At 60.4% G+C, this 57,237-nt stretch carries 54 protein-coding genes (1 of these 54 cut by a window edge); 11 read left to right on the top strand and 43 right to left on the bottom strand.

The features are described 5' to 3' along the window. The 37 genes from flhA to AB4O08_RS20680 form a co-directional block, all read right to left on the bottom strand. A protein-coding gene (flhA, locus tag AB4O08_RS20860) for a flagellar biosynthesis protein FlhA (protein ID WP_197999020.1) crosses the window boundary here: on the bottom strand, positions 1-1,616 show its 5' portion. The gene continues 499 nt to the left of window position 1, outside the view; 1,616 of the gene's 2,115 nt are visible here — the first part of the coding sequence; it begins with the start codon at positions 1,614-1,616; its stop codon lies off the left edge, out of view. Positions 1,617-2,031: 415 nt separating this feature from the next. Then, a complete protein-coding gene (gene cspE / locus AB4O08_RS20855) occupies positions 2,032-2,235 on the bottom strand; it encodes a transcription antiterminator/RNA stability regulator CspE (RefSeq protein WP_010208766.1) in 204 nt (67 codons plus the stop codon). Positions 2,236-2,601: 366 nt separating this feature from the next. Next, positions 2,602-3,738, bottom strand: a complete 1,137-nt coding sequence (gene flhB, locus AB4O08_RS20850; protein WP_460114318.1) for a flagellar biosynthesis protein FlhB — start codon at positions 3,736-3,738, stop codon at positions 2,602-2,604. Between the two features lie 3 nt (positions 3,739-3,741). Then, positions 3,742-4,527 carry a flagellar biosynthetic protein FliR gene (gene fliR / locus AB4O08_RS20845; protein ID WP_021490834.1) on the bottom strand — a complete coding sequence of 262 codons (786 nt, stop codon included), beginning with the start codon at positions 4,525-4,527 and terminating at the stop codon, positions 3,742-3,744. Positions 4,528-4,531: 4 nt separating this feature from the next. Further along, positions 4,532-4,801: a flagellar biosynthesis protein FliQ gene (gene fliQ / locus AB4O08_RS20840; RefSeq protein WP_010208761.1), complete on the bottom strand. Its 270-nt coding sequence runs from the start codon at positions 4,799-4,801 to the stop codon at positions 4,532-4,534. A 4-nt stretch (positions 4,802-4,805) separates the two neighbouring features. Then, positions 4,806-5,549, bottom strand: a complete 744-nt coding sequence (gene fliP / locus AB4O08_RS20835; protein WP_010208759.1) for a flagellar type III secretion system pore protein FliP — start codon at positions 5,547-5,549, stop codon at positions 4,806-4,808. Next, complete coding sequence (gene fliO / locus AB4O08_RS20830; protein WP_010208758.1) at positions 5,549-5,992, bottom strand: flagellar biosynthetic protein FliO; 444 nt, start codon at positions 5,990-5,992, stop codon at positions 5,549-5,551. The genes fliP and fliO overlap by 1 nt, the downstream gene beginning before the upstream one ends. A 1-nt stretch (position 5,993) precedes the next feature. Then, on the bottom strand, positions 5,994-6,461 hold the full coding sequence (gene fliN, locus AB4O08_RS20825; RefSeq protein ID WP_010208756.1) for a flagellar motor switch protein FliN: 468 nt from the start codon (positions 6,459-6,461) through the stop codon (positions 5,994-5,996). Between the two features lie 46 nt (positions 6,462-6,507). Further along, entirely contained in the window at positions 6,508-7,476 is a 969-nt protein-coding gene (gene fliM / locus AB4O08_RS20820) for a flagellar motor switch protein FliM (RefSeq protein WP_010208755.1), read from the bottom strand. Positions 7,477-7,485: 9 nt separating this feature from the next. Beyond that, a complete protein-coding gene (gene fliL / locus AB4O08_RS20815; protein WP_010208753.1) occupies positions 7,486-7,986 on the bottom strand; it encodes a flagellar basal body-associated protein FliL in 501 nt (166 codons plus the stop codon). Between the two features lie 235 nt (positions 7,987-8,221). Then, positions 8,222-9,559, bottom strand: a complete 1,338-nt coding sequence (locus tag AB4O08_RS20810) for a flagellar hook-length control protein FliK (protein ID WP_106119530.1) — start codon at positions 9,557-9,559, stop codon at positions 8,222-8,224. 139 nt (positions 9,560-9,698) lie between these two features. After that, complete coding sequence (locus tag AB4O08_RS20805; RefSeq protein WP_010208750.1) at positions 9,699-10,043, bottom strand: Hpt domain-containing protein; 345 nt, start codon at positions 10,041-10,043, stop codon at positions 9,699-9,701. A 30-nt stretch (positions 10,044-10,073) separates the two neighbouring features. Then, complete coding sequence (locus tag AB4O08_RS20800; protein WP_010208749.1) at positions 10,074-11,792, bottom strand: ATP-binding SpoIIE family protein phosphatase; 1,719 nt, start codon at positions 11,790-11,792, stop codon at positions 10,074-10,076. Further along, a complete protein-coding gene (locus tag AB4O08_RS20795) occupies positions 11,789-12,094 on the bottom strand; it encodes an STAS domain-containing protein (RefSeq protein WP_010208748.1) in 306 nt (101 codons plus the stop codon). Before AB4O08_RS20795 ends, AB4O08_RS20800 begins: the two co-directional genes overlap by 4 nt. 65 nt (positions 12,095-12,159) lie before the next feature. Then, the gene (gene fliJ, locus AB4O08_RS20790) at positions 12,160-12,609 is read right to left on the bottom strand and encodes a flagellar export protein FliJ (RefSeq protein ID WP_010208747.1); all 450 of its coding nucleotides are present in this window, start codon (positions 12,607-12,609) and stop codon (positions 12,160-12,162) included. A gap of 3 nt (positions 12,610-12,612) precedes the next feature. Further along, positions 12,613-13,971, bottom strand: coding sequence for a flagellar protein export ATPase FliI (fliI, locus tag AB4O08_RS20785; protein ID WP_010208746.1), 1,359 nt, complete (start codon positions 13,969-13,971; stop codon positions 12,613-12,615). Then, on the bottom strand, positions 13,961-14,725 hold the full coding sequence (gene fliH, locus AB4O08_RS20780) for a flagellar assembly protein FliH (protein WP_042571867.1): 765 nt from the start codon (positions 14,723-14,725) through the stop codon (positions 13,961-13,963). The genes fliI and fliH overlap by 11 nt, the downstream gene beginning before the upstream one ends. Positions 14,726-14,735: 10 nt before the next feature. After that, positions 14,736-15,755: a flagellar motor switch protein FliG gene (gene fliG / locus AB4O08_RS20775; RefSeq protein WP_010208743.1), complete on the bottom strand. Its 1,020-nt coding sequence runs from the start codon at positions 15,753-15,755 to the stop codon at positions 14,736-14,738. Beyond that, positions 15,748-17,526: a flagellar basal-body MS-ring/collar protein FliF gene (fliF, locus tag AB4O08_RS20770; RefSeq protein ID WP_010208742.1), complete on the bottom strand. Its 1,779-nt coding sequence runs from the start codon at positions 17,524-17,526 to the stop codon at positions 15,748-15,750. The genes fliG and fliF overlap by 8 nt, the downstream gene beginning before the upstream one ends. Positions 17,527-17,542: 16 nt before the next feature. Continuing rightward, positions 17,543-17,872, bottom strand: coding sequence for a flagellar hook-basal body complex protein FliE (fliE, locus tag AB4O08_RS20765; RefSeq protein ID WP_010208741.1), 330 nt, complete (start codon positions 17,870-17,872; stop codon positions 17,543-17,545). 131 nt (positions 17,873-18,003) lie between these two features. Further along, positions 18,004-19,380, bottom strand: a complete 1,377-nt coding sequence (locus AB4O08_RS20760) for a sigma-54-dependent transcriptional regulator (protein ID WP_021490840.1) — start codon at positions 19,378-19,380, stop codon at positions 18,004-18,006. A gap of 7 nt (positions 19,381-19,387) precedes the next feature. Beyond that, complete coding sequence (locus tag AB4O08_RS20755; RefSeq protein WP_031290412.1) at positions 19,388-20,599, bottom strand: sensor histidine kinase; 1,212 nt, start codon at positions 20,597-20,599, stop codon at positions 19,388-19,390. A 110-nt stretch (positions 20,600-20,709) separates the two neighbouring features. Continuing rightward, positions 20,710-22,185, bottom strand: coding sequence for a sigma-54 dependent transcriptional regulator (locus tag AB4O08_RS20750; protein ID WP_010208737.1), 1,476 nt, complete (start codon positions 22,183-22,185; stop codon positions 20,710-20,712). Positions 22,186-22,355: 170 nt separating this feature from the next. Then, positions 22,356-22,652 (bottom strand): hypothetical protein, encoded by a 297-nt coding sequence (locus AB4O08_RS20745; RefSeq protein ID WP_010208736.1) that lies wholly within the window; start codon positions 22,650-22,652, stop codon positions 22,356-22,358. 25 nt (positions 22,653-22,677) lie between these two features. Beyond that, positions 22,678-23,082, bottom strand: a complete 405-nt coding sequence (fliS, locus tag AB4O08_RS20740; RefSeq protein WP_010208735.1) for a flagellar export chaperone FliS — start codon at positions 23,080-23,082, stop codon at positions 22,678-22,680. Between the two features lie 140 nt (positions 23,083-23,222). Further along, on the bottom strand, positions 23,223-24,611 hold the full coding sequence (gene fliD / locus AB4O08_RS20735) for a flagellar filament capping protein FliD (protein ID WP_010208734.1): 1,389 nt from the start codon (positions 24,609-24,611) through the stop codon (positions 23,223-23,225). Positions 24,612-24,692: 81 nt separating this feature from the next. After that, entirely contained in the window at positions 24,693-25,043 is a 351-nt protein-coding gene (locus AB4O08_RS20730; protein WP_010208733.1) for a flagellar protein FlaG, read from the bottom strand. 75 nt (positions 25,044-25,118) lie between these two features. Beyond that, the gene (locus AB4O08_RS20725; protein ID WP_029529076.1) at positions 25,119-26,540 is read right to left on the bottom strand and encodes a flagellin N-terminal helical domain-containing protein; all 1,422 of its coding nucleotides are present in this window, start codon (positions 26,538-26,540) and stop codon (positions 25,119-25,121) included. A 265-nt stretch (positions 26,541-26,805) separates the two neighbouring features. Further along, positions 26,806-27,735: a ketoacyl-ACP synthase III gene (locus AB4O08_RS20720; RefSeq protein ID WP_010208730.1), complete on the bottom strand. Its 930-nt coding sequence runs from the start codon at positions 27,733-27,735 to the stop codon at positions 26,806-26,808. A 276-nt stretch (positions 27,736-28,011) separates the two neighbouring features. Further along, positions 28,012-29,616 carry a flagellar hook-associated protein 3 gene (locus AB4O08_RS20715; protein ID WP_042571868.1) on the bottom strand — a complete coding sequence of 535 codons (1,605 nt, stop codon included), beginning with the start codon at positions 29,614-29,616 and terminating at the stop codon, positions 28,012-28,014. 14 nt (positions 29,617-29,630) lie between these two features. Then, a complete protein-coding gene (gene flgK / locus AB4O08_RS20710) occupies positions 29,631-31,676 on the bottom strand; it encodes a flagellar hook-associated protein FlgK (protein ID WP_029529075.1) in 2,046 nt (681 codons plus the stop codon). Between the two features lie 10 nt (positions 31,677-31,686). Continuing rightward, a complete protein-coding gene (gene flgJ / locus AB4O08_RS20705; protein WP_010208727.1) occupies positions 31,687-32,958 on the bottom strand; it encodes a flagellar assembly peptidoglycan hydrolase FlgJ in 1,272 nt (423 codons plus the stop codon). A gap of 4 nt (positions 32,959-32,962) precedes the next feature. Then, complete coding sequence (locus AB4O08_RS20700; protein WP_460114873.1) at positions 32,963-34,051, bottom strand: flagellar basal body P-ring protein FlgI; 1,089 nt, start codon at positions 34,049-34,051, stop codon at positions 32,963-32,965. A 27-nt stretch (positions 34,052-34,078) separates the two neighbouring features. After that, entirely contained in the window at positions 34,079-34,774 is a 696-nt protein-coding gene (flgH, locus tag AB4O08_RS20695; protein ID WP_010208725.1) for a flagellar basal body L-ring protein FlgH, read from the bottom strand. Between the two features lie 53 nt (positions 34,775-34,827). Continuing rightward, complete coding sequence (gene flgG, locus AB4O08_RS20690) at positions 34,828-35,613, bottom strand: flagellar basal-body rod protein FlgG (protein ID WP_005790105.1); 786 nt, start codon at positions 35,611-35,613, stop codon at positions 34,828-34,830. A gap of 71 nt (positions 35,614-35,684) precedes the next feature. Further along, on the bottom strand, positions 35,685-36,425 hold the full coding sequence (locus AB4O08_RS20685; protein WP_010208724.1) for a flagellar basal body rod protein FlgF: 741 nt from the start codon (positions 36,423-36,425) through the stop codon (positions 35,685-35,687). A 242-nt stretch (positions 36,426-36,667) separates the two neighbouring features. Continuing rightward, positions 36,668-38,230, bottom strand: coding sequence for a sigma-54-dependent phenylalanine hydroxylase transcriptional regulator PhhR (locus AB4O08_RS20680; protein ID WP_010208723.1), 1,563 nt, complete (start codon positions 38,228-38,230; stop codon positions 36,668-36,670). A gap of 257 nt (positions 38,231-38,487) precedes the next feature. On the opposite strand from AB4O08_RS20680, the gene phhA reads away from it, so the two are divergent. From phhA to AB4O08_RS20665, 3 genes are all read left to right on the top strand, one after another. Continuing rightward, positions 38,488-39,279: a phenylalanine 4-monooxygenase gene (gene phhA / locus AB4O08_RS20675; RefSeq protein ID WP_044287603.1), complete on the top strand. Its 792-nt coding sequence runs from the start codon at positions 38,488-38,490 to the stop codon at positions 39,277-39,279. Between the two features lie 97 nt (positions 39,280-39,376). Beyond that, on the top strand, positions 39,377-39,733 hold the full coding sequence (locus tag AB4O08_RS20670) for a 4a-hydroxytetrahydrobiopterin dehydratase (RefSeq protein ID WP_010208721.1): 357 nt from the start codon (positions 39,377-39,379) through the stop codon (positions 39,731-39,733). Beyond that, entirely contained in the window at positions 39,733-40,926 is a 1,194-nt protein-coding gene (locus tag AB4O08_RS20665) for an amino acid aminotransferase (RefSeq protein WP_021490849.1), read from the top strand. The genes AB4O08_RS20670 and AB4O08_RS20665 overlap by 1 nt, the downstream gene beginning before the upstream one ends. Before the next feature lie 65 nt (positions 40,927-40,991). Here AB4O08_RS20665 and AB4O08_RS20660 read toward each other — a convergent pair whose 3' ends face one another. Further along, positions 40,992-41,801, bottom strand: coding sequence for a UDP-2,3-diacylglucosamine diphosphatase (locus AB4O08_RS20660; RefSeq protein WP_010208719.1), 810 nt, complete (start codon positions 41,799-41,801; stop codon positions 40,992-40,994). Between the two features lie 137 nt (positions 41,802-41,938). On the opposite strand from AB4O08_RS20660, the gene AB4O08_RS20655 reads away from it, so the two are divergent. The 3 genes from AB4O08_RS20655 (at position 41,939) to AB4O08_RS20645 (ending at position 44,086) form a co-directional block, all read left to right on the top strand. Further along, on the top strand, positions 41,939-42,688 hold the full coding sequence (locus AB4O08_RS20655; RefSeq protein ID WP_044287607.1) for an AraC family transcriptional regulator: 750 nt from the start codon (positions 41,939-41,941) through the stop codon (positions 42,686-42,688). A 99-nt stretch (positions 42,689-42,787) separates the two neighbouring features. Next, positions 42,788-43,672, top strand: a complete 885-nt coding sequence (locus AB4O08_RS20650; protein WP_021490850.1) for a DMT family transporter — start codon at positions 42,788-42,790, stop codon at positions 43,670-43,672. 132 nt (positions 43,673-43,804) lie between these two features. Then, the gene (locus AB4O08_RS20645; protein WP_460114317.1) at positions 43,805-44,086 is read left to right on the top strand and encodes a hypothetical protein; all 282 of its coding nucleotides are present in this window, start codon (positions 43,805-43,807) and stop codon (positions 44,084-44,086) included. Positions 44,087-44,127: 41 nt separating this feature from the next. Here the strand turns inward: AB4O08_RS20645 and AB4O08_RS20640 are convergent, their stop codons facing one another. Beyond that, complete coding sequence (locus AB4O08_RS20640; RefSeq protein WP_021490851.1) at positions 44,128-44,415, bottom strand: Rdx family protein; 288 nt, start codon at positions 44,413-44,415, stop codon at positions 44,128-44,130. A gap of 84 nt (positions 44,416-44,499) precedes the next feature. Here AB4O08_RS20640 and AB4O08_RS20635 point away from each other — a divergent pair, with 84 nt between their 5' ends. After that, positions 44,500-46,689: a patatin-like phospholipase family protein gene (locus tag AB4O08_RS20635; RefSeq protein ID WP_010208711.1), complete on the top strand. Its 2,190-nt coding sequence runs from the start codon at positions 44,500-44,502 to the stop codon at positions 46,687-46,689. A 61-nt stretch (positions 46,690-46,750) separates the two neighbouring features. Here AB4O08_RS20635 and AB4O08_RS20630 read toward each other — a convergent pair whose 3' ends face one another. Beyond that, positions 46,751-47,185, bottom strand: a complete 435-nt coding sequence (locus AB4O08_RS20630) for a MarR family transcriptional regulator (RefSeq protein ID WP_010208708.1) — start codon at positions 47,183-47,185, stop codon at positions 46,751-46,753. A gap of 121 nt (positions 47,186-47,306) precedes the next feature. Then, entirely contained in the window at positions 47,307-49,433 is a 2,127-nt protein-coding gene (recQ, locus tag AB4O08_RS20625) for a DNA helicase RecQ (protein WP_460114316.1), read from the bottom strand. Between the two features lie 265 nt (positions 49,434-49,698). On the opposite strand from recQ, the gene AB4O08_RS20620 reads away from it, so the two are divergent. From AB4O08_RS20620 to AB4O08_RS20610, 3 genes are all read left to right on the top strand, one after another. Further along, complete coding sequence (locus AB4O08_RS20620; RefSeq protein ID WP_010208706.1) at positions 49,699-50,286, top strand: UPF0149 family protein; 588 nt, start codon at positions 49,699-49,701, stop codon at positions 50,284-50,286. Between the two features lie 20 nt (positions 50,287-50,306). After that, positions 50,307-50,690 (top strand): YbaN family protein, encoded by a 384-nt coding sequence (locus AB4O08_RS20615; protein WP_010208705.1) that lies wholly within the window; start codon positions 50,307-50,309, stop codon positions 50,688-50,690. Between the two features lie 114 nt (positions 50,691-50,804). Continuing rightward, positions 50,805-54,275 (top strand): hybrid sensor histidine kinase/response regulator, encoded by a 3,471-nt coding sequence (locus AB4O08_RS20610; RefSeq protein ID WP_460114315.1) that lies wholly within the window; start codon positions 50,805-50,807, stop codon positions 54,273-54,275. Positions 54,276-54,321: 46 nt separating this feature from the next. Here AB4O08_RS20610 and AB4O08_RS20605 read toward each other — a convergent pair whose 3' ends face one another. Together AB4O08_RS20605 and AB4O08_RS20600 are read right to left on the bottom strand one after the other, a co-directional pair. Next, the gene (locus tag AB4O08_RS20605) at positions 54,322-55,686 is read right to left on the bottom strand and encodes a DNA recombination protein RmuC (protein WP_176331999.1); all 1,365 of its coding nucleotides are present in this window, start codon (positions 55,684-55,686) and stop codon (positions 54,322-54,324) included. A gap of 175 nt (positions 55,687-55,861) precedes the next feature. Then, positions 55,862-56,185, bottom strand: coding sequence for an SEL1-like repeat protein (locus AB4O08_RS20600; RefSeq protein ID WP_029529074.1), 324 nt, complete (start codon positions 56,183-56,185; stop codon positions 55,862-55,864). 457 nt (positions 56,186-56,642) lie between these two features. On the opposite strand from AB4O08_RS20600, the gene AB4O08_RS20595 reads away from it, so the two are divergent. After that, positions 56,643-56,948, top strand: a complete 306-nt coding sequence (locus tag AB4O08_RS20595; protein ID WP_010208700.1) for a hypothetical protein — start codon at positions 56,643-56,645, stop codon at positions 56,946-56,948. The last annotated feature ends 289 nt before the right edge of the window (positions 56,949-57,237 follow it).

The following is a 57,237-nucleotide window of genomic DNA, read 5'->3' as shown; positions in this document are numbered from 1 at the left end:
GACAGCGACAGCACACCCGGCACCAGCTCTTCGGCCAGTTTCGGCGACGCTTTGGCCAGCAAACCCATCAATTGCTGGACTTCCTCATGGCCAATCAGCTCATGGGAGTGCTTGTACAGGATCTGGTTGAGGTGGGTGGCGACCACGGTGCTGGCGTCCACCACGGTGTAGCCGAGGGATTGTGCCTGGCTGCGCTGGCTGATTTCGATCCACACCGCGTCCAGGCCAAAAGCCGGATCTTTGGCGGTAATACCGTTGAGGCTGCCGAACACCTGCCCTGGGTTGATCGCCAGTTCGCGGTCTGGGTAGATCTCGGCTTCGGCCAAGATCACGCCCATGAGGGTCAGGCGATAGGCACTCGGAGCCAGGTCGAGGTTGTCGCGGATGTGCACGGTGGGCATCAAAAAGCCCAGGTCCTGGGACAGCTTCTTGCGCACGCCCTTGATCCGCGCGAGCAATTGGCCGCCCTGGTTGCGGTCCACCAGCGGGATCAGGCGGTAGCCGACTTCCAGGCCGATCATGTCGATCGGGGTCACGTCATCCCAGCCCAGCTCCTTGGTTTCCTGAGCGCGGGCCGGGGAAGGCAGCAGTTCCTGTTGGCGCGCGATCTCTTGCTGGGCCTGGACCTTGACCGCATTCTGCTTTTTCCAGAACAGGTAAGCACCGCCAGCCGCCATGGCTGCCATGCTCAGGAACGACACGTGGGGCATGCCCGGTACAATACCCATGATCGCCATGATGCCCGCCGCCACGGCCAAGGCCTTGGGCGAGGCAAACATCTGCCGGCTGATCTGCTTGCCCATGTCTTCGGAGCCCGAAGCACGAGTCACCATGATCGCCGCAGCTGTAGATAACAACAGTGATGGCAATTGCGCCACTAAACCGTCACCGATGGTCAGCAGGGCGTACACCTTGCCCGCATCGCCGAAGGTCATGCCGTGCTGGAAGATACCCACGGCCATACCGCCGATGAGGTTGATGAACAGAATCAGCAGGCCGGCGATGGCATCACCGCGCACGAACTTGCTGGCACCGTCCATGGAACCGTAGAACTCGGCTTCCTGGGCCACTTCCAGGCGGCGCGACTTGGCTTGGTTCTGGTCGATCAGTCCGGCGTTGAGGTCAGCGTCGATCGCCATCTGCTTGCCGGGCATCGCATCGAGGGTAAAACGCGCGCTCACCTCGGAAATCCGCCCGGCGCCCTTGGTTACTACCACGAAGTTGATGATCATCAGGATCGCGAACACCACGATACCGACCACGTAGTTACCGCCGATCACCACCTCACCGAAGGCCTGGATCACCTTACCGGCGGCAGCGTGACCGTCCTGACCGTGGAGCATGACCACACGGGTGGACGCGACGTTGAGCGCCAGTCGCAGCAGGGTCGCCACCAGCAGAATGGTCGGGAATACGGCGAAATCCAAGGGCCGCAGGGCGTACACGCAGACCAGCAGTACCACGACGGAAAGGGCAATGTTGAAGGTGAAGAACACGTCCAGCAGGAACGGCGGCATCGGCAACATCATCATTGCCAGCATCACCAGCAACAACAACGGCACACCCAGATTGCCTCGCGAGAGGTCAGTCAGGGTCGTCCGGGCCGTGCCGAGCATTTGAGAGCGATCCACCACCGGTATTCCTCGTTTCCTTGAAGCAAAGTTTTGACGCGGTCAGGCGTCTTGCAGGTGGTATTGCAAGAAGCCTTCCAACTTTTGTTTTCCCGGTTACATCGCTTGCGGCGCGAGCGTTGATGAGCTCACAAGCAACCGCCCCCCCCCAAAAAAAGTGTAAATCGATTCAAATGTGGGAGCGGGCTTGCTCGCGAAGGCGGAGGGTCAGCCAGCATGTCTGGCGACTGATCGTCAGCATTCGCGAGCAAGCCCGCTCCCACAGTTTGGATTTGTGTCCGCCTGCTGCTACAGCGGAAATGTCCGACAAGGTGTTAAGGCGGCCCCTGGGAAAGCCGCTAACTAGTCTCCGTACACCCAGTCGACGCTTTTTTAGCGTCTACTGAAACAATCATGAGGTTCATAGGACGCGGACGTTTTCAGCCTGAGCACCTTTGGCGCCTTGGGTAACCTCGAACTCGACTTTTTGCCCCTCTTCAAGGGTCTTGAAACCGTCGCTCTTGATCGCCGAATAGTGGACAAAAACGTCAGCGCTGCCATCGTCAGGGGTAATAAACCCAAACCCCTTCTCCGCGTTAAACCATTTCACCGTGCCTGTTGCCATTTCCGTTCTCCTCACATCTCATTCAAGGACGTGCGGGACAACTGTGGCGTCTAACGCATAGACGCCACAGGGTCGGTGGATCATGCGAAATTCCACTTGCTGGCCCACGGCAAGCCAAATGCCGCGTGAACCGAAGAGATCCACTTGCACGTCATCCTCACCTTCCAGGGCAATCCAACCTTTCCCTGTCTTGCGGTCATAAGATTTGACTGTGCCTCTGAACACCTTCAAAACCACCTCTCCCTGCATCTTGTTTACCGCCTGCGCGCAGTGCTGGTTGTAGTAGAACTGCGAGACGCAGAGGATGACTACTGTCAAAGTTGACAGGTAGACGGGCGATCAGGAGGAATGGTAAGGCGGAGCCGATCAGGAATCGCGGCGCAGGTCCGGGGGGATTGGCAGGTCCTTGAGCGATTCAGGCCGCTTGCCCTTGCCCGCGCGGTACTGGCGGATCTGATAGACATACGCCAGCACCTGGGCCACGGCCAGGTAGAGCCCGGCCGGGATTTCCTGGTCCAGGTCAGTGGAATAGAAGATCGACCGCGCCAGTTCCGGCGATTCCAGCAGCAGGATGTCATTGGCCACGGCGATTTCGCGGATTTTCAGCGCGGTAAAGTCGCTGCCCTTGGCCAGCAGCATCGGCGCGCCACCCTTCTCCGGGTCGTACTTGAGGGCTACCGCATAGTGGGTCGGGTTGGTGATGACCACGTCGGCGTCGGGCACCGCGGCCATCATCTTGCGCTGGGACATTTCGCGCTGCAGCTGGCGAATACGCTGTTTGACCTCTGGGCGACCTTCCTGGTCCTTGTGCTCGTCGCGCACTTCCTGCTTGGTCATCAGCAATTTCTTGTGGCTTTCCCACAGCTGGATCGGCGCATCCACGGCAGCAATGATGATCAGCCCGGCGGCCATCCACAACGCGCTCCACCCCACCACTTGCACGCTGTGGATGATTGCCGACTCCAGCGGTTCATGGGCGATGCGCAGCAGGTCGTCGATGTCGGACGACAACACCATCAGCGCCACAAACAGGATCAGAATGAATTTGGCCAGGGCCTTGAGCAACTCCACCAGGGCCTTGGTGGAAAACATGCGCTTGAGCCCCGCAGCAGGGTTCATCCGACTGAACTTGGGCGCCATGCTGCCGGCGGCGAACAGCCAGCCACCCAGGGCGACCGGGCCGATCAGTGCAGCCAACAGCAAGGTGATCAGAATCGGTTGTACCGCCAGGATCGCGATCTTGCCCGAGTGCAGCAGGTATTGGCCCATGGCATCGGGATTGAGCAACACGTCGCGGGGCAAAGTGAAGTTGTGCTTCATCAACTCCATCAGGTCCAGCGCCAGGCCGCCACCGTAGATCAGCAAGGCGCCGGCACCCGCCATCATGGTGGCAACGGTATTCAGCTCTTTGGAGCGCGCAATCTCGCCCTTTTCCCTGGAGTCTTTTTTGCGTTTCTCCGTGGGGTCTTCTGTTTTGTCCTGACCACTCTCGCTCTCGGCCATGGCTCAGCGCGCCCGTGCCAGATCACGTAAGAACTGCAAGGCGTCGGTCGCCAGCGGTTGATACTGATTGAGAATGTCGGCCAGGCCGACCCAGAAAATCCCCATGCCCAATACCAGGGTCAACGGGAAGCCAATCGAGAAGATGTTCAATTGCGGCGCCGCACGGGTCATCACGCCGAACGCGATGTTGACCACCAGCAACGCGGTAATCGCCGGCAACACCAGCAACAGCGACGCGCCGAATACCCAACCCAGGCGTCCGACGACCTCCCAGAAGTGATTGACCACCAACCCCGACCCTACCGGCAAGGTGGTGAAGCTTTCGGTCATCACCTCGAACGCCACCAGATGGCCATTCATCGCCAGGAACAGCAAGGTCACCAGCATGGTCAGGAACTGACCGATTACCGCCGCCGACACACCGTTAGTAGGGTCGACCATGGAGGCGAAGCCCATGCCCATCTGGATCGAGATGATTTGGCCGGCCACCACAAAGGCCTGGAAAAACAGCGTCAGGGAAAAGCCCATCAGCGCGCCGATCAGGATCTGCTCGGCAATCAACAGCAACGCACTGAGATCGATGGCATTGACCGGCGGCATCGGCGGTAAGCCTGGCACGATCACCACGGTAATCGCCACCGCAAAGTACAGGCGCACGCGGCGTGGTACGAGGGTGGTACCAAACACCGGCATGGCCATCAACATCGCCGTCACCCGGAACATTGGCAGGATGAAAGACGCCACCCAGGTGCTGATCTGGGTGTCGGTCAACGCCAGCAACGACTGCATCAGGTCAGCCGATCAACTGCGGAATACTGCCGTACAACTGCAGGATGTATTCCATGAATGTCTGCACCAGCCAAGGGCCGGCCACGATCAGGGTAACCAGCATCACCAGCAGACGCGGCAAAAAGCTCAAGGTCTGTTCGTTGATCTGGGTCGCGGCCTGGAACATCGCCACCAGCAGGCCCACCAACAGGCTTGGCACTACCAGCACGGCGACCATCACGGTGGTCAGCCACAGCGCTTCACGGAACAGGTCGACAGCTACTTCTGGCGTCATCGCGCTATACCCCGCCGAAACTGCCGGCCAGGGTGCCGATAATCAGCGCCCAGCCGTCCACCAGCACAAACAGCATGATCTTGAACGGCAACGAAATGATCAGCGGCGACAGCATCATCATACCCATGGCCATCAGCACGCTCGCCACCACCAGGTCGATGATCAGGAACGGGATGAAGATCATGAAACCGATCTGGAATGCGGTCTTCAATTCCGACGTGACGAACGCCGGCACCAGGATCGTCAGCGGCGCCTGATCCGGCGTAGCGATGTCGGTCCGCTTGGACAGGCGCATGAACAGTTCAAGGTCGCTGGAGCGGGTCTGCGACAGCATAAAGTCCTTGATCGGGCCCTGGGCCTTGTCGATTGCGTCCTGGGCGGTCATTTTTTCCGCCAGGTAAGGTTGCAGGGCTTGCTGGTTCACCTTGTCGAACACCGGCGCCATGATGAACAGCGTCAGGAACAGGGCCATGCCGGTGAGGATCTGGTTCGACGGCGTCTGCTGCAGGCCCAGGGCCTGGCGCAGGATCGAGAACACGATGATGATCCGCGTGAAGCTGGTCATCAGCATGACGAACGCCGGGATAAAGCTCAGCGCCGTCATGATCAGCAGGATCTGCAGGCTGACCGAGTATTCCTGCGCGCCGGTCGCGTTGGTCCCCAGCGTAATCGCCGGGATCGACAACGGGTCGGCGCCAAACGCCAATGGCGCCGCCAGCAACAGCATGAGCGTCAATAAAACGCGCATTACTTCTTATCCTTCTGATCCTTGCCCAGCAATTCCATCAGGCGCTGGGCGAATTCTGGCGTGGCGGGCGGGTTCTGATCCACGCTCACCGGGGTCTTGAGCACATGCAACGGAGTAATGCGACCGGGCGTGATGCCCAGCAGGATCTGCTCCTCGCCCACTTGCACCAACACCAGCCGATCACGCGGGCCGAGGGCGCGGGAACCGATCATCTCGATCACCTGGCCGTTGCCCGGCCCCACGCGCTGCACGCGGCGCAGCAACCACGCCAGTGCGAAGATCAAACCCACCACCAGCAACAGGCCCAGCACCAACTGGGTCAATTGCCCGCCGATACCGCTGCTTACCACCGGCGCAGCCGCGGCGGTCGCGTGCGCGGCCGGCTCAGCCGCCAGGGCGCTCAATGGCAGCGCCAGAAACAGTCCCGCCATCGAATACTTCATATCAGCGCAACTTCTTGATGCGTTCGCTCGGGCTGATCACGTCGGTCAGGCGGATGCCGAACTTCTCGTTGACCACCACCACTTCTCCGTGGGCAATCAGGGTGCCGTTGACCAGCACGTCCAGCGGTTCGCCGGCCAAGCGGTCCAACTCGATCACCGAGCCCTGGTTGAGTTGCAGCAGGTTGCGAATGTTGATTTCGGTGCTGCCGACTTCCATGGAGATCGACACCGGGATGTCGAGGATCACATCCAGGTTCGGGCCGTCGAGGGTCACCGGTTCGTTGTTTTTCGGCACGCTGCCGAATTCTTCCATCGGCAGGCGGTTGCCGGCCGGCGCGGTGGCGGCGTCAGCGGCCAGCAGCGCGTCAATGTCGTCCTGGCCGACATCGCCGGTTTCTTCCAAGGCTGCCGCCCATTCGTCAGCCAGGGCCTGGTCTTCGGCGGAAGTGTTTTCGTGTTCGGTAGCCATTACATGTCCTCGGCGGAGCAAACATTCATAAATTAATTAGGGCGAATCAGCGACGGTTGATCGGCTCGACCACTTGCAGTGCCAGGTTGCCCTTGTGGGAACCGAGCTTGACCTTGAACGACGGCACGCCGTTGGCGCGCATGATCATTTCTTCCGGCAATTCGACGGGGATGATGTCCCCCGGCTGCATGTGCAAAATATCGCGCAGGCGCAATTGGCGACGGGCCACGGTGGCGCTCAGTGGAACGTCGACGTCCAGCAGGTCTTCGCGCAGAGCCTTGACCCAGCGTTCGTCCTGGTCGTCCAGGTCGGACTGGAAGCCGGCGTCGAGCATCTCGCGCACCGGCTCGATCATCGAGTAAGGCATGGTCACGTGCAGGTCGCCGCCACCGCCATCGAGTTCGATGTGGAAGGTCGACACCACGATGGCTTCGCTGGGTCCGACGATGTTGGCCATGGCCGGGTTCACTTCCGAGTTGATGTACTCGAAATTGACTTCCATGATCGCCTGCCAGGCTTCTTTCAAGTCGATGAAAGCCTGTTCCAGCACCATGCGCACCACACGCAGTTCGGTAGGCGTGAACTCACGCCCTTCGATCTTGGCGTGACGGCCGTCGCCACCGAAGAAGTTGTCCACCAGCTTGAACACCAGTTTGGCATCGAGGATGAACAGCGCGGTGCCGCGCAGCGGCTTGATCTTGACCAGGTTGAGGCTGGTGGGCACGTACAGCGAGTGCACGTACTCGCCGAACTTCATCACCTGCACGCCGCCCACCGCCACGTCCGCCGAACGGCGCAGCATGTTGAACATGCTGATGCGGGTGTAACGGGCGAAACGTTCGTTGATCATCTCCAGGGTCGGCATGCGCCCACGGACGATACGATCCTGGCTGGTGAGGTCATAACTTTTGACGCTGCCGGGCTCGGCAGCCATTTCGGTCTGTACCAGACCATCGTCGACGCCATGCAGCAGCGCGTCGATTTCATCCTGGGACAGCAGGTCTTGCACGGCCATGTCGTGATCCTACTGCAATACGAAGTTAGTGAAGAGCGCCTGCTCGACCACGACTTTGCCGAGTTCCTTCTGGGCCACTTCCTGCACGCTGGCCGTGACCTTCTGGCGCAGCATTTCCTGGCCCACCGGGGTGGCAAGTGTGTCGAAGGCCTGACTGGAGAACAGCATCACCAGGTTGTTGCGGATCACTGGCATGTGCACCTTGAGGGCGTCCAGGTCCGACTGGTTGCGGGCCAGCAACGTGATGCTCACCTGCAGGTAACGCTGACGACCGTTCTGATTGAAGTTGGCGACAAAGGCCGGAAGCATCGGCTCGAAGATTGCCGGTTGCTTGACGTTACTGGCGGTTTCGGCAGCGGGTGCCGGCTTGCTGGCATTGCTGTGCATAATGTACCAAGTGCCGCCGACCGAGGCGCCGATGGCCAGGAGCAGGCCCACGACTATCAACAGGATAAGCTTGAGCTTACCTTTGCCTGCGGGTGCTTTTGCTGCGTCGTCGCTCTTCGCCATGCCAATAATCCGTCACTATTCGGGAATTCATAGATCTACGGAAAGGCAAGAGCAAGTGTTATGCCAGAGTTGTCTGGTGGATTTGGAAGAGGGCTACGATATTGGCCATGGAACAGGTCCCATGCGGGAGCGGGCTTGCTCGCGAAAGCAGTAGGTCAGTCGACTGATTCAGCGACTGATACACCGCTTTCGCGAGCAAGCCCGCTCCCACATTTGGGCCTGTGCAGGGCTCGAGTCAGGCGTAGTAATCGACGGCGCTGGAGCCGATTACGGTTGAGGTGACCGGCGCCACGGCTTCAGCCACATCAATGTGGCTACCACTGTCGCTGTTATCACCACCGCGCCCGCCGCTGCCGCTCACGCCACGGGTCTGGGCCTGTTGCTGCTGTTGCTCTTGGCCACGGGACTGGTCGGACACGTTCACATCCACTTGGCCCATGCCCTGCTGGGCAAACATCTCCCGCAAACGGCCGGACTGGCTTTCCAACGCTTCACGTACCACCGGATGGGCGCTCATGAAGTTGACCTGGGCCTGCTGGTCGGCGGTCATGTTGACCTTGATGTCCAGGCGACCGAGTTCAGCCGGCTGCAACTGGATCTCCGCCGACTTGAGGTTGGCGCTGGACAGGTACATCACGCGGTTGACGATTTCGTCGGTCCAGCCGCTCTGGTGCATGGCCAATGGCGCATTGGTCACCGGCGGCAAAGCGTTGGCGGTCTTCGGCGTGGCGGCTTGCGTCAACGCGGCCAGACGGTTGGCGAAGTCATCGACACGGGTGTCGCTGCTGGCGTTCTTCAGGTCCTTGAGACCGTCGTCGATCAGCCCGCTGAAAGCCTTGTCACCGCCCTGGTCAGTGCTGTCCTTGGTGGCTTGCTGGTCGACCATAGTGGCCAGGCCTGCGGCAAAGTTCTGTGCGGCGGTGGGTTGATCCTGAGTCGGTGCCGAAGCGGTTTTTGCCTGGGCCTGACTGCTGGCCGACACGTGACCGCCCTGCTCCATCGCCAGGCGCACGGCGGGCATGGCGTCCAAGGGATCGGCCTCTGGATCGAAGGCCGGCTTGGCCTCCTCAGTCGCAGCGACCGGCGCCGCCACCACCGGCAGGGCTTTTTCATCCTTGTTGGTGACAGGCGCTGGGGTTTCAACCGGCACCGGCACGGCCACCGGGGTGACGGTGGCAATCAATGCAGGGTCGACGACCGGGTCCACCGGGGGCTGCTGCACCAGGGAAGGGTCGGCGGGCGCGTCGTCATCCTTGCTGGCACTGTCGTCGGTGTTGGCCGGAGGGGTGGCAGGCAAGGGTTTGCCGCTATCGGCAACGGCTGGTGTGCTGGCGGCAGGCTTGTCGTTGCCCGCTGCCGGCTTGGCGCTGGCGTCGGAAGGCTTGCCTGCGGTGGATTTGGGCGCGTTGTCGTCGGCCTTGGCCGTGGGCTTGGAACCCTGGCTGGCAAACACTTGAGCGAAGCCAGGGCCCTTGTCCCGTGGGTCCGCTGCCACTGCCGGTGGGTTGGCGGCGGGCGCTTGAGGCTTGGCCGCGGGGGCAGCCTGAAGGAGCGAATTCGGGGCGACTGGCATAGGTAAAGGTCTCCACTGCATAGGGGTCGGGGATGCAGTATCTGGAGGTAGAGCAAGAGTTGGGCCAGGTTGGTATATCGACCGAGTAAATATCCATTTTTTCGGTAATGGCCGCTTAGGGTTTCGCGCTTACAGCGACTCAAACCCCAAACCGCTGCCGCTCCGACTCATACATCGGCTTAACCAACGCAAACTCATGATCAATCTGATCCACGAGCGCCCCCAAATCCGTAGTGGATTCAACCGACTCAACCTCCAGCCGCTGACACAACTGCGCCAACCGCACCGCCCCAAGGTTACCGCTACTCCCCTTGAAACTATGCGCAATCCGCCCCAACGCCTTCGCATCATCCCGCGCCTTGCGCAGCGCCTCGACGCGCTTCTGGGAATCATCGAGAAAGGTATCAAGCAACTTCGGATACTCGCCTTCCATGACTTCCTGCAAACCCGACAACACCGCCGGGTCCAGATGTAGATCAACCACTTGCTCGCTCCTTGATCAAGAATCGGCGGATTATGCCAGAGCCTCCCAGGAAAACTCCACGCACACACTACGCCCACCATCCGACCAGCCTACCTCGCTGCTCAACTGCCGTACCAGACTCAAGCCCCGGCCAGACAGACGGTCGATATCCAGCGGCCGCGCCAGCACCTGCTCCACATCAAACCCCGAACCGCTGTCTTCAATGCGCAGGGTCATCTTCCCACCCGCCCCGATCGGCACCACCTGCACATGCACCCGTATATACCCGCTATTGAGTTGCGCGAGGCGGTCATTACGCTGACGGTAATACTCGGCAAACCCTTGGGCGTCACGCTTGAGCCGAGAGTCCAGACCCAAGACGCCGTGCTCCAGGGCATTGGAATACAGCTCCGCCATCACGCTGTAGAGCGCCCCACTTTGCTCACGCAACCCATGAATCTCCAACAACAGTTGCAGCAGATACGGCAACGGGTTGTAACGCTTCAAGGTCTCGGCGCGAAACTCGAAACTCACCGACCAATCCAGCGGACACGACTGCCCGCTGTCCGCATACAACGGCCCCGTGGCGCGCAGTTGCTGGTCAGGCTGCAAGGTGATTTCCACCATGCTCACGTCATCGCGCACTTCACCGCGAAACGCCGCCAGGGCCTGTTCGATGTCTTCAAATAAACGATCAGGCTCGCGATTGGCGGCAAACACCTGTTGCAAGCGTTCAGCGCCGAACAGTTGATCGTTGGCATCGGCGGTATCCAACACCCCATCAGACAGCAGGAACACCCGGTCACCCAGGGCCATGGGCCAGACTTCAGTACGATCATCAAAGGCTTGCGCCGACAGTACCCCCAACGGCAAGTGCCGCGATTCCAGCGGCGTGCGCCGGCCGGTGGCGATTTCATGCCTGTAGCCTTCGGGCATGCCGCCGTTCCATACCTCCACCACCCGTCGCTGCGTGCTCAGACACAACAGGGTGGCGCAGCAGAACATGTCCACCGGCAGGATGCGTTTGAGTTTGGCGTTCATCTCCCGCAGGGTCTGCGCGAGGCCATAGCCTTTGGCGGTCATGCCATAGAACACTTCCGCCAGAGGCATGGCCCCCACCGCTGCCGGCAGGCCATGGCCGGTGAAGTCGCCGAGCAGCACGTGCATATCACCGGACGGCGTGTAGGCCGCCAACAACAGGTCACCGTTGAACAGCGCATAGGGCGATTGCAGGTAGCGAATATTCGGCGCGGCATTGATACAGCCCGAATGCGCGACCTTATCGAACACCGCCTTGGCCACTCGCTGCTCATGCAGGAGATAGTCGTGATGCTTGGCGATCAGGTCGCGCTGCTGCAAGACCGTCGCCTGCAACCGACGCAGGCGGTCCATGGCGTTGATCTTCGCCGCGAGAATAAGCTGGTTGTAGGGTTTGGGCAGGAAGTCATCACCGCCGGCATCCAGGCACTGGGCCAGCGCTTCGCTCTCGCGCAGGGAGGTGAGGAAAATCAGCGGCACCAACTCTTCACCCGCCAACTGCTTGATCCGCCGTGCCGCCTCAAAGCCGTCCATCACCGGCATCAGGGCATCCATCAACACCAGTTGCGGGCGCTCACGGCTAAACACGTCGACCGCTTCAGCGCCATTGGTGGCCGTGAGTACCTGGTGACCTTGGCGCCGCACGATGGTCGACAGCAACAGCAAATCGGCGGCGCTGTCTTCGGCGATCAGGATCGTCAGCGGTTCAAGGACCGGGGCCAGGGCGCTCAACTGATGTCGAACAGCTTGTCGAAGTTGGAGATGGCGAGGATCTTGCGCACGTCTGAGTTGCTATTGACCACCCTGACCTCCGACTGGTCGCCACCCGCGTGGTCACGCAGGAGCAGGAGCATGCCCAAGGCCGAACTGTCCATGTAGGTGGTTTCCTTCAAGTCGACGACGTACGACTCGGGAACCTTGTAAAACCGTTCGTAGGCATCACGAAACGTCTGGTGGCTGCCGAAATCGAACCGGCCCTTGACCACGATCGTTAACTTCTTCCCATCCAGGGATACGTCTGACTCGACTGACATGCGACTGCTTCCTTGTCATTGGCAATGACACAAGGTTTAGCAGGAGAAGGCGCCATGGGCAACTATCAATAGACGTCTTTGCGCGGCATGCGTTGGGAGAGTTCGTCGAGCAGCTTCTGTTCACGCTTGTCTTCGATGGCCCGCGCCTCGTCGATATAGCGCTGCACCAGCTTGCGCAGGCCTTCGACCCGGGCAAACGCGGCTTGCCAGCTTTCGCGGGCTTTATCGAGGTTGTTCTGGTGCCACGCCAGGCTCTGGCGCTGCTGGCCGACAGCCGTTTCCAGTTGGTTGAGAAAGCCCTGGTAGCCCATCAGCCATTGGCCGGACACACCTTTGGCGCCACGCTCGATCCACTGTTGCTGGTATTCGCCCCGAAAGCGCTCCAGGTCGCCCAGCTTGCTCTCGGCCAAGCGCACCTGCCCCTGGAAGTAACCCAGGCGCTGCACGGCGGTTTTCTCGGCCTTTTCGGCCATGTCCACCACCGGAGCCAGGCGTGCGGCGCGGCTGTTGGCCATGGCTTAGCCGCCCGGCGCCGGGGCGAAGATCGACTGCAGGTGCGCTTCGCTTTCACCCATGCTGATCTTGTCGTTGAGGCCTTGGCGCAAGTAGGTCACCAGTTGCGGTTGCAGGGCGATGGCCAGGTCGGTGTCGCGATCGCCGCCCGCCACGTAGGCGCCGACGCTGATCAGATCGCGGCTCTGTTGGTAGCGCGACCATAACTGCTTGAATTGTTGCGCGCGAATCATATGCTCCGGCGTCACCACCGCCGGCATCACCCGGCTGATGGACGCTTCGATATCGATGGCCGGGTAATGCCCCTCTTCGGCCAAACGCCGCGACAGCACAATGTGGCCGTCGAGCACACCCCGCGCCGAGTCAGCAATCGGGTCTTGCTGGTCATCACCTTCGGACAGCACGGTATAGAACGCCGTGATCGAGCCCCCGCCCGCCTCGGCATTACCGGCACGTTCCACCAGCTTGGGCAGCTTGGCGAACACCGAGGGCGGATACCCCTTGGTGGCCGGTGGTTCACCGATGGCCAGGGCGATTTCCCGCTGGGCCTGGGCGAAACGCGTGAGCGAATCCATCAGCAACAGCACGTTCTTGCCCTTGTCACGAAAGTATTCGGCGATGCGTGTGCAGTACATGGCGGCGCGCAAACGCATCAGTGGTGCATCGTCCGCCGGGGAAGCGACGACGACCGAACGCTTGAGGCCTTCTTCACCAAGGCTGTGCTCGATGAATTCCTTCACCTCGCGGCCCCGCTCACCGATCAGCCCCACCACGATGATGTCGGCCTCGGTAAAGCGCGTCATCATGCCCAGCAGTACCGACTTACCCACGCCCGTACCGGCAAACAGGCCCAGACGCTGGCCGCGGCCGACCGTCAATAATCCGTTGATGCTGCGGATGCCCACGTCCAGCGGCACGCTGATGGGGTTACGGTTGAGCGGATTGATGGTGGGGCCATCCATCGGCACCCAGTCTTCGGCCTTCATGCCGCCTTTGCCATCCAGCGCGCGACCGGCGCCATCAAGCACGCGGCCGAGCATGCTCATGCCCATCGGCAGGCGGCCGGTATCGGCCAAGGGCACCACGCGCGCGCCGGGGGCAATGCCCGCCAGGCTGCCCACGGGCATCAGGAAAATCTTGCTGCCGGAAAAGCCCATGACTTCGGCTTCGACCTGCACCGGGTGGTAGCTGTCGTCGTTGATCACCATGCAACGGCTACCCATGGCAGCACGCAGGCCTTCGGCTTCGAGGGTCAGGCCGACCATGCGCAACAGGCGTCCTTCAAGGATCGGCTGGCCAGGCAACTCTGCGGCTTCGGCGTAACCGCTCAAGCGCTTGGCGAAACTGGTGCGATCAAGGCGCATCGGGGGCGTCCAGGTCCACGCTCAGGTCTGGCTCGGCGGGGTTCAACACCTGCTCATGGGCCTGATCCAGCAGCTTGGCCATGATCTGGCTGATGCGGGTTTCCACCGTGGCATCGATGCGGCTGTGCTCGGTTTCGACTCGACAACCACCGGGCTGCAACGACGCGTCCTCGACGATGCGCCAGGTTTCCTCATGGCGTTCGCGCAGGGCTTTGACCTGTTCAAAATCCTGGGGATTGATGTACAGCCGTACATTGCCGACACCCAGGGGCAGCAGCTTGAGGGCTTCGCGCATCACGCTTTCGATATGGCTGGAGTCCAGCACCAACTCACGCTGGATCACCTGGCGGGCGATGTGCTGCACCAGCTCGACCATGGCTTTTTCGATCTGCGAATCCTGCTCGGCGATGGGGTCGAACAGGCCGCCCATCAAGCGCTCCAGGCTGGCCAATTTGGCGCTCAGCGCCTCCTCGGCTTCCTGACGGACCTTGAGAGTGGTGCTGCGAAAACCATCTTTTTCACCCGCCGCGAAGCCCTCGTTGTAGGCCTCCTGGCGGATAGCTTCCAATTCTTCGAGGGTCAGTGGCTGGACTTCATCCAGCGGCACTTCTTCCATTTCCGCCGGCGGCTCTTCAACCGGTTCAGGCTCAGGCTCGGGCACATGTGGATCGAAGCTGGGCAACGACCAGATGTCGAACCCACCGACGTCCCGCGCGCGAATCAGATCGCTGGGCGCCTCATCTTTGTTCGACATGAAAGGCGCCTTAGATCATTTCTTCGCCGCCCTTCCCGCCGAGAACGATTTCTCCGGCTTCGGCCATACGGCGGGCAATGGTGAGGATTTCTTTCTGCGCGGTTTCCACGTCGCTGACCCGCACCGGACCTTTGGCTTCCAGGTCGTCGCGCAGCAGTTCCGAGGCACGCTTGGACATGTTCTTGAAGATCTTCTCTTTGACGTTTTCGTCCGAGCCCTTGAGGGCCAGCACCAGCACGTCGGAAGACACTTCGCGCAGCAACGCCTGGATGCCACGGTCGTCGACATCGGAGAGGTTGTTGAACACGAACATGAGGTCTTCGATCTGGCCGGACAGGGTGTCGTCGATCTCGCGGATCGAGTCCATCAACTGGCCTTCGACCGAGCTGTCGAGGAAGTTCATGATATCGGCCGCGCGCTTGATACCGCCCAAGGTGGTGCGCGAGGCATTCGAGTTGCCGGAGAACTGCTTCTCCAGAATCGTGTTGAGCTCTTTCAGCGCTGCCGGCTGTACGGTGTTCAGCGACGACACGCGCAGGATGATGTCCAGGCGCACCTTATGGTCGAAGTGGCCGAGGACTTCACCGGCCTGGTCGGGGTCCAGGTACGCCACCACGATCGCCTGGATCTGCGGGTGTTCGTAGCGGATCACGTCGGCAACGGCGCGGGGCTCCATCCATTTCAGGCTGTCGAGGCCGCTGGTGTTGCCACCGAGCAGGATGCGGTCGATCAGGCCGTTGGCCTTGTCTTCGCCCAGGGCCGAGGTGAGCATCTTGCGGATGTAGCTGTCGGAGCCGACGCCCAGGCTGGTCTGGTCGCCGACGATCTCGACGAACTCGCTCATCACTTGCTCGACTTGTTCGCGGTGCACATTGCGCATCTGCGCCATGGCCACGCCCACACGTTGAACCTCTTTGGGCCCCATGTGGCGCAGCACTTGGGCGGCGTCGGTTTCACCGAGGGACAGCAGCAGGACTGCGGCTTTGTCGACCTTGGTGAGCTTGGCAACAGCGGCTCGATTATCACTCATCTGCGTTGATCCACTCTTTCACGACCTGGGCCACACGGCCCGGGTCTTCTGCCACCAGACTCTTGATTGCGTTCAACTGAGCGTCATAGCCTTCGCTCGGGCTTGGCAACAGGATGCTTTGCGGGCCGCCGAGGCTGACACGGTCGTTGGCCAGTTCGCCGTCGAGGCCGCCCATGCCGCCCAGCTCGACGTCGCCACCGGCCAGGGCCAGCTGTTTTTTGCCGTTGCCGGTGATGTTGTTGAGCACCGGGCGAAGCACGCCAAACACCAGCACCAGGATGAACAACACACCCAGCACTTGCTTGACGATGTCCCAGAACCACGGCTGCGAGTAGAACGCCGGTTCAGCGATCACTTCGCCACGCTCGGCGGAGAACGGCATGTTGATCACGCTGACACTGTCACCACGGCTGGCGTCAAAACCCACAGCATCCTGCACCAGACGGGTAAAGCGCGCCAATTCGTCGGCGCTCCATGGCGCACGGGTGACGGCGCCGTCAGCGGCATTGACCTTGACCTGGTCATCCACCACCACCGACACCGACAGGCGATTGACGCGACCCTGTTGTTGCTTGGTGTGGCTGATGGAACGGTCGAGCTCGAAGTTCTTGGTGGACTGGTTACGTTTGTCCGCCGGGTACGGGGCGAGCATCGGCTGGCCAGTGGCCGGGTCCATGATTTGCTGGCCGTTGGCATCCAGCAGTGGCTGGCCTGGCTGAATCGCGCCAGCACTGGCAGTAGCGCCACCGGTGGTTTGCGGCGCCGAAGCCGGGGCTGGCGGCTGGTTGCTCAATGCGCCCGGCACACCTTGCGGCGGGCCATTGGCGGCGGTGCGTTGTTCGCTGGTGGACTGCTCACTGCGCAAGGCAGGCTGGTCCGGGTTGAATTGCTCGGAGGTCGACTCGACGGCGCTGAAGTCCACATCGGCCGACACTTCGGCCTTGTAGCGGTCGTTGCCCAGCACCGGTTGCAGGATGTTGTGCACACGCTGGGTGAGCATGCTTTCGACGCGACGGCTGTAGTCGAACTGCTTGCCGGCCTGGGTCAGCGCGGAGTTTTCCGCCTGGTCGGACAGCAGGTTGCCCTTCTGGTCCACCACGGTGATCTGCGATTTGCTCAGCTCGGGCACGCTGGTGGCGACCAGGTTGACGATCGCCAGAACCTGGCCAGGCTCCAGGGAGCGGCCAGCAAACAGTTCAACCAACACCGAGGCGCTGGGCTTGCGCTCGTCGCGTACAAACACCGAGCTTTTCGGGATGGCCAGGTGCACGCGGGCGCCCTTGACGTTGTTCAAGCTGGAGATGGTGCGTGCCAGCTCGCCTTCAAGGCCACGGCGGTAGCGGGTGGCTTCCATGAACTGGCTGGTGCCCAGGCCCTGATCCTTGTCGAGGATCTCAAAACCGATATTGCTGTCGGACGGGGTCACGCCGGCGGCGGCAAGCTTCATGCGTGCACGAGCCACGTCGTCGGCCTTGACCAGCAGCGCCCCGGAGTTGGGCTCCACGGTGTAGGCGATGTCGGCGGCGGCCAGGGTTTCCATGATCTGCTTGGAGTCCATGCCCGCCAGGCTGCCGTACAGCGGCCGGTAATCAGGTTGCTGCGACCACAGCACCACGGCAAAACCAATCGCCACGCTGGCGGCCAGGCCGACCATCAGGCCCACCTGACGCAGCATGGTCATTTCGGAGAGGTTTTCCAGGAACGACAGGCCAAACAGCGGCGGCTTGCCATCTGCCTTGGCGGGTGCGTTGTCCACGAGTGCTTCTGCCATGACTTAAATCTCGTCCTTAAACCGGCATCTGCATGATGTCTTGATAGGCCTGAACCAGCTTGTTACGCACCTGGGTCAGCGCCTGGAAGGAAACACTGGCCTTTTGCGAGGCGACCATCACATCGGTGAGGTCCACGCCGCTTTTGCCAATTTCAAAGGCATTGGCCAACTGGCTGGAGGCTTGCTGGGTGTCACTGACTTTGTTGATGGCCTGACCGAGCATATCGGCGAAGCTGCTTTGGCCCAATTCCGGCGCTGGCGCGACGGATTTCGGTTGAGCCATGGCATCCATTTGCATGGCGCGCATATCCAACATCAACCGATTGAACTCAATACCCTGGCTCATGAACTTCTCTCTCCGACAACCCGCATGTTTTTTGACGCTACGCCGCAATTACTAGGGAAGTAGCAACAAGGGTGCCAGCTCTGTATCAACTCGTAAGAAAAGGCGACAAACCTTGTCGACCTTGTTACCGGTTATGTGGCGAATAGATACGCTTCCACATCCATCCCGGCGTCGCGCATCTGCGCCAGCTTGTAGCGCAGGGTGCGCGGGCTGATGCCCAAGCGTTCGGCAGCCTCTTTGCGGCGGCCGCGCTCGGAACGCAGAGTGTCGATGATCATCTGGAATTCGCGGCGACGCAGGTCGTCGCCCAAGGCACCGGCGGTCTCGGCTTCGACCACCACAGGCGTGGGCGCCAGAGTCGGCAACGGCGCCGCACCGCTGCCCATCGCCAAACAAAAATCCTGGGGCTGGATCAAGCCACCCTGCTGCAGGATCAGCGCGCGCTGGATGGCGTTGTCCAATTCCCGCACATTGCCCGGCCACGGGTATGCGATCAGACAGGCCTGAGCCTCGGCCGACAGCCGCGCCTGGGCATGCTTCATTTTTTTGACGTGGTTGTTCAGCAGACGCTCGGCCAGCGGAATGATGTCCGCCGGGCGCTCGCGCAAGGGCCGCCAGGCCAGGGGGAATACGGAGAGGCGGTAGAACAGGTCTTCACGGAAGCGCCCCGCCGCCACTTCGCCCGCCAGGTCACGGTTGGTGGTGGCAACCACACGGATATCCAGCTGGATCGGTTTGCGGGCGCCGACGCGTTCCACTTCACGCTCCTGCAACACCCGCAGCAACTTGGCTTGCAGGCCCAGGGGCATTTCCGAAATCTCATCGAGCAGGATGGTGCCACCGTCAGCTTGTTCGAACTTGCCCGCCTGGGCTGCGATGGCGCCGGTGAAGGAGCCTTTTTCGTGACCGAACAGCGTGGCTTCGAGCATGTTGTCGGGGATCGCCGCGCAGTTGATGGCGATAAAGGGTTGCTTGGCGCGGGTCGATTGCTGATGGATGTAGCGCGCCAGCACTTCCTTGCCGGTGCCGGACTCGCCGGAAATCAACACGGTGGAATCGCTGCGCGCCACGCGGGCCGCCAGTTCCAGCAATTGTGCACTGGCCGGCTCGAAGGCAATCGGCCCCTCGCCGTCACTGGGCGGGATCACGCCCAAGGCATGCCGCACGACCAGCTCGATCAACGCTTTCGGCTCGAATGGCTTGACCAGGTAATCCGCCGCCCCCTGGCGCATGGCGTCAACCGCACGCTCAACGGCGCCGTGAGCGGTCATCAGCAACACCGGCAATTGCGGCTGGCGCGCACGCAGCAGGCCGAGCAATTGGTGACCGTCCATGCCGGGCATGTTCACATCGCTGACCACCAGGCTGAAGGACTCCTGCTCCACCGCCTCCAAGGCAGCCTCGGCAGAACCGACCGCCCGGTAGTCATGGCCCGCCAGCAGCAGCGTGTCAGCCAATGCTTCACGCAGGGCGCGATCGTCTTCCACCAACAGAACCTTGATAGCCATAACCTTTCTACTCCGCGCTTGCCGCGCCGGAAAACAGCGGCAAGGTCATCAATGCACAGGTGCCACGCCCAACACGGGAATGCAGCTGCAATTCTCCCTGATGGGCGCGTGCCACTGCCTTGACCACGGTCAGGCCCAGGCCGGTGCCGTTGGTCTTGGTGGTAAAAAAGGGTTCGCCCAGACGCTGCAACACGGCAGGTTCGATACCACTGCCACTGTCGCTGATGCACAAGCGCAGGTTTTGCCCGCGGTTGTACAGGTGCACCTTGAGCCGCGCGCCCGGGCCGCTGGCCTGGGTGGCGTTTTCGATCAGGTTGAGCAGTGAACCGACCAAGGTGTCGCGGTTGCACAGCAGTTCACCGAGATGGCTGTCGCATTGCCAGCGCACCTGGACGTCTTGGATATGGGGTGCAGCCGCCGCTTGCAGGGCCTGCATCAACCCCGCCGGCGTGATGCGGTCGGTCAGCGGCAATTCGCCACGGGCAAACACCAGCATATCGCGCACCTGATGCTCCAACTCATGCAGACGCTCCTTGAGGCGGCCGGCAAAACGCTGGTGGGTGGCGGCGGGCAATTGCTCATCAGTCAAATGACTGGCGTAGATCAAGGCCGCCGACAGCGGTGTGCGGATCTGATGCGCCAAAGAAGCGACCATGCGCCCCAACGACGACAATCGCTCATGGCGTGCCAACTGGTCTTGCAGGTGACGGGTTTCAGTCAGGTCGTTGAGCAGCACCAACTGGCCCGGCTCCGCGTCCAGGGAACGGGTGGCGATGGACAGGCGGCGGCCATCCTTAAGGGAAATTTCGTGACCGTCGTCTTCACGGGGGGCAAAGCAGCGGGTGATGACATGCCGCCACAGCTCGCCTTCCAGGGGCAAGCCGAGCATGTCGCAGGCGGCCGGGTTGGCTTCGCGCACGCGGCCCTCTTCGTCGATGACAATCACGCCACCGGGCAACAGTGACAGCAGGTTTTGCAGACGATTGGCCAGGCGTTCTTTCTCGGCCAACTCTTCCATGCGCTGGGCACTGACCACGGCCAGCTCGCCTTTAAGCTCGGACACCCGGGCTTCGAGCAAGCTGTAAGAGTCGGTCAATTGGCTGGACATCTGACTGAACTGCGAAAAGGCCTGTTCCAGGCCCTGGCGGCTTTGCTGTTCTACAGACGGAACGAGCCCCGCGATGGCAGAGCTGGAAGAATGTTGGGCGGCGTGGGGCATCATGCTCTCTCGCTTGGCTGACCGTCAGTTAAACGGAACGTTGCGAGGGCTGTAGCAATACCCGTGCCGAAAAAAATAACCTTATTTTTCAGTTAGTTGAAAAACAGGCGTCAATCATCCGCCTGTTCGTCACCTTCTTTGCGGCTCATGCCGTACTTGCGCATCTTCTCCACCAAGGTGGTTCGACGGATACGCAGGCGCTCGGCGGCACGGGCGACGATACCGTTGGCGTCGTCCAAAGCCTGTTGGATCAGGCCCTGTTCGAGGTTGCCGAGGTAGTCCTTCAAGTCCAGGCCTTCCGGCGGCAGCATGGCGGTGGAACCGAAGTCCGGGGTATGGCCGTTGATGGCCACCCGCTCTTCCATGTCAGTGCGCAGGCTGTCGACCAGTTGCTCGTCTTCGTCGTCGACGTAGCGGAATTTCTTCGGCAACTCGACCACGCCGATCACGCCGTAGGGGTGCATGATCGCCATGCGCTCCACCAGGTTGGCCAGCTCGCGCACGTTGCCCGGCCAGCCGTGGCGGCACAGGGACATGATCGCGGCGGAGTTGAAGCGGATCGAACCGCGCTTTTCGTGCTCCATGCGCGAGATCAGTTCGTTCATCAGCAGCGGAATGTCTTCCACGCGCTCACGCAACGGAGCCATTTCGATCGGGAACACGTTAAGGCGGTAGTACAGGTCTTCGCGGAAGCTGCCGACCTCAATCATGCTTTCAAGGTTCTTGTGGGTCGCCGCGATAATGCGCACATCGACGCTCTGGGTCTTGTTGCTGCCCACGCGCTCGAAGGTACGCTCCTGCAACACACGCAGCAGCTTGACCTGCATCGGCAGCGGCATGTCGCCGATTTCGTCGAGGAACAGCGTACCGCCGTTGGCCAATTCAAAACGCCCGGCACGGCTGGTGATCGCCCCGGTAAAGGCGCCCTTCTCGTGACCGAACAATTCGCTTTCGAGCAGTTCCGCCGGGATCGCCCCGCAGTTGACCGGCACGAACGGCCCGTCGCGGCGCTTGGAGTGATAGTGCAGATTGCGCGCAACCACTTCCTTGCCGGTGCCGGACTCGCCGAGGATCAGCACGCTGGCGTCGGTATCAGCCACTTGCTGCATCATCTGGCGCACGTGCTGGATGGCACGGCTGGTGCCGACCAGGCTGCGGAACAGGTTGGGTTCGCGGTGGCGGCCGCGCTCGCGGGCCTGGTCGTACATCTCGCGATAGACCTGGGCACGGTGCAGGGAATCCAGCAATTTGCTGTAGCTGGGGGGCATTTCCAGGGTGGAAAGCACCCGGCGGCGCTGGTCTTCGGGCAGTTCGACGGAAGAAATATCGCCGATTAGCAACACGGGAAGGAACTCATCCCAGGTTGACAGTGTCTTTAACAAGCCCAAAACAGCGCCAGGAGCGTTTACCGTCCCGATCAGCACACAAATGACTTCACGGCTCGATGACAATGAGCTGACCGCCTGCTGCCAGTCATGGCTGCCGCAGGGCAAATTTTCTTCGCCGAGAAAATTCAAAATCACCGCTAAATCGCGGCGGCGGACGCTATCGTCATCAATCAGCAGAATTTTGGTTTCACGCCACATGCAATAGCAACTTCCCTAGTAAAACTTCATGCCCCGAAGTGAGGGCAATCGAGGCGCCTGTAAGACTTTGTACCTTACTAGACGTCTGAAATCTGAAAACAGCACTAGTTAAGTCAAAAATGCTGGCACAGTCAAATATATGACGCACCGTTCGGACCAACTGAGCCCATTCAGCCGAACAGATGGTAAACCTTTGACGCGTTTTTAGCTCGGTTGATCAGCGACATCTCTTCAAAAATCGCCTGGCGCTCGCCGGTCGTCACCTCAAGCAACTGCTGATACACCACTAGCAAGCTTTCCAACTTCTCTCGCAGCACGTCCTCGTTCACTGGCGCTTCGCTGAGCACTTCCTCGATCACGTTGCGACAGCCCAGGTCGAGTTCGCCGATGGCGTCCCAGTTCCGTTCCGCCAGCGCGCCGATCAGGGCTTCGCGGGTTTCGTCTATGCGTTGCAGTGCGTGGCTCATGATGTATTCCTCAAGGCCGATGGCCTTATTGTGCGGCACCTTGTGGTAGTGCAATGGCATCCCAGCCTTCTTTCACAGTAATCAGCAACCGAGCGACTTCGTCGATCATGCTGGCATCGTTGTGCAGATTGGCTTCCATCAAACGGTTGGTCATGTACGCGTACAGACTTTCCAATTGCTGGACGTAAGCCGGATCTTCGCTCTTCTCCGCATCCAGGCCATCACGCAGCCCAATGATGATATCAATGGCCTTACCGAGCATCAGGCCCTTTTGTGCGATGTCCCCACGAGCCAATGCGCCTTTGGCCTGTGCCATGCGGTCGAGCCCGCCCTCCATCAGCATTTGCACCAGGCGATGCGGGCTGGCTTCGGAGATCTGGGCATGGGAATTGACCTTCTGGTATTGGCGAAGGGCTCTCATGGGATTCATGGTTCTACCTCGTGACAGGTAACAGCGAAAAGGATTTCAGTAACCATTGTGTCGACTGGGCCGCAAAAAACTTTAACCCGATGGTCTTTCTAAGAAAAAAGCCCAGGCCGATGGACCTGGGCTTTTTCATGGGCGCGCGATCAACTGTTTTTCTGGTTGTTCAGCGCGTTGAGAGTACCCATGATGTTGTTGCTCTGCTGGCGCAGCTGGGCGACCAGGGAGTCCATGGCCGCGTACTTGCGAGTCAGGCTGTCGGTCAGGTCCTGGACGTGAGCGTCCAGGTCCGACTGATCCTTGGTCAGCTTCTTGAGGCTGTCGGAGAGTGCACTTGAGCGCGTCGCGAAGACTCCAGTGGTCGGCTTTGCATAGCCGTCTGTCGCAGCTGTCATGCGGGCCAACAAGCCGTCCTTGCCGCCCAGCATACTGTTGATGTCAGCTGCGTTGGTCAAGGCGGCCTTGTCAAAGGCCTTGTCATCCATGGTCAACAGACCGGTATTGGAATCGGTGCCGATACCAAATTGTGCCAAGGATTTGAACTGGCCGTTCCCCGACAAGGCATTGAACTCGGAACGCAGGGCGCTCTGCAAAGAGCGCATGTTCGCATCACCAGTCAGAGTAGCCGACACGGAGTTACCCGCAGCATCCTTCGTCACCTTGGTTTCAGCATTCATCGCCTTGAGCAGGGCATTGTAGCTATCGACGAAACCCTTGACCCCGGATTTAAGCGCGGCGGTACTGGTAGAGACAGAAATAGTCGTGACCGCCTTGGTGGGGTCGGTACTGCTGACTGGCGGAGATACCGAAAGCAGCTTGATACTGACGCCACTGACCGCATCCGTAATGTTGTTGGTCTTGGCCGTATAGGCAACACCATCAATCGTGTACTCGGCATTCTTGGGCTCATCGATCACTTTGTAACCGGTATCGATACCCGAGTTGCCCGAAAGGGTAAGATCCGATCCCACACCGCCGGTGGTAGAGGTCAATACCATGCGCGAACCACTGGCATCGGTCACGATGTTGGCACTCAGGCCGGAGGTGCCAAACTGCGAGTTAATCGAGTCACGCACCTGCTGCAAGGTTGCACCTGGCGGAACACTCACGTCGAACTTCTTGCCCGACTGGGAGATGGATAATGTCGTGGCCGTATCCCCCTTGTTGACCACCGTAGAGGCGCCCCCCGTCAGCGTTGTGGTCGACAACTTGGAAGGCTGGGCCAATTGGTTGACCACTAGGTTGAAGCTGCCGTTGGCTGCCCCCTTCCCCGTCGTCATGGTGGCGACCTTCTCGTTCGATGACGTACCCGTCAAGCCACTGAAACTATTGTCATCAGTCATGCTTTTGATTGCGCCCCGGAACGCATCCAAAGCCGACTGAATTTTGCCGATCGACGACAGCTGAGTAGTTGCTTTCTGTGACTGGGTGTTGATCTGGGTCTGCTTGGGCGCACGATCAGCGTCCACCAGCGACTTCACAATGCCCTGAATGTCGATACCCGAACCAACACCGTTAACCGTGGTACTCGCCATCGTCTTTCTCCTAATTCGATTGTTGCCGCTTTCTTGACGAACAACACTTCAATCCGTCAGCGCAACAAGTTTCATGCCAGCTCAGACCTTTTCGTCGAACAACACGTGACTGGCAGTCGCCAGGCTCTGTGCCAACTTCAAGGCAGTTTCCGACGGGATCTGGCGAATCACCTCACCACTTTCAGTGGCGATAACCTTGACCACAACCCGATGGGTGGAATCATCTATGGAAAAGTCCAGTTTGCGCTGGGCCGCTTGTACGAATTCTCGAATATCAGTGACTGCTTTTTCAAGGTCAGCCCGCTCAGGCTCACCGGTGGTCGGCACAATCGCCTCGACCCTGGTTTTGTCTTTGTCCGCAACTGCCGGGACGGGTGCGCTTTGAGGTGCAACCGGTGGATAAGACGAGGCTAGCTTTACACTCATATCCATGTCCAATCTCCTCTAAAACCGAAAAGACGAAAGGGCACGTAAACGCGCCCTTCCGTCAGTTACCAAGCGCCGTTATTACTGAAGCAGCTTCAGTACAGCGGATGGCAGTTGGTTGGCTTGCGACAGGATCGCGGTAGCCGCCGACTGCAGGGTTTGTTGCTTGGTCAGCTCGGCTGTTTCAGCAGCGAAGTCTGTGTCTTGTACAGTCGAACGTGCAGCGGTGGAGTTCTTCTGAATGTTGGTCAGGTTGTCTACAGTTGTGGTCAGACGGTTCTGAACAGCACCCAGGCCCGAACGTACGCTGTCGATGCCGCCAATGGCTTTGTCGATTACAGCGATGGCGGACTGTGCGTTGAAGGCACTGGTCACGTCGGTTTGAGCAACAGAAGTCTTGGCCGAAGCAGCGGCGGTGCCAGTAGCAGCGAACAGACCAGTTACACCAGCGCCGTTCAGAGCGTAGCCTTTGGAAGAATCCAGGTTCACCGCGCCAGTGGCTTTCAAGCCGTTGGCGATGGCCACGGCGCTACCGTAGCTACCGCTGCCGTCTTTGGTCGCAACAGTGATCGAACCAGCGGCGGTTGCAGCGCTGAACTCAAGGTTTTCACCGGAGTCGGATTTAACCGACAGGCTTTGCTTGGCTTCGTCGAAGTTAACGCTAATACCCAGTTTGGCAGCGTTGGACTTCAGTTGGTCGGCCAGGCTGGCGGTGTCGGTCACGCCGGTGAAGGTGGTGGTTTGGCCACCAACGGTCATCGAGAAAGTAGCCGGTGCAGTCTTGGCAGCAGCGCCGACTACAAACTGAGCTTCAGTGCTAGCGGAAGCGCTCAGGCCACCTACAGCGCCGTTCAGTTGGCTGGCAATGGTTTTGGCCGAGCTGCCGGCAGCTACGGTTACGCTGTTGGTCTGGCCGTTACCGGTGATACCGATCACGCCGCCAGCAACACCCGAAGCGCTAGGTGCAACGCCCACGCTCTTGATTTGCTGCGAACCAATGTTGTTAGCAGCAACGTTGTCCAGGGACAGGTTGATGGTTTCGTTAGCGTTAGCGCCAACCTGGATAGCTTTGGTGCCGTACGAACCGTCCAGCAGTTTCTGGCCACCGAAAGTAGTGGTCTGCGAGATACGGGTCAGTTCCGAAGTCAGCGCCTGGTATTCTTCCTGGTTGGAAGTACGGTCAGCGTCGCTCAGGGAGCCGGTGGCCGAGGACAGAGCCAGGGTACGCATTTTTTGCAGAATGTCGGTCGAAGCCTGCATTGCGCCTTCAGCGGTTTGCGCGATGGAGATGCCATCGTTGGCGTTCTTTACAGCTTGGCCCAGGCCGTTGATCTGGCTGGTCAGGCGGTTGGAGATCTGCAGGCCCGAAGCGTTGTCTTTAGCGCTGTTGATGCTCAGACCAGTGGACAGACGCTGCATGGAGGTTTGCAGCGAGTTGGCCGCTTTGCCAAGGCCGTTCTGGGTAGTGATGGAAGCAATGTTGGTGTTTACTGTTAAAGCCATGACGAAATCCTCGTTGGATGGATACTGCGGCTTCCGGCCCTGGCAACCGCCGGGTGTGGCCTGAGAACCTACGTAATAGTTATCGTCGTGGTAGCCGGTTGCTTGAGGATTTTTTTGAATTTTTTTACTGGCGCCGTGCCACCCCTTGCAATTCAAGGGTTTACGCAGGCCCGAAACGCCGATTTCATTGGGTTTTCTGGCGCCAAATAAAAAACGCCGAGGGTCATTCGACCCTCGGCGTTTTTTTGTTGAAGCTATCAAGGCATCAAGGGCGATAGAGAATCGCCGAACCCCACGACAGGCCCACACCAAAACCGCTGATGGCCACGCGTTTCCAGGTGGCGTCCATCACGTGCTTTTCCAGCAGCAATGGAATACTCGACGACACGGTGTTGCCGGTCTCGACCATGTCCTTGATGAACTTGTCCACCGGTGCATCTTCAAAACGACGCGCCACAGCGTCGACAATGGCTGCACTGCCCTGGTGAATGCAGAAGGCATCAATCTCATCAGCCTTCAGGTCCGACTCATTGAGCAGCTCATGCAGGTGAGCCGGCACCTTGAGCAAAGCGAAGTTGAACACCTGACGACCGTTCATGAAGAACACGCCGTCGCTGACCTTCAGGTGCGGTGCACCGGAACCGTCGGTGCCGAACTTCGACTTGCCCAGCAACCACGGTGCGTCTTCGCCCATCCAGGTGGCGGTGGCGGCATCGCCGAACAGCATGGTGGTGTTGCGGTCTTCCGGGTCGACGATCTTCGAATACGGGTCGGCGGTGATCAGCAGGCCGTTTTTCAGGCCTGCGGCTTCCATGAAGCCTTTCATCGCGTAGATGCCGTAGACGTAGCCGGAGCAGCCCAGGGAGATATCAAAGGCTGCCACGTGGGTCGGCAGGCCGAGTTTGTCCTGGACGATGGCAGCCGTGTGCGGCAGCCCTTCTTCATCGCCGTTCTGGGTGACGACGATCAGCGCGTCGATGGACTCGCGCTTCAGATCCGGGTTATTGGCAAACAAAGCGTTGACCGCCTCGACACACAGATCGGAGGTTTCCTGCGCGGCTTCCTTGCGCGGCAGGAACGCCGAACCGATCTTGCCAATGATGAACTCTTCATCCTTGGCGAATTTGGCACCCTGGGCGTAGTTATCGATCCCGTCTGCCGGCACGTAACTGGCGATGCTTTTTATGCCAATCATTGTGGCTTCCCAATACTAAATAGCTGGAGAACACCCCTGGGACTACGCCCGGAGTGCTGACAATAAAGGGGATAACCCCATAAAAATCTCGCTGAAAGCCGCCTCGCAAGGACCCTGTGACGACTTATCCTTTTCATACGATACAGTGAAGATGCGCTTTATGACTCACAGGTCACTCAATTTTGTGTGCTTTGTGCAAAACCTTCAAACAATTAAGCCCCAGAAACGACAACGGCCCGCCCTGTTTCCAGAGCGGGCCGCTTGACGTAGAGCCACTTACATCTTGTTGAAAAGGCTCAATTGCGAGATTTTCACGAAGGCCAACTGGGAGGCTTGCAGCATGGTTTGCTGCAAGGTCAGGTTGATTGCGGCTTGAGCCGTATCGATATTGCCCAGATCACTCATGGTGCTGGTGTTAGCCAGGCCGATGCTGGTGTTCTCGCTGGTCTGAATATCCAGTGCATTCTGCCGCGCGCCAATGGACCCGCGGACATTATCGACCTGGGTACGGGTATTACCAAAGTTGGCGATGGAAGCATCCAGGGCATCCTTGAGCTTGATCATCGCCGCAGGATTACCGTCGGCCGGTTGCTCCAGGGCATGGCGCAGCTGGCTGAGGGTATCCAGTGCATTCTGAGTCTTCTGCGTCGTTGCAGCGACTGCGAATTGATCGCCGCTTTGCGGTGTACCGCTGACATCAAACGTCACCCCGGCCGCCGTGACCGTCGTGCCGCCTCCCGTGTCACCTGTAGCAATGGCTTTACTGTCAGCCGTGTAGGGCTGGGCATACACCTCGTACGCAGTACCAGAGGTGAATTTGATCACCGCACCGCTGTTCGCCGGGAATGTGCTGGCATACGCCGCCTGATTGGTCACCGAGGCATTGGTCAACTGCGCAGTGGATGGGTTGCTTGGAGTACGCGACACACTGAAGGTGTCCGGCTTGGCGGCCAGACTAAACGAACGGTCCTTAACCAGAGCATCCGCGTTCGGCCCCGACGCAACATCCTTGAGGTCCAGCGTGATATCGAACTTCACGCCGCGCAGGTTCACGCTGGAACCGCCTTCCTTGGTGGAGTCGAAAGTACCATTACCCGGAATTTCCGAAGTGATGTCGTTACCGTTCTTGTCGGAGACCTTGTATTGGGTGCTGCTGGTAAAGGTCAACTTGTAAGGCTGGCCGTCGGCAAATTGCTTGGTGTAGTCAGTGCCCGATGTCACCAGACCTGCCGACAACGAGACTTTATTGTCGTTCGGCACCGGCGCCGTCGCCGGCGGGACGATCGGTGGTGCTATCCAGGTAGCCTGGGTGCGACCCGAATTCGCCGCTCCCCCCATGATGCTCTTGCCGGTATCGCCCGCCTGGATCTTCAGCGTATCCGAAACCTGCAGGCTCAATGGGGTCTCGTCCCCTTGGTAAGTATAGGTGCCATCGCTGTTGCGACTATAAGGCGGGGTCGCAGTCTTGGACCCGGAGAACAGATAGTTGCCCGACGCATCCTTGCTGTTGAGCAAGCCCAGCACTTGATCCTCTATCGCGCCAATTTCGCCGGCAATCGACTTGCGATCGGCATCGCTCAGCGAGCCGCCCGCACGCAAGGCCAGCTCACTGGCTTTCTGCAGCGCGTCGTTGATCGAGCCCAGCACGCTTTCTTCGTTGGTCAGCGAGTTCTTCAAGCTAGTGATGTTGCCGTTGAACTGGCTCAACATGTCTTTCTGTTGCTGCAGCATCAACAGGCGCGCTGCCGCGACCGGGTCATCGGAGGCAGTTTCAACGCGCACTCCGGTGCTGGCCTGGTTCTGGGCCTTCACGACGCTTGAGTAGTTATCCGAATACTTGGCGGAAGTGGTTTCGAAGTATTGTGCGGTAGAAATGCGCATCGTCCCAGGCTCCCTTAAAGACTATTGATCAGCGTACTGAAGGTTTCTTGCGCAGCTTTGATGATCTGCGACGACGCGGTGTAGTACTGCTGGAACTTGATCATGTCACCGGCCTCTTCATCCAGATTGACCTGGGATACCGAGTTGCGTGCATCCTGGTTGGCCTTGAGCAGTGCGCCCGTGGCGGTGGTGTCGGTAATCCCCGAAGCCGCCTTGGCGCCGACGGTTGACACCAACCGGCTGTTGGCCGCTACCAGGCTCACGCCTCCACCGCTACCATCCGCCAGGCCGACGGTGGCCTTGGTTTGCAGGTCAAGCAACGCCTGGGCGTTACGGTTATCCGACTTGCCCGAAGCATTGAAAGAAAAGGTCGTGCTGTCGCCATCGGCGGGTGCCCCACCGACAGCGGTATCAAACTTGAAGCTCTTGGCCGGCACCACCAGCGCACCGTTGGCGTCACGCATCGGCACATCAATGGTGATCTTGTTGGTTTGGCCCGGAATGATGCTGCCCGTGCCGATTGGATTACCTTGAGCATCGTTGACCGTGTAGGCCTGAGTACCGTCAGCCGCGGGCTTACCAAACACCATTTTTACCGGCATCGAGTGCTCAATGCCGGTTCGCAGTTGAGCGGTATTGGCACCACCGTGAATATCGATAGGCACCGTCAGGGTTGGCGGCGTAAAGGTGCCGGTGCCCTGGTTGGTCTTGCTGCCCTCACCCAGCAACGGCCCGGCGAACGCGATCTTATTTGCGTCCTTCAAATCGGTGCCAATGTTGGTGGCGCCGTTGGCAGTAGGGCTGACCTTGAAGCTGTCGCCTGCGGCCATCGGCCCCTTGCCATCCAGGGCCAGGGTGAAACCATCAATAACCGGCGGCGGCGTGGTAGTGGTGTCGAACGCCCCCATGGACTTGCCGTCGGAACGCATCACCGTGTAGTTGTTGCCGCTGGTGAAGGTGACTTTATAGTCGTAGGGGGTCAGCTTGCTGGTATCACTGATGGTCACATTCAGGTTACCGGAGCCAGCACTGTTACCCGCCGCGCCCACGCTACGTTGCGCAATGGCAGCGGCGCTGTTGATATCCTTGAACAAGGACGAACCAAAGTCACCGTTCAGGTCAACGCCCTGGCCCAGCTGACTGTTGATCGTGTCCGCAGTTACGATTGCGATACGCCCCAGGTCATTGATGGCAGGCATCAAGACATCGCTGCGATAACGCAGCAAGCCGCCAATACTGCCGCCGCTGAGTACATTACCCATGTCCACTGAGGTCCCGCCGCCTGCATTGAGCTGGATGGTGTACTGGCTAGGGTCGCTCGAACTCGGCACCGCTGAAATGCTGTTGGATTGATCACCCAGCACCAGGGACTGGCCTGTGCCGGTACTGACGCTGAATACACCGTTCTTTTCGACGGCAGTGACGCCCACCAACTCATTCAGCGAACGTACTGCCTCATTACGTGCATCCAGCAAGTTCGCCGGAGCGCTGTTGCTTGAGCCCTGCGCCTGAGTGATCTGCTTGTTCAGGGAGGCAATCGAAGAGGTCAACTGGTTGACCTGATCGCTCATGGTCTTCAACTGGCCGTTGATCGACTCTTTTTGCTGGTTCAGTTGGGTCGAAATCGAGTTGAAACGATTGCTCAACGTCTGGGCGCTGGTCAGCAACACCTGCCGCGCGGAAACATCGCTTGGATTTGCCGCAGAGGTCTGCACCGCGGCGAAGAACGCACTGAGTACCGAAGACATGCCGGTGGTCTTGTCCGACAGGGTTTTGTCGATGGCACTGGCTTGGCTCGAATAAGCCTTGGCATCGTTGTTGAGCGCGGTGCTGTTCTGGTAGGCCGCATCGAGGAATTCGTTGTAGACCCGACGCACGTCCGCCAGGGTCGTGCCGCTGCCGATGAACACGCCGCCATACGGGTTCGACGCACTCGCACTCTGGGTGGTCTGCTGGCGCGAGTAGCCCGAGGTATTGGCGTTGGCAATGTTGTTACTCAAGACCGACAACGCTCCTTGAGAGGCGTTTAGCCCTGACATCCCGATACTGAGCAAACTCATGGTTCAGACCTTATAAATGTGTGGTTGCGCCAGCGGCAGCGTAGTTCTGGTAACTGTCCATCGTTTTGGCGATCTGCGAAATCTTGCTGGCATAGGCCGGGTCGGTGGCGTAACCGGCTTTTTGCAACTCGCGAACAAACTGTTCCGGGTTGTCGGCCGACTTCACAACTTCTTTATAGCGATCATTGCTTTGCAGCAAGGTCACCAGGTCGTGGAAGCTGTCCTGGTACGAGCTGTAGGAACGGAACTGCGCCGTCTCCTTGACCATCGCCCCATCGCGAAACTCGCTGGTGATCGCGCGGGCCTGGCCGCCCTGCCAACTCTGGCCAGCCTTGATGCCGAACAGGTTGTGGCTGCTGCTGCCATCCTCTGCGCGCATCACCGATTTACCCCAACCGGTTTCCAGGGCAGCCTGGGCCACCAGGTACTTCGGATCGACACCAATGCGCGCGGCAGCCGCCTTGGCCATCGGCAACATGGTGGCGACGAATTCGTCCTGCGAACTGAAGGCTTTCTTCGCCGGCGCCAACGGTGGCTGGGCCACGGCGCGGCCGTAGACCTGCATGCGCCCGCTCGGCACGGCAAACGTGCGCGCGGTGCTGTTGACCACGTTGTCGTCGGCCGCACTGTTACGCAGCGGTGCGCTTTTGGCATCGATCGCGACTGGCGCGTTCGGCACGATGCCGGCGAGTAGGCGATCGGTCAGCTTGCTTGGCAAGGCAATACGGCGCTGATTCATCAGCTCCATGTCATTGCTGTGGGAGGCCACGGCGCCGGCCTGTGGCTCCGCCACGCGGTAAGCCCACAGCGGGCGCTGGCCATTGGAGCGGCCCAACGGACCTACGGCCTGGGTACCCGCCGCAATCTCCGTCGGCACATCAACTTTCTTCACAGCTTCGGCAGCCGCCGGGCCTTGCAACGTGGCGGCCTGGGCCTCCACCGGTTTGTTCTTTTGCATCTGGCGCATCAGCACGTCAGCCAGGCCGATACCACCGCCTTCGCGGGACATCGAAACCGCCAGTTGCTGGTCGTACATTTCCTGGTACTGCTTGGCGGCCGGCGTGTTCATCGGGTTGTCCTTGCCCAGCGCCTCGGTGGCCGAACGCATGGACTTGAGCATCTCGCTCAAGAACAGCGACTCGAACTCCTGCGCGACCTTGCGCATGTTGCCTTCGCTGTTTTTGTCGTCGCCGACCTTGAGCTGGTTAAGCCGGTTCAAGTCGGAGTAAGACCCCGAGTCCGCCGTGCTGCTGATACCGCTCTTGCGCATATCCATGGCCATGGCCTCAGATCACGATCAGGTCGGCTTGCAAGGCGCCGGCCTGTTTCAGCGCTTCAAGGATCGCCATCAAGTCGCCGGGCGCTGCGCCCACCTGGTTCACCGCACGGACAATCTCATCCAGGGTGGTGCCGGGGCCGAACTTGAACATCGGCTTGGCTTCTTGCTGAGCATTGACGCGCGAACGTGGCACCACCGCCGTCTGGCCGTTGGACAAAGGCCCTGGCTGGCTGACGATCGGATCTTCGGTGATGGTCACGGTCAGGCTGCCGTGGGTCACCGCTGCCGGCGACACCTTGACGTTCTGGCCGATCACGATGGTGCCGGTACGCGAGTTGATGATGACTTTGGCCACGGCCTGGCCTGGGTCGACTTCCAGGTTTTCCAGGATCGACAAATAGTCGACACGCTGGCTTGGATCCAGCGGCGCAGTCACACGGATCGAGCCGCCGTCGATGGCCTGGGCCACGCCTGGGCCGAGCATGTCGTTGATCTTGTCGACCACGCGCTTGGCGGTGGTGAAGTCGGAGCGGTTGAGGTTCAGGGTCAGGCTGTTGCCTTGGTTGAAACCGCTCGGCACGGTGCGTTCAACCGTGGCGCCACCCGGAATACGACCGGCCGATGGCACGTTGACGGTGATCTTCGACCCGTCGCGACCTTCGGCGTCAAACCCGCCCACCACCAGGTTGCCCTGGGCGATGGCGTAGACGTTGCCGTCAATACCTTTGAGCGGCGTCATCAGCAAGGTGCCGCCACGCAGGCTTTTCGAGTTACCGATGGACGACACGGTGATGTCCACCACTTGGCCCGGCTTGGAGAACGCCGGCAAGTCAGCACTGATCGACACGGCCGCGACGTTTTTCAACTGCACGTTGCCCGATCCCGCCGGCACCTTGATGCCGAACTGCGAGAGCATGTTATTGAAGGTCTGCAGGGTGAACGGGGTCTGCGTGGTCTGGTCACCCGTACCGTTGAGCCCCACCACCAGGCCGTAGCCGATCAACTGGTTGGAACGCACGCCGGAGATGCTGGCGATGTCCTTCAGGCGTTCGGCCTGGGCGACAGCGCTCAAGGAAAGCAGGAGTACGGCCGCCATCAGCTGTTTGAAGTTCAAAGTGGCCACCTAGAAAGGGAACAGCGGGCTAAGGAAGAAACGGTCGAACCAGCCCGGCTGGCTCGCATCGGCAAAGGCGCCCGTGCCGGAATAAGTGATGCGTGCATCGGCAATCCGCGTGGACGGCACGGTGTTGTCGGTGGAGATGTCATCGGCACGGACCATGCCGGCAATGCGCACCAGCTCGTCGCCGGTGTTGAGGGTCATCCACTTTTCACCGCGTACGGCGATGATGCCGTTGGGCAGTACATCGGCCACGGTCACGGTGATCGAACCGGTCAGGCTGTTGCCCTGCCCCGCTGCACTCTTGCCGTTGGTGGCACGGTCACCGCTGTAGCCGGCGCTGAGGCTCAGGTCGCCATCACCCAATGGGTTGTTGACGTTGGGCACAGCGCCGAACAACGACGTCAGACCGATACCAGCCTTGCTGGTCTTGCCGACTTGAGAGTTGGCGTTCTTGCTGGCCTGGGTGCGCTCGTTCAGGGTGATGGTGATGATGTCACCGACCCGGAACGCCTTGCGGTCGCTGTACAGGTTCTGTTCGAAGCCGGCCTGATAGATCGAACCATTGTTGGCAGCCGCCGGCAACGGCGTACGTGGCAACACCGGCGCGTAGTACGGGTCATTGGGTTTTGGCGTCGGGGCGACACAGCCCGCGAGCACGGCAATCCCACTCAATGCCAGAACGGAAACATAGCGATTCATGACCCTTACCTCACGGTGTTGCAGGCGCCCTCAAGAGCGCCCCATAGACTTGATTACAGATTCTGCGTTACGAACGAAAGCATCTGGTCGGCGGTGGAAATCACCTTGGAGTTCATCTCGTAGGCGCGCTGGGTGGTGATCATGTTGACCATCTCCTCAACCGTGCTCACGTTGGACGTTTCCAGGGTGCTTTGCAGCGTCGTGCCGAAACCGTTCAAGCCAGGCGTACCGATTTGCGGCGCGCCGCTGGAGGCGGTTTCCAGGAACAGGTTGTTACCCATGGCTTGCAGGCCGGCCGGGTTGATGAAGTCGGCGGTCTGCAGGTTGCCGATCACTTGCGACGCCGGGTTGCCGGCCACGGTGATGGACACAGTGCCGTCGTTGCCGACGGTGAACGTCTTGGCGTCAGCAGGAACAACCACGGCCGGCTCCAGGGCGAAACCGTTGGCGGTGACGATCTGGCCGTTGGAGTCCAGGTGGAAAGTACCGTCACGGGTGTAGGAAGTCGTGCCGTCTGGCTGCAGGATCTGGAAGAAGCCACGGCCGTTGATGGCCATGTCCAGCGGCTGGCCGGTCTGTTGCAGGTTACCGGCGCTGAAGTTCTTCTGGGTGCCGACGATCTGCACACCGGTACCCAATTGCAGGCCCGACGGCAGTTCGCTGTCCTGGGTCGACTGGGCGCCTGGTTGCTTCTTGATCTGATAAAGCAAGTCCTGGAACTCGGCGCGGTCACGTTTGAAACCCGTGGTCGACACGTTGGCCAGGTTGTTGGAAATGGTGGTCAGGTTGGTGTCCTGGGCGGACAAACCTGTTTTGGCAACCCATAGAGCCGGAAGCATGCTGTTCTCCTTCGTGCGCCTGTTTGTTGGCGCTGCGCTGCGAAATTAGTCGTGGTTCAGTGACGCGGCTATCAGCTCATCTGCATGACGCGAGTCATGGCCTGATCGTCTTCCTTGGCGCTGTTCATCATCTTGATGTGCAGCTCGAACTGTTTGGAAAGCGCCAGCACCGCGGTCATTTCTTCCACGGCATTGACGTTGCTCGCCTGCAGGAAACCCGAGGTCAGCTTGACGTTCGCGTCGGCTTGGGCTGGCTGGCCATCCTTGGTGTGGATGGTGCCGTCCAGGCCTTTATTCATGTTCTTCAGGTCAGGCTGGACCAGCTTGATGCGGTCCACTTCTGCCATCACCCGCGGGCCCTCGCCCATGGCACGGATACTGATGGTGCCGTCGGAACCCACTTCGATCTTCTGCTGCGGCGGCACGGCAATCGGACCACCGTTACCCATGATCGGCATACCGTTGCCGGCGCGCAGCACGCCCAATGCATCGACGTTCATGCTCGCGCTGCGCACGTAGGCTTCGCCACCGTCCGGGGTCTGCACGGCCATCCAGCCATCGCCATTGACGGCAACGTCCAGGTCACGGCCGGTCTCGATCATGGCGCCGGGGGTGAAGTCAGTGGCTGGGCGTTCGGTCATGGCAAACGCCCGCGCCGGAAAGCTGTCACCGAACACCGGCATCGAACGCGCCTGCTCCAGATCACGTTGGAAACCATTGGTGGAAATGTTCGCCAGGTTGTTGGCATGGGCCTTCTGCGCCAGAGCATTCTGGCTGGCGCCGGTCATTGCCACATAAAGGTACTTGTCCACGCTCTTTCCTCTTTCTGACGGACGCTTGCCGCCCACCGCTGTACTGATGAGGCTTAAGCAATTTGCGAACCAACTTTTAAAAAGACGATGAAGTGCAGGCGGGGCGGGGGTTTTCGCTGAGGTGTGATGATTTCGTGATTGGGCGCGAGTCGAAAAAACGGCGGACTACTGCCGCTAACGGCAAACCCCGGTCGTATTAGCGACAAAGATCAAATGTGTGTTGACCTAGGAGTGTCAGACAATCACTTGTCAGCCTTGAGAATTTCGTAATCACGCAACTTATTGGCGATGGTGGTGTGGGACACCCCCAGGCGCTTGCCCAACTGTCGGCTGCTGGAATGCTCGGCGTACAAGGCTTCCAACACCGCCTTCTCGAAGCGGCCGACGATGTCCTCCAGGCCGCCCTCCAGGGAAAAATCGCCAAGCGGCTGACGCACGCCATAATCCGGCAAGCGGATATGCTCGACCTTCACCGTCCCGCCCTCGCACAACGACACCGCCTGGAACAGCACGTTTTCCAGTTGCCGCACATTGCCTGGCCAGTGGTAGTGGCTCAGGCGATCCATCGCAGCCGGCGCCAGCTTCGGCAGGGGGCAGCCGATCTGCCGGCTGGCCTGGTCGAGAAAGTGATCCACCAAGGGCGCCAGCCCGTCGAGGCATTCGCGCAGGGGCGGGATATGCAGGGACAACACATTGAGGCGGTGGTAGAGGTCCTGACGGAATTCGCCACGGGCGCACAGCTCGGACAAGTCCACCTGCGTGGCGCAGATCACGCGCACGTCCAGGTAGACCTCTTCATCGCTGCCTACGCGACGGAAGCAACCGTCCTGCAGGAAGCGCAGCAATTTCACCTGCAAGCGTGCGCTCATTTCTCCGACACCATCGAGAAACAACGTCCCCCCCGCCGTCAGCTCCAACAGCCCCAACTTGCCTTCGGCGCGTGCGCCTTCGAACGCGCCGGGGCCGTAGCCGAACAGCTCGGTCTCGGCCATCGACTCGGGCAGGCCCGCGCAGTTGAGCGCCATCAACGGCGATTGCCCACGTGGGCTGGCCAAGTGACAGGCACGCGCCAGCAGTTCCTTGCCAGTGCCGGTTTCGCCTTCTATTAATAGAGGCGCATCCAGCGGCGCCATGCGTCGGGCTTCGCGTACCACGGCGGCCATGACCTTGGAGCTTTGGAAGATGCTGTCAAAGCCGCGCAGTTCCTGCTTGCGCACGTTGTAGATGCGCTCACCGACGCGGTCAGCGCGGTGCAGGGTCAGCACGGCACCGGCCATGGCTTCGCTGTCGTCATGTTCGGAGGATTGCAGCGGCGCGATATCCGCCAGGAACACGTCGCCCTTGACCTTGACCCGCAGGCCGTTGATCCGCGATTTGCTGGCGCGGACCAGTTCGGGCAGATCAAAGTCCTCGGCGTAGCGCGACAGCGGAATCCCCGGCACCTCGTCCACACGCACCCCGAGCAACTGCGCCGCCGCACGGTTGGCGGCGACGATCGAGCCGCCCATATCGATGGACAACACCGGAAACTCCAAGGCACCAAGCAGCGCATTGAGCTCCATATGCCGACGCTCGCTGGGCATCAGCCCTACCCTTTTGACACCAAATACCCCGGCAATCGCCTCGAACTGCGGGCGCAACGCCTGGAATTGCATGTTCACCAGGTTCGGGCAAAACAGGTAGATGGCATTACCATGCTCACCGCCCACCTCGCCCTTGGCGACGTTGACGCCATACTCCACGAGCAGGTTGAGGATGTCCCGCAGGATGCCGATGCGGTTCTGGCAGTGCACTTTGATACGCATGAAGAGGCCCGAAAAGTGGGGAGGCGCCGCGTCTTTTTGTCGCTGGGCGCAGATAGTCGTCAAGATTATGTGACAGCCTGCGGGCTTTTCACAGCCCAGCACAACGGCCACCCCCACAAGCGTAACGAATACTTTACGAAAAGCGGTAACTTTTCCTACCTGTGGCCGCTTTAAACAGATGGAATCTGGCCGCGCACGGGGTATCAATAAGCTCATCGCAGGACATAACAAGAACGAATGCCTAGCAGGAGAGCCGTATGAAGCAGACGCAATACGTGGCCCGCGAGCCCGATGCGCAAGGTTTTATCCACTACTCGCAGGAAGAACATGCGGTGTGGAACACCCTGATCACTCGCCAGTTGAAAGTGATCGAGGGTCGCGCCTGCCAGGAATACCTGGATGGCATCGACAAGCTCGGCCTGCCCCACGATCGTATTCCGCAACTGGATGAAATCAACAAGGTGCTGGCCGAGACCACTGGCTGGCAGGTCGCCCGTGTGCCGGCGCTGATCCCCTTCCAGACGTTCTTCGAATTACTCGCCAGCAAACAGTTTCCGGTGGCGACATTTATCCGCACCCGCGAAGAACTGGACTATCTGCAAGAGCCGGACATTTTTCACGAGATCTTCGGCCACTGCCCGCTGCTGACCAACCCTTGGTTTGCTGAATTCACCCACACCTACGGCAAGCTCGGCCTGGCGGCCACCAAGGAGCAACGGGTGTACCTGGCGCGCCTGTACTGGATGACCATCGAGTTCGGCCTGGTGGACACGCCCGAAGGTCGACGCATCTACGGTGGCGGCATTCTGTCGTCGCCCAAGGAGACGGTGTACAGCCTGTCGTCCGAGCCCGAGCATCAAGTGTTCGACCCGCTGGAAGCGATGCGCACGCCGTATCGCATCGACATTCTGCAACCGCTGTATTTCGTGCTGCCTGACCTCAAGCGCCTGTTTGAAGTGGCGCAGGAGGACATCATGGGCATGGTGGAGCGTGGCATGCAGTTGGGTCTGCACGCACCGAAGTTTCCGCCCAAGCCCAAGGCGGCGTGAACCTTACATCTTGAGGCCAGGTGAGTCTGTTCCCTGGCCGCGCGTTGCTTTAGGGTGACGCTACTGATCTTCAAACACTCGAATTCAGGACACCACCATGACCACGTTGAACCAAGCCCATTGCGAAGCCTGCCGCGCCGATGCCCCACAAGTCAGCGATGAAGAATTGCCGGTGCTGCTCAAGCAGATCCCCGACTGGAACATCGAAGTCCGCGACGGCGTGATGCAACTGGAAAAGGTTTTCCTGTTCAAGAACTTCAAATTCGCCCTGGCCTTTACCAACGCCATGGGTGAAATCTCCGAAGCCGAAGGCCATCACCCGGGCCTGCTCACCGAATGGGGCAAAGTCACCGTGACCTGGTGGAGCCACTCCATCAAAGGCCTGCACCGCAACGACTTCATCATGGCCGCGCGCACCGACGAAGTGGCCAAGGACGCCGAGGGCCGCAAGTAATGCATTTCGATGCCATTGGCCGCGTGCCCGGCGACCCGATCCTCGGGCTGATGGACCTGTACGCCCACGACACCAACCCGAACAAATTCGACCTGGGCGTGGGCGTCTATAAGGATGATCAGGGCCTGACGCCGATTCCGCACTCGGTCAAGTTGGCCGAGCAGCGCCTGGTGGACACGCAAACCACCAAGACCTACATCGGCGGCCACGGTAATGCGGCCTTCGGCACGCTGATCTGCGAGCTGGTGCTCGGTGCCGATTCGGCATTGATTCGCGAGCGCCGCGCCGGCGCCACCCAGACCCCAGGCGGCACTGGCGCCCTGCGCCTGAGCGCCGACTTCATTGCGCACAACCTGCCGGGCCGTGGCGTGTGGCTGAGCAATCCGACCTGGCCGATCCACGAAACTATCTTTGCCAAGGCTGGCATTCCAGTCAGTCATTACCCGTACGTGGGCGCTGACAACCGCCTGGACGTGGCGGCGATGCTCGCCACCTTGTCCACAGTGCCCAAGGGCGATGTCGTGCTGCTGCACGCCTGCTGCCACAACCCGACGGGTTTCGACCTGTCCCAGGACGATTGGCGCCAGGTACTGCAGATCGTGCGCGAGCGCCAGCTGCTGCCGCTGATCGACTTCGCCTACCAGGGCTTTGGCGACGGCTTGGAGCAGGATGCTTGGGCGGTGCGGCTGTTTGCGGCGGAGCTGCCGGAAGTGCTGGTGACCAGTTCGTGCTCGAAGAACTTCGGCTTGTACAGCGACCGCGTCGGCGCGTTGATCGTGTGTGCGGCGGATGCCGAGAAGCTGACGGATGTACGCAGCCAGCTTGCCAACACGGCGCGTAACCTGTGGTCGACGCCGCCGGACCATGGTGCTGCGGTGGTGGCGACCATCCTGGGTGATGCCGAGCTGAAAAAGCGGTGGAGCGACGAGGTTGAAGCCATGCGTTCGCGAATCGCCCACCTGCGTTCGGGGCTGGTGGAGGCGTTGGCGCCACACGGCTTGTCGGCGCGGTTCGCGCATATCGGGGCGCAGCGCGGGATGTTTTCCTACACCGGCTTGAGTGCCGAACAGGTGAAGCAACTGCGCGAGAAACACAGCGTGTATATGGTGAGTTCGGGACGGGCCAACGTGGCCGGCATCGATGCGACACGCCTGACATTGCTGGCCAAAGCCATCGCCGACGTTTCCAACTGAAGAAACCGGGACCCCATATGGGAGCTGGCTTGCCATCTCCCACATTGCTTGGCTGTGATAATCCTCTAGCCCGCAACCATCTCAGCTTTTAGCAGTGCTGCTTTCGCTTGCGCATCCGCCAACCGATACAACTCGATACTCCCATCCCAGTGCTCGATCAACGCCGTGCACGACTCCACCCAATCCCCACAATTGAGGTAATCCACCTCGCCCACCTTGCGAATCTCCGCATGGTGGATATGCCCGCAGACCACGCCGTGCAGCTCACGCTTGGTCACTTCATGGGCGATGGCTTCTTCGAAATCGCTGATGAAGTTCACCGCCGTCTTGACCTTGTGCTTGAGGTACGCAGACAGCGACCAATAGCCATAGCCATAGCGCGCACGCCAGTGGTTCAGCCAGCGGTTCAGCGTGAGGGTGAACTCGTAAGCCGAGTCACCAAGGAACGCCAGCCAGCGGTGGTAACGGGTGATCACGTCAAACTGATCGCCATGAATCACTAACAGATGCCGGCCATCGGCAGTCACGTGTACCGCTTCGTCCACCAACTGGATGTTGCCCAGGATCAGCTTGGAATAACGACGCAGGAATTCGTCATGGTTGCCGGTGACGTAGATCACTTCGGTACCGCGCTTGGCCATGGTCAGCAGGCGGCGGATCACGTTGGTGTGGGCCTGGGGCCAATACATGCCGCCACGCAGTTTCCAGCCGTCGATGATGTCACCGACCAGGTAGACCTTGTCGGCGTGATAACCCTTGAGGAACTGCGACAAATGTTCGGCCTGGCAATCCCGGGTGCCCAGGTGCACATCGGAAATCCACAGGGTACGAACCCGTTGCTTGCGGCTGGGCTTGGCGAACTCGGCACTGGTCATGGGCATCCCTCGACGGTGTTTTCGCGAGCTTGCACCCTGGCGATTAATAGCCCATGACAACGATGCGTCAGTCTGATGACAGCGCTCAGTGCCCGCAAAGCGTTGTAGACTGCCCGCTTGCCGCCCAGGAGACCGCAATGGGACCCGCCCTCACCCTACGCCACTACGTCGAAGCGCCCCTCGCCCACAGCCATGACCATGCGCAATTGGTGTTCGGCCTGTCCGGGCATCTGGACCTGGAAGTGAACGGCCGTGGCAGCCAGGTGCGCGAAAGCAGCGTGATGGTGCTGCCCTTCTCCGCCCACCATGCGTGCTGCAGTCGCGATGGCAGCCGCTGCCTGGTGCTGGATGTGCCCACCGAGCACTGGGTGCTGCAATCGCTGGGGGAACACGCCGATGCCAGTCGCCGCCTGCTGGATCAACCGGCGCGGCTGACCCTGGACTCACGGCAGCACCAACTGGTGCAATGGCTGGCGCACAGCCCGGTGCATGACCCGCTGATCGTCCAGCAAGGTGCGATCCTGCTAATGGCCAGTCTCAACCATCCGCCAGCCCAACCGGCGCTGGGCCGGCGTTTGCCGTACGCGGCGTTCAACGCGCATATCGAGCGCCATGTTGCACACCCGCTGCAGGTGGCCGACCTGGCGCGCATCGCCGACCTGTCGGTGCCGCGCTTGCATGCACGCTTCATGGCGGAATGCGGGCAGACGCCGATGGACTATATCCGTAGCCGTCGCCTGCAAATGGCTTTGGACCTGCTGCGCAAAACCCCGTTGCCCATCGGCGAAATCGCTGAGCGCGTCGGCTATACCTCGCAAAGTGCATTTGCGGCGGCGATGCTGCGTGAGTTTGGCGCCTCCCCGGGTGCTTTGCGACGCAACGCGTAGCGAGAGCCTCGCGATAAAAATCGCGAGCCGAGCGACAGACACCTGTACTGGCGAGCCACTAGACTGCGCTTCTGTCACCCGTTTTATTCAAGGATCGCAATGACTCCCCGCTCAGCCCTCGGCGCCCTGCATATCGGCGCACTGATGTTTGGCCTCACCGGCGTATTCGGCAAACTGGCCGCCGCCTCGCCGGCCGTCATCGTCTTTGGCCGCGCCGCGTTTGCCGTGGTTGCCCTGGCGGTGTTTGCACGGTTCGCCAGCAACACCGCCTGGAAAACGCTGGAGCTGCGTGACTGGCGCCGGCTACTGGTCAGCGGTGTATTACTGGCGGCGCATTGGGTGACGTTCTTTATAGCGGTGAAGGTGGCCGGCGTGGCCGTCGCGACCCTGGGCTTCACCGCGTTCCCGGCCTTTACCGTGATCCTCGAAGGGTTGATCTTCCGCGAGCGCATCCGGGCTAACGAAGTGATGCTAGTGGCGCTGGTCAGCGTCGGCCTGGTGCTGGTGACCCCGGACTTCAACCTCGCCAGCGAAGCCACCAGCGGGTTGCTCTGGGGGATCGCCTCGGGGTTGCTGTTTTCGCTGCTGTCGCTGAACAACCGCGCCAGTTCCGGGCGCATCCCGGCGGTGCAGGCAGCGCTGTGCCAGAACGTGGTGGTCGCGGTGTGCCTGTTGCCCGTCGCGGCCCCGGCGCTGGCGGATGTCAGGGCGATTGACTGGCTGTGGATCGGCCTGCTCGGCGTGTTCTGCACCGGCCTGGCCCACAGCCTGTTTGTCGCCAGCCTCGCAGTGATCAAGGCACGCACTGCTTCGGTGGTGTTTGCCATGGAGCCGGTCTACGGCATCACCGCGGCCTGGCTGCTGTTTGCCGAAACCCCGACGTTGCGCATGCTGCTGGGGGGCGCGCTGATCATTGTCGCCATTGTGCTGTCCGGCCTGATGGGCAGCGCCAGCCAAGCCAAACAGCCCGCTGTAACGGTCTGATCTATACTTTAAATATCCGCAACAGTGAGTAGTCGTTCAACGGATAACCGACAGCTCGACGACAGCCTGGGTATTTTCTGAAGTTGCTGCACGCGAGTGGTCAAAACCTCAACGCGATGCGGGAGCTTTACTATGGAAATGTTCATCAGTTTGTTGGTGCAGATTATCAGCGGGGCCGTCGGCGGCAACATTGCAGGAATGACCAAACAGAGCCTGGGGACCGGGCTCAATACCGTTATCGGTGGTGTAGGCGGACTGGTGATGGGTCAGCTCGTCGCGGCACTGACGGGCACCTCCGGCGGCGAGGCGCTGGATGTGGCGGCGGTCGGCAGCAATATTGTTGGCGGTGGCGTCGGTGGGCTGTTGCTGACCTGGCTTATTGGCTTCATCAAACAAAAGATGGCGGCCAAATAACGCTGCACCACAAGGTCACCGCCCTCATCAGGTGGTGACTTTCACTGCGTACGATCGTTGTGCCCCAGGTCACGCTGCGGGTCTATCCGGTCGCGTACACGCTGCTTCAGCACTTTGGCTTCAGGAAAGCCACCATCAGCCTTACGTTCCCAGATCTGCACGCCGTCGCAGGTGATGCGAAACGCGCCACCGGTGGCCGGCTCCAGCGACACTTTCCCCAGGTCATCGGCAAACGTACTCAACAATTCCTGCGCCAGCCAGGCGGCGCGCAGCAGCCACTGGCACTGGGTGCAATAGGTGATGACGATCTCGGGTTTGATCGAAGACATAATTTGAGAGGTTCCAGGCGTAACGGGCTCGGCGGATCGAGTGGCTATAATACCGGCCTTTATCGCCCAGCCTAGAGATTCATGATGCGCCGCCTGCTGTCCTGCCTGTTTCTGTGCCTGATCCCTCTTCTAGCCGACGCCGTTGAACCGCCACGTCCGAAAATCGGCCTGGTGCTCTCCGGCGGCGCCGCCCGTGGCCTAGCCCATATCGGCGTGCTCAAGGCGCTGGAAGAGCAAGGCATCCAGATCGACGCGATTGCCGGCACCAGCATGGGCGCGGTGATCGGCGGGCTGTACGCGTCGGGCTACAAGATCGATGAGCTGGAAAAACTGGCGCTGAGCATCGACTGGCAACAGGCGCTGTCCGACGCACCGCCCCGGGAAGACGTGCCGTTCCGGCGCAAGCAGGATGACCGAGATTTCCTGGTCAAGCAGAAACTCAGCTTCCGCGACGACGGCAGCCTGGGTCTGCCACTGGGCGTAATCCAGGGCCAGAACCTGGCGCTGCTGCTGGAGAGCATGTTCGCCCACAGCAGCAACACGCGTAACTTCGACAAGCTGCCGATCCCCTTCCGCGCCGTGGCGACTGATATCACCACCGGCGAGAAGGTGGTGTTCCGCAAGGGTCACCTCCCCCAGGTAATCCGCGCCAGCATGTCGATCCCGGCGGTATTCGCGCCAGTGGAACTGGACGGCCGGCTGCTGGTGGACGGCGGCATGACCGACAACATCCCGCTGGATGTGGCGCGTGAAATGGGCGTGGATATCGCCATCGTCGTCGACATCGGCACCCCACTGCGTTCGCGCAAGCAACTGGCGACGGTGGTGGACGTACTCAACCAGTCGATCACCCTGATGACCCGGCGTAATTCCGAAGAACAACTCAAGGCCCTGCACCCCAAGGACGTGCTGATCCAGCCACCCCTCGCCGCCTACGGCGTGACTGACTTCGGCCGCGCCAAAGACATGATCGATGCCGGCTACCGCGCCACCCGCGCCCTTGATGCCCGCCTGGCCCACGTGCGCCCTGCCGAGCCGATCGACCCGCAATTGGTGGCCGCCCGTGCACCCGGCGAACGCACACCAGTGATCACCGCCATCAACGTGGAAAACGACTCGAAAGTCAGCGACGACGTGATCCGCTACTACATCCGCCAACCCCTGGGCGAACCGCTGAACCTGGGCCGCCTGCAAACGGACATGGGCACCCTTTACGGCCTGGACTATTTTGAGCAGGTGCAATACCGCGTGGTGAAAAAGGGTCAAGACAACACCCTGGTGATCAGTGCGCGCGGCAAACGCAGCGGCACCGACTACCTGCGACTGGGGTTGAACCTGTCGGATGACATGCGTGGCGACAGCGCTTTCAACCTCGGCGCCAGCTACCGCATGAATGGTATCAACCGCCTCGGCGCCGAATGGCTGACGCGGGTACAGATCGGTGATCGCCAAGAGCTGTACAGCGAGTTCTATCAGCCGATGGACACCGGTTCGCGTTACTTTGTCGCGCCGTATATCAGCGCCCAGGCTCAGAACGTCGAGCTGATCCTGGACAACGACCCCATCTCCGAATATCGCCTGGAACGCTACGGCTTCGGCTTGAACGTCGGACGACAGATCGGCAACAGCGGCGAAATCCGCTTTGGCGTCGGCGAAGCCTGGGGTAAGGCGGATGTGCGCATCGGCGACCGGGATCTGCCCAGTGTAAGTTTCAGCGAAGGCTTCTATGAGCTGAAGTACTCCTTCGATTCCCTGGATAACGTGTACTTCCCCCATACCGGTGAAGACATCGGCCTGGCCTACCGCGAGTTCGAACCTGGGCTGGGCTCGGACCAGCGCTACCGCCAGTGGGAGTTCAAGCTCGACAAAGCCATGAGCCACGGCCCGGATACCCTGGTGCTGGGCGGGCGCTACGGGCGTACCCTGGATGATTCGGACGTGGTGATTTCCAGCTTCCTGCTGGGCGGTGCGCGACAGTTGTCGGGCTTCCGCCAGGACGCAATCTCAGGCCAGAACATCAGCCTGATGCGCGCGGTGTACTACCGCAGGCTCACGCCGCGTTCGTACCTGCCGCTGGATTTCCCGCTGTACCTGGGCGCGTCACTGGAGCGCGGCCGGGCGTGGAACAACGACAATGAATTCGACAGCGGGTATATCAATGCGGCGAGTATTTTCCTGGGGTTCGATACACCGCTGGGGCCGCTGAATTTCAGCTATGGGTTCAATGATGATAATCAGAAGGCGGTGTACCTGAACCTGGGGCAGACGTTCTAAAGGCTTACGCTGAACCCGATGTGGGAACGGGCTTGTGTGGTGAGCCCGCCCAGTGGTTTCTTCAGGACTTTTCCAGATTCGACAGGATGTGTGCATGCACGCGCATGCACACGCTCAAATCAGCTTCATCCACACCCACAAACAGCTCATGCCGCAGTGCGGTAGCGATGGTTTCAATCTGTTCGATCAAGGGACGGGCGGTGTCACACAACAAGATACGCTTGGCACGACGGTCTTCCACCACGGCCTGGCGTTGCACCAGGCCCTGACCTTCCAGACTGTCCAGCAGCCGGGCCAGTGTCGGCCCTTCTACCCCGACGCTTTGCGCCAGCTCACGTTGGGTGGGTGCCTCTTCGAAACGGGCCAGGTGCAACAGCACCAGCCAGCGCGCCTGGGACAGGCCAAGCCCGGCCAAGCGGCGGTCCAACTCGGCGCGCCAACCACGGGACATTTGCGCCAATTGCATGCCAAATCGGTGTTGATCGGTTAACGGCATAAAAAACTCATGTTTTAGACTGAAAATAAAGTGTGGCTAATTATTAGTCAGCTAAGCATGAGCTTTGCCCGTAGGCAAGAGTTGCTATGTACTGATTCGTTACATTGTCGCAATTGGCGCACTAAATTTCGAATTCAGACTGCAAAGCCGCCCGCACGCAGTACAAAACACCTTCCGGAACACGCCCGGTAAACAGCGGGGCAATCTCCGCCACAGGTGGCAATTCGCCCTCTCCGTCCAAGAACGCGTCTTGGATTTCACCGAGCAGATCCTCTGGCAAATCAAGGGCCTGCTCCAACGACAGTTGCTGCTTGCCAATGGATTCGGCAAGCAAGGTGTAGACGTTCTTCTCCGAGCACTGCAACTGACCGGCGATCTGGACCGGGGTCATACCGGCGCGTGCCAGGCTGATCAGTTCGTGGCGGATATCGGCGACTTCCTTTGGCGCCTCGGCCTGGCCGCCGAGCACTTCGAGGAAGGCCTGGCCATAACGCTCCAGCTTGCGCGCGCCCACCCCACTGACCCGCGCCATCTCGGCCATGCTGGTGGGCTGCTCGCGCAGCATCTCCAGCAAGGTGGAGTCGGGGAAAATAACGTACGGCGGCACGCTGTGTTCCTGCGCCAGTTTGCGGCGCAGGGTGCGCAAGGCTTCCCACTGTTCGCGTTCCTCGCCACGCACCAACTGGCTGGCCTGGCTGGTGCTGCTCTTGGCGGTGGTTTGCGGCTTGAGGTCGCGACGCAGCTCCAGGCTGACTTCGCCCTTGAGCAACGGCCGGCAGCTGTCATTCAGACGTAGGCCGCCAAACCCCTCGATATCGATGTCCACCAGGCCACGCGCCACCATCTGCCGGAACAACGAGCGCCACTCGCCTTCGGCGCGGGCCTTGCCGACGCCGTAGACCGAGAGTTTTTCGTGGCCGAAGCTGCGCACCTTCTCGTTGTCCTTGCCCAGCAACACGTCCACCAGGTGGCCGACGCCGTAACGCTGACCGGTGCGGTAGATAGCGGACAAGCCTTGGCGCGCCGGCTCAGTGGCATCCCAGGTCTGCACGCCGTCGACACAGTTGTCGCAATGGCCACAGGGTTCGGGCATGTCTTCATCGAAATACGCCAGCAAGGTCTGGCGGCGGCAGCGGGTCTCCTCACACAGCGAGAGCATCGCGTCGAGCTTGTGTTGCTCCAGGCGCTTGTGGCGCTCGTCGCCCTCGGAATTCTGCAGCATCTGCTTGAGCATCACCACGTCCTGCAGGCCGTAGACCATCCACGCATCCGCCGGCAAACCATCACGGCCGGCACGTCCGGTTTCCTGGTAGTACGCCTCAAGGGATTTGGGCAGGTCCATGTGCGCGACGAATCGCACGTTGGACTTGTCGATGCCCATGCCGAACGCGATGGTGGCCACCATGATCAGGCCTTCCTCGTTGAGGAAGCGGTTCTGGTGGTAGGCACGCAGGTCATTCGGCAGGCCGGCGTGATACGGCAGCGCCGGGTAGCCTTGCTCACAGAGAAACGCGGCGACTTCATCGACCTTCTTGCGCGATAGGCAATAGACGATGCCCGCATCGCTGCGTCGCTCCGAGAGGAACGCCAGCAACTGCTTGCGCGGCTGCTCCTTGGGCACGATGCGGTAGAAAATATTCGGCCGGTCAAAGCTCGACAGGAAGCGCTCGGCGTTCTGCAGGTGCAGGCGCTCGACGATTTCTTCGCGGGTACGCTTGTCGGCGGTGGCGGTCAGGGCAATGCGCGGCACATCGGGAAACAGCTCGGCCAATTGACCCAGTTGCAAATACTCACGGCGAAAGTCATGACCCCATTGGGACACACAGTGGGCTTCGTCGATGGCGAACAGGGCAATTTCCAGGCTCTGCAAAAAAGCCAGCATGCGCGGCTGCACCAGACGCTCGGGGGCCAGGTACAGCATCTTCACTTCACCGCGCTTGATACGCGCCGCCAGGTCGCGCTGCTGCTCGGCACTGAGGGTAGAGTTCAACGAAGCAGCGGCGACACCGAGCTCTTCAAGGGTCGCCACCTGGTCGTCCATCAACGCGATCAACGGCGACACCACCACCGCCAGGCCATTGCGCAACAGCGCCGGCACCTGGAAGCACAACGACTTGCCGCCGCCGGTAGGCATCAGGACCAAGGCGTCACCGCCGCTGGCCACGCGCTCAATGATCGCACCCTGGCGGCCACGAAAACTGTCGTAGCCGAAGATGTCCTTGAGGACGCGTTGTGCCTGCTCGAGCATGTAAAACTCCAAAATAGTGCCGAAATCCCTCTGTACAGGCTGGCCGAAAAAATGCGCTTTCACGGGAAAAAATCCGTAAGCGAAGTTTTCGCGGACTGGCGCTTGGCCTGCAAGGGCATCACAAAACGCGGCAGTATACCCGAGCGCTACCTGGCAAAGGGCGCCACTGACGAATAGCGACCGCGATCTAAAATGCCGTTCGGCTGGCCTGTGCGCTCAAGAAAGCCTAGAATTCAGCATCGTTTATTCCCAAGGTAGTCCTTCAATGTCCTTCGCTGAGCAACTAACCCGCCTGCAAGCCTTCCTCGACGCCGATGAGCTGCATGACGAGGCGCTGGACTACGTGGCCGCCCACGGCTACCTGACCGCCCTGTCGATCTGCTCCGAAGTCGTACCTGACCGTGAATGGATCGACGCGTTGTTCGCCGAAGAGCCGCACTACACCGACGCCGCCCAACGCGAAGAAATCGAATCCACCCTGCTGGCCCTCAAGGCCCACATCGGTCGCCAACTGGCCTCCGACGAGGAATTCGAGCTGCCGTGCGAGCTGGACCTGGGCGAAGAACCGGATGACTCCGATCTGCGCGGCTGGTGCATCGGCTTCATGGAAGGTGTGTTCCTGCGCGAAGCCGCCTGGTTCGAAACCGCCGAGGAAGAAGTCAGCGAAATGCTGCTGCCGATCATGGTCGGTTCGGGCCTGTTCGACGACCAGCCTGAGTTCGCCGACATCGCCGCCGATGCCAACCTGATGGACGACATGATCGTTCAGATCCCGGAAGCCCTGACTGCGCTGTACCTGCTGTGCAACGCTCCTGACGAAAAACCGGCGATCCTCAAGCCACGTCACCACTGAGTCGCTTGCCCGTGACACCCATGGGCAATCGTTCACTGCTCCTGCGCTACGGGCTGCTGGCCATCGGCTGGCTGAGCGTAGCGTTGGGGGTGATAGGCATTTTCCTACCGGTATTGCCGACCACACCCTTCCTACTCCTTGCTGCCGCCTGTTTCGCCAGAAGCTCTCCGCGTTTCTACCATTGGCTGGTGCAACACCCCCGCCTGGGCCCATGGATCCGTGATTACCTGGACGGCAATGGCATCCCTCTCAAGGGCAAGGTCTACGCCATCGGCCTGATGTGGCTGAGCATCAGCGTCTCCTGCTACCTGGTGCCACTGCCGTGGGCACGTGGTTTCATGCTGACCAGCGCGGTGCTGGTGACTATTTACATCCTGCGCCAGAAAACCCTGCCACCCCGCTAGGCCGCGACATCACGTCGCGCTCAGACCTTGGTCGACACTGACTAACCCCCAGCATTCTGCGAGACTGTCCAACCGGGCCCGGAATGCCCGGGTGTTCTTATGCTCGGAGTTACCATGACGCTGTCCAGCGGGCTGATCGCCACCGTTGCCCTGGCCTATATGGCCATTATGTTTGCCATCGCCTTCTACGGTGATCGTCGCCGTGCGCCACTGCCGCCGCGTATGCGCGCCTGGGTGTACAGCCTGTCGCTGGCCGTGTATTGCACCAGTTGGACCTTCTTCGGCGCTGTAGGCCAGGCTGCCGAACAGTTGTGGGCATTTTTACCGATCTACCTGGGACCGGTGCTGTTGTTGGTACTGGCACCTTGGGTGCTGCAGAAGATGATTCTGATCAGCAAGCAGGAAAACATTACCTCTATCGCCGACTTTATTGCGGCGCGCTACGGCAAATCCCAATCCCTCGCCGTGGTGGTCGCACTGATCTGCCTGGTCGGCGTGCTGCCTTATATCGCCCTGCAACTCAAAGGCATCGTACTGGGCGTCAACCTGCTGATCGGCGCCGGCGCCGACACCACCGGCACCCGCGCCCAGGACACCGCGCTGATCGTCTCGCTGGTGCTGGCGCTGTTCACCATTGTGTTTGGTACGCGCAACCTCGATGCCACGGAACACCACCGCGGCATGGTGCTGGCGATTGCGTTTGAATCCCTGGTCAAGTTGCTCGCGTTTCTTGCGGTCGGCGCGTTTGTGACCTACGGGTTGTACGACGGTTTCGGCGACCTGTTCAGCCAGGCCATGCTCGCGCCTCGCCTGGATGAATACTGGAAGGAGACCGTCAACTGGCCATCAATGGTGGTACAGACCGGTGTGGCCATGATGGCGATTATCTGCCTGCCTCGGCAGTTCCATGTCACGGTGGTGGAGAACATCGATCCCCAGGACCTGCGCCTGGCCAAGTGGGTGTTTCCCGCGTACCTGGTGCTGGCCGCGTTGTTCGTGATCCCTATCGCCCTCGGCGGCAAGATGCTGCTGCCCAGCTCGGTATTGCCGGACTCCTATGTGATCAGCCTGCCCATGGCCGAAGCTCATCCGGCGCTGGCCGTGCTGGCATTTATCGGCGGTGCGTCGGCGGCCACCGGCATGGTGATCGTGGCGAGCATCGCCCTGTCGACCATGGTGTCTAACGACATGCTGCTGCCCTGGCTGCTGCGTCGTTCCAGCGCCGAACGGCCGTTCGAAGTGTTTCGCCACTGGATGCTGTCGGTACGCCGGGTGAGCATCGTGATCATTCTGTTGCTGGCCTACGTCAGCTATCGCCTGCTCGGCTCTACTGCGAGCCTGGCGACCATCGGCCAGATCGCCTTTGCCGCCGTGACCCAACTGGCGCCGGCCATGCTCGGTGCGCTGTATTGGAAACAAGCGAACCGACGCGGTGTGTTCGCAGGGCTCGCAGCCGGTACTTTCCTGTGGCTCTACACCTTGGTCCTACCGGTGACGGCGAAAAGCCTGGGCTGGTCCCTCAGCCTTTTCCCAGGGCTGACCTGGATGCACTCCCACCCGCTGGGCCTGTCCGTCACCTCATTGACCTTGGGCACCGTGTTCTCCCTGGCGGGTAACTTCACGCTGTTTGTGTGGGTGTCGATGCTGTCGCGCACACGCGTGTCAGAACACTGGCAAGCCGGGCGTTTCATCGGCCAGGAAATCAGCCAACGCGCCAGCGCCCGCTCGATGTTGTCGGTGCAAATCAGCGACTTGCTCAGCCTGGCGGCGCGTTTTGTCGGTGAAGAACGCGCCCAGCAAAGCTTTATCCGCTTCGCCTATCGCCAGGGAAAGGGCTTCAACCCCAACCAGAACGCCGACAACGATTGGATCGCCCATACCGAGCGCTTATTGGCCGGCGTGCTGGGAGCGTCTTCGACACGCGCAGTGGTAAAAGCGGCCATCGAAGGTCGGGAAATGCAGCTGGAGGACGTCGTCCGCATCGCTGATGAAGCCTCGGAGGTGCTGCAGTTCAACCGCGCTTTGCTGCAAGGCGCCATCGAGAACATCACCCAGGGCATCAGCGTGGTCGACCAGTCCCTCAAGCTGGTGGCCTGGAACCGGCGTTATCTGGAGCTGTTCAACTATCCGGACGGGCTGATCAGCGTGGGCCGGCCGATCGCCGACATCATCCGCTACAACGCCGAACGCGGGCTGTGCGGGCCGGGTGAGGCCGAAGTGCATGTGGCGCGCCGCCTGCACTGGATGCGCCAGGGCCGTGCGCACACCTCCGAGCGCTTGTTCCCCAATGGCCGGGTGATCGAGCTGATCGGCAACCCGATGCCCGGCGGCGGTTTCGTCATGAGTTTCACTGACATCACCGCGTTCCGCGAAGCCGAACAGGCACTCACCGAGGCCAACGAAGGCCTGGAACAACGGGTGACCGCGCGTACCTACGAACTGTCGCAACTCAACGTCGCGCTCACCGATGCCAAGGGCGTGGCCGAGTCCGCGAGCCAGTCGAAGACGCGCTTTCTGGCGGCCGTGAGCCATGACTTGATGCAACCCTTGAATGCCGCACGCCTGTTCTCCGCCGCCCTTTCCCATCAGAACGACGGCCTGTCCAGCGAAGCCCGGCAATTGGTGCAGCATCTGGACAGTTCCCTACGCTCTGCCGAGGACCTGATCAGCGACCTGCTGGACATCTCGCGCCTGGAAAACGGCAAGATCAATCCGCAGCGCCAGCCTTTTGTGCTTAACGAACTGTTCGACACCTTGGGCGCGGAGTTTAAAGCGCTGGCCCAGGAGCAAGGCCTGCGTTTCCGCCTGCGCGGCAGTCGCTTGCGCGTCGACAGCGATATCAAGTTGCTGCGGCGCATCCTGCAGAATTTTCTGACAAACGCTTTCCGTTATGCCGACGGCCCGGTACTGCTGGGCGTGCGCCGACGCAAGGGCGAGCTGTGCCTGGAAGTGTGGGACCGTGGCCCCGGCATCCCGCTGGATAAACAGAAGGTGATCTTCGAAGAATTCAAGCGCCTGGACAGTCACCAGACCCGCGCGGAGAAAGGACTGGGGCTGGGCCTGGCGATCGCCGATGGCTTGTGTCGCGTACTCGGCCATCGGTTGAGCGTGCGCTCATGGCCAGGCAAGGGCAGCGTGTTCAGCGTGCGCGTGCCGTTGGCGCGCAATCAAGTCAGCGCTCCGATCAAGCCCCCCCAGGAAAACGGCCTGCCATTGAGCGGTGCACAGGTGCTGTGTGTAGATAACGAAGAGAGCATCTTGATCGGCATGCGCAGCCTGCTGACGCGTTGGGGCTGCGAGGTGTGGACCGCCACCGACCAGGCCCAATGCGCAGCGTTGCTCGCCGACGGCGTGCGCCCGCAACTGGCCCTGGTGGACTACCACCTGGACCATGGCGAAACCGGGACTGAACTGATGGGTTGGCTGCGAGCGCAATTGGCGGAGCCGATTCCCGGCGTGGTGATCAGCGCCGACGGCCGCCCGGAGATGGTGGCCGAGGTGCATGCGGCGGGGTTGGATTATCTGGCCAAGCCGGTGAAGCCTGCGGCGTTGCGGGCGTTGCTGAGTCGGCATTTGCCGCTGTAGGGCGATCCAGCGCGGTCAAATATGGGAGTTTGCACACCGCCGTATTTTATTCGGGCAGGTGTGCCACACCATCGGAGTCGGTCATCGCACGCTCCAGCAAATCCGCCGGCAGGCTTTTACTCGCCCGCGCGCCAAGCAACCGCAATTGCTCGGTCCGGCTGACCAGATTTCCGCGTCCATCTGTCAGCTTGTTTCGCGCCGCACTGTAAGCCTTATCCAACTGCTGCAAACGGTTACCCACTTCATCCAAGTCCTGGATAAACAGCACGAACTTGTCGTACAGCCAACCGGCACGCTCGGCGATTTCCCGGGCGTTCTGGCTCTGGCGTTCCTGTTTCCAGAGGCTGTCGATCACACGTAAGGTCGCAAGCAAGGTGGTTGGGCTGACAATCACGATATGGCGGTCGAACGCCTCCTGAAACAGGTTGGGCTCGGCCTGTAACGCAGCGGAAAACGCCGCTTCGATCGGCACGAACAGCAACACGAAATCCAGGCTGTGCAGGCCTTCCAGGCGTTTGTAGTCCTTGCCGGCCAGGCCTTTGACATGATTTCGCAGCGACAGCACATGCTGCTTCAGGGCTGCCTGGCCAATGACGTCATCCTCCGCCGCCACATACTGCTGATACGCAGTCAGGCTGACCTTGGAGTCCACCACCACCTGCTTGTCGCCGGGCAACATGATCAGCACGTCGGGCTGGAACCGCTCGCCATCCGGGCCTTTGAGGCTGACCTGGGTCTGGTACTCACGGCCCTTCTCCAGACCTGCATGCTCCAGCACCCGTTCAAGGATCAGTTCTCCCCAGTTACCTTGGGTTTTCTGACCCTTGAGCGCGCGGGTCAGGTTGGTGGCTTCGTCCGACAGACGCAGGTTCAGTTGCTGTAGGCGTTCCAGCTCCTTGGCCAGGGAAAAACGCTCGCGCGCCTCGTTCTGGTAGCTTTCTTCCACGCGTTTCTCGAAGGATTGGATGCGCTCCTTCAAGGGGTCGAGCAATTGGCCCAGGCGTTCCTGGCTGGTTTCGGCGAAGCGCTGTTCGCGTTCGTCGAAGATCTTGCCTGCCAACTCGGCGAACTGTGCACGCAACTCATCACGCGAGCCTTGCAGGTCGGTCAGGCGTTGTTGATGACTGTCCTGTTGTTCACGCAGCTCGGCGCGCAAGGCCGCCGACAAGGCATCGAGGCGGCGTAGCTCGGTCTCTTTGGCGCTACGGTCGAGGTTCCAGGCGTGAGCGGCATCGCGGGCGTTGTCGCGGTCGATCTGCAGCAACTCGACTTCGCGACGCACAGCGGCCAGGTCAGCCTGCTTGGCGGCATTGGCTTGGCTCAAATCGCTGATCTCATCGCGGCTCGCATCCAACTGCGCGGCAAGACCTTCCTGGGCAAGCTGTGCGGTGGCCAGGCGCTCTTCGAGCAGTTCCCAGCCGGTCATGCGTGCGTTCAAGCGTCGCTGCAGCTGCCAGCACACGGCCAATAACGGCACGGCAGCGCCAGCGAGGCCCAAGGCAACACTGGTCCAGTCAAAAACCATAGACATGTCTGCCATCACCGAAAAAAACCAAGGTTAGCGGAGCAGAGGGCCTGAGGACAGCTCAGTCTTCGACCTGACCCAGTTCGCGCTGGGCGCGGCGGTCACCGGCACGGGCGGCCAGGCGCAGCAGGTCGTGGCCGATGCGGCGGTCGCGGGCATTCCCGCATTCGCGGCACATCAGTTGGCCCAGGCGGCTTTGCGCAGCGACCACACCTTCACGGGCCGGCTGCTTGAGCAAACGTCCGGCGAGGTGCTTTACGTTGGTGTTGTGACCCAAGCGCGGACTGTCGAGCAACCACAAGGCAACTTTCAAGGAGAAGCGCTTGGGAGCGGTAACAGTTTGAGGGGTGTCGGTAACAGAAGATGATACTGAGCGAAACTTCATAAAGCACTGTGAGACAGAACGGAAGGCGCGCCACTCTACTCTTTTTTTCGTACAGGTAAAGCTGAAAAAACTGTGCACGCCCGTTCTAGAGCAAGCGCTCGGGACAATCCACAGAAGCTGTGGATAACTCAGTGGACAACACGCCTTTAACTCGCGCAAAGCCCCATGGAATGGGGCCCGCAGTCAAACTGACGATTTTTTCACCAATAAAAAAAAGCCAGATTTTTCATTGACTTAAATTTCCATTGCAGGCAAATGGCGGCCTTGGAGTGCAGTTGACAGCGCGGTTACACACTCCGCAACCAATGTGCACAAGTACCCATTCGATGGTTATATCGCCGGCCTTTTTTGAAGCCACTCGCTACAAAAATGTTACCGCCTGGACAAACCAGGGACTTTTCAAATCTTTCCCGGCTCGCCACACTCCCCGACCTACAACGCAACAGTGGGTGAGTTGATGAAAGGGATTCTGTTATTCGCCGTGTTGCTATTGGCCATCTGCGCCGTTTCCTTGGGGATCAATGCAGCACTGCCGTCACCGGATGGGGCGCTGTTCGCCATCGCGATCCTGCTGTCGGCGGCGTTCACTGCCGTCAGCCTCTGCATCGAGCTGGGCGAAGGCCGGATAAACGACATCGGCGACGTGATGAAGGTGGTCGAGACCGGCCAATCCCTGCGCTTGACCCTTGCAGCCTACGGACTGGGCTGCTCACTGGCAGCAGCGATCACCGTCTTGGTCTATCGAGGCCTGTTGGGCGGCTGATAAAAGTTTTTTAGCTAACATACTTCCCTTACCGGTTTCAATCCGTTACTATCCGCGGCGTTAGTACCAAGCTGAAAGTCAATTCTGGTCGAACAACTCCCCTGCACAACACGGGATCGACCACCTCGATGGTTTCCAGGTATCACTTGCGACGACACTGCCTTTGAACAAGCAAAGGGTGTCGCGAAGTTTCCATACTCTGACCGAACCAACCTGCAAATTGATCAGGATCTTCACCCCGGGCCCAGAACCTTTGCCCCTGTTGTGTTGCCTGCCCTCCTAAGTACCT

Source organism: Pseudomonas sp. H3_E07, assembly GCF_054668895.1.
Note: the sequence above shows the minus strand (reverse complement) of the source record. Positions and strands in the feature narration are given on the sequence as shown.

Excerpts from the sequence above, each read along its gene's own strand:
- cspE (WP_010208766.1), bottom strand. The coding sequence starts at position 2,235 with ATGGCAACAGGCACGGTGAAATGGTTTAACGCGGAGAAGGGGTTTGGG.
- flhB (WP_460114318.1), bottom strand. The coding sequence starts at position 3,738 with ATGGCCGAGAGCGAGAGTGGTCAGGACAAAACAGAAGACCCCACGGAG.
- fliR (WP_021490834.1), bottom strand. The coding sequence starts at position 4,527 with ATGCAGTCGTTGCTGGCGTTGACCGACACCCAGATCAGCACCTGGGTG.
- fliQ (WP_010208761.1), bottom strand. The coding sequence starts at position 4,801 with ATGACGCCAGAAGTAGCTGTCGACCTGTTCCGTGAAGCGCTGTGGCTG.
- fliP (WP_010208759.1), bottom strand. The coding sequence starts at position 5,549 with ATGCGCGTTTTATTGACGCTCATGCTGTTGCTGGCGGCGCCATTGGCG.
- fliO (WP_010208758.1), bottom strand. The coding sequence starts at position 5,992 with ATGAAGTATTCGATGGCGGGACTGTTTCTGGCGCTGCCATTGAGCGCC.
- fliN (WP_010208756.1), bottom strand. The coding sequence starts at position 6,461 with ATGGCTACCGAACACGAAAACACTTCCGCCGAAGACCAGGCCCTGGCT.
- fliM (WP_010208755.1), bottom strand. The coding sequence starts at position 7,476 with ATGGCCGTGCAAGACCTGCTGTCCCAGGATGAAATCGACGCGCTGCTG.
- fliL (WP_010208753.1), bottom strand. The coding sequence starts at position 7,986 with ATGGCGAAGAGCGACGACGCAGCAAAAGCACCCGCAGGCAAAGGTAAG.
- AB4O08_RS20810 (WP_106119530.1), bottom strand. The coding sequence starts at position 9,559 with ATGCCAGTCGCCCCGAATTCGCTCCTTCAGGCTGCCCCCGCGGCCAAG.
- AB4O08_RS20795 (WP_010208748.1), bottom strand. The coding sequence starts at position 12,094 with ATGTCAGTCGAGTCAGACGTATCCCTGGATGGGAAGAAGTTAACGATC.
- fliJ (WP_010208747.1), bottom strand. The coding sequence starts at position 12,609 with ATGGCCAACAGCCGCGCCGCACGCCTGGCTCCGGTGGTGGACATGGCC.
- fliI (WP_010208746.1), bottom strand. The coding sequence starts at position 13,971 with ATGCGCCTTGATCGCACCAGTTTCGCCAAGCGCTTGAGCGGTTACGCC.
- fliH (WP_042571867.1), bottom strand. The coding sequence starts at position 14,725 with ATGTCGAACAAAGATGAGGCGCCCAGCGATCTGATTCGCGCGCGGGAC.
- fliG (WP_010208743.1), bottom strand. The coding sequence starts at position 15,755 with ATGAGTGATAATCGAGCCGCTGTTGCCAAGCTCACCAAGGTCGACAAA.
- fliF (WP_010208742.1), bottom strand. The coding sequence starts at position 17,526 with ATGGCAGAAGCACTCGTGGACAACGCACCCGCCAAGGCAGATGGCAAG.
- fliE (WP_010208741.1), bottom strand. The coding sequence starts at position 17,872 with ATGAGCCAGGGTATTGAGTTCAATCGGTTGATGTTGGATATGCGCGCC.
- AB4O08_RS20760 (WP_021490840.1), bottom strand. The coding sequence starts at position 19,380 with ATGGCTATCAAGGTTCTGTTGGTGGAAGACGATCGCGCCCTGCGTGAA.
- AB4O08_RS20755 (WP_031290412.1), bottom strand. The coding sequence starts at position 20,599 with ATGCCCCACGCCGCCCAACATTCTTCCAGCTCTGCCATCGCGGGGCTC.
- AB4O08_RS20750 (WP_010208737.1), bottom strand. The coding sequence starts at position 22,185 with ATGTGGCGTGAAACCAAAATTCTGCTGATTGATGACGATAGCGTCCGC.
- AB4O08_RS20745 (WP_010208736.1), bottom strand. The coding sequence starts at position 22,652 with ATGAGCCACGCACTGCAACGCATAGACGAAACCCGCGAAGCCCTGATC.
- fliS (WP_010208735.1), bottom strand. The coding sequence starts at position 23,082 with ATGAATCCCATGAGAGCCCTTCGCCAATACCAGAAGGTCAATTCCCAT.
- fliD (WP_010208734.1), bottom strand. The coding sequence starts at position 24,611 with ATGGCGAGTACCACGGTTAACGGTGTTGGTTCGGGTATCGACATTCAG.
- AB4O08_RS20730 (WP_010208733.1), bottom strand. The coding sequence starts at position 25,043 with ATGGATATGAGTGTAAAGCTAGCCTCGTCTTATCCACCGGTTGCACCT.
- AB4O08_RS20725 (WP_029529076.1), bottom strand. The coding sequence starts at position 26,540 with ATGGCTTTAACAGTAAACACCAACATTGCTTCCATCACTACCCAGAAC.
- AB4O08_RS20720 (WP_010208730.1), bottom strand. The coding sequence starts at position 27,735 with ATGATTGGCATAAAAAGCATCGCCAGTTACGTGCCGGCAGACGGGATC.
- AB4O08_RS20715 (WP_042571868.1), bottom strand. The coding sequence starts at position 29,616 with ATGCGCATTTCTACCGCACAATACTTCGAAACCACTTCCGCCAAGTAT.
- flgK (WP_029529075.1), bottom strand. The coding sequence starts at position 31,676 with ATGAGTTTGCTCAGTATCGGGATGTCAGGGCTAAACGCCTCTCAAGGA.
- flgJ (WP_010208727.1), bottom strand. The coding sequence starts at position 32,958 with ATGGCCATGGATATGCGCAAGAGCGGTATCAGCAGCACGGCGGACTCG.
- AB4O08_RS20700 (WP_460114873.1), bottom strand. The coding sequence starts at position 34,051 with ATGGCGGCCGTACTCCTGCTTTCCTTGAGCGCTGTCGCCCAGGCCGAA.
- flgH (WP_010208725.1), bottom strand. The coding sequence starts at position 34,774 with ATGAATCGCTATGTTTCCGTTCTGGCATTGAGTGGGATTGCCGTGCTC.
- flgG (WP_005790105.1), bottom strand. The coding sequence starts at position 35,613 with ATGCTTCCGGCTCTATGGGTTGCCAAAACAGGTTTGTCCGCCCAGGAC.
- AB4O08_RS20680 (WP_010208723.1), bottom strand. The coding sequence starts at position 38,230 with ATGCGTATCAAAGTGCACTGCCAGAACCGCATCGGCATCCTGCGGGAC.
- phhA (WP_044287603.1), top strand. The coding sequence starts at position 38,488 with ATGAAGCAGACGCAATACGTGGCCCGCGAGCCCGATGCGCAAGGTTTT.
- AB4O08_RS20670 (WP_010208721.1), top strand. The coding sequence starts at position 39,377 with ATGACCACGTTGAACCAAGCCCATTGCGAAGCCTGCCGCGCCGATGCC.
- AB4O08_RS20665 (WP_021490849.1), top strand. The coding sequence starts at position 39,733 with ATGCATTTCGATGCCATTGGCCGCGTGCCCGGCGACCCGATCCTCGGG.
- AB4O08_RS20660 (WP_010208719.1), bottom strand. The coding sequence starts at position 41,801 with ATGACCAGTGCCGAGTTCGCCAAGCCCAGCCGCAAGCAACGGGTTCGT.
- AB4O08_RS20655 (WP_044287607.1), top strand. The coding sequence starts at position 41,939 with ATGGGACCCGCCCTCACCCTACGCCACTACGTCGAAGCGCCCCTCGCC.
- AB4O08_RS20650 (WP_021490850.1), top strand. The coding sequence starts at position 42,788 with ATGACTCCCCGCTCAGCCCTCGGCGCCCTGCATATCGGCGCACTGATG.
- AB4O08_RS20645 (WP_460114317.1), top strand. The coding sequence starts at position 43,805 with ATGGAAATGTTCATCAGTTTGTTGGTGCAGATTATCAGCGGGGCCGTC.
- AB4O08_RS20640 (WP_021490851.1), bottom strand. The coding sequence starts at position 44,415 with ATGTCTTCGATCAAACCCGAGATCGTCATCACCTATTGCACCCAGTGC.
- AB4O08_RS20635 (WP_010208711.1), top strand. The coding sequence starts at position 44,500 with ATGCGCCGCCTGCTGTCCTGCCTGTTTCTGTGCCTGATCCCTCTTCTA.
- AB4O08_RS20630 (WP_010208708.1), bottom strand. The coding sequence starts at position 47,185 with ATGCCGTTAACCGATCAACACCGATTTGGCATGCAATTGGCGCAAATG.
- recQ (WP_460114316.1), bottom strand. The coding sequence starts at position 49,433 with ATGCTCGAGCAGGCACAACGCGTCCTCAAGGACATCTTCGGCTACGAC.
- AB4O08_RS20620 (WP_010208706.1), top strand. The coding sequence starts at position 49,699 with ATGTCCTTCGCTGAGCAACTAACCCGCCTGCAAGCCTTCCTCGACGCC.
- AB4O08_RS20615 (WP_010208705.1), top strand. The coding sequence starts at position 50,307 with ATGGGCAATCGTTCACTGCTCCTGCGCTACGGGCTGCTGGCCATCGGC.
- AB4O08_RS20610 (WP_460114315.1), top strand. The coding sequence starts at position 50,805 with ATGACGCTGTCCAGCGGGCTGATCGCCACCGTTGCCCTGGCCTATATG.
- AB4O08_RS20600 (WP_029529074.1), bottom strand. The coding sequence starts at position 56,185 with ATGAAGTTTCGCTCAGTATCATCTTCTGTTACCGACACCCCTCAAACT.
- AB4O08_RS20595 (WP_010208700.1), top strand. The coding sequence starts at position 56,643 with ATGAAAGGGATTCTGTTATTCGCCGTGTTGCTATTGGCCATCTGCGCC.